Source organism: Halorussus rarus, assembly GCF_003369835.1.
In the GTDB taxonomy this organism is placed as follows: domain Archaea; phylum Halobacteriota; class Halobacteria; order Halobacteriales; family Haladaptataceae; genus Halorussus; species Halorussus rarus.
This window is the reverse complement of the sequence record NZ_QPMJ01000001.1, coordinates 327,980-382,340: the sequence shown is the minus strand read 5'-3', so window position 1 is coordinate 382,340 and position 54,361 is coordinate 327,980. Positions and strand designations below refer to the sequence as shown.

Annotated in this window: 58 protein-coding genes (2 of these 58 cut by a window edge); 23 read left to right on the top strand and 35 right to left on the bottom strand. The window is 69.3% G+C overall.

From position 1 onward, the window contains the following. Both DVR07_RS01990 and DVR07_RS01985 read left to right on the top strand, forming a co-directional pair. Positions 1–772, top strand: partial view of an acyl-CoA dehydrogenase family protein gene (locus DVR07_RS01990; RefSeq protein WP_115795104.1) — the 3' portion only. The gene continues 383 nt to the left of window position 1, outside the view; 772 of the gene's 1,155 nt are visible here — the last part of the coding sequence; the start codon falls outside the window, past its left edge; the stop codon is at positions 770–772. A gap of 306 nt (positions 773–1,078) precedes the next feature. Next, a complete protein-coding gene (locus DVR07_RS01985) occupies positions 1,079–1,768 on the top strand; it encodes an HAD family hydrolase (protein ID WP_115795103.1) in 690 nt (229 codons plus the stop codon). A gap of 125 nt (positions 1,769–1,893) precedes the next feature. On the opposite strand, the gene DVR07_RS01980 is transcribed toward DVR07_RS01985, so the two are convergent. Next, complete coding sequence (locus DVR07_RS01980) at positions 1,894–2,193, bottom strand: HalOD1 output domain-containing protein (protein ID WP_115795102.1); 300 nt, start codon at positions 2,191–2,193, stop codon at positions 1,894–1,896. Between the two features lie 388 nt (positions 2,194–2,581). Between DVR07_RS01980 and DVR07_RS01975 the strand changes: the two genes are divergently transcribed. From DVR07_RS01975 to DVR07_RS01965, 4 genes are all read left to right on the top strand, one after another. Beyond that, positions 2,582–2,887: a DUF7565 family protein gene (locus DVR07_RS01975; RefSeq protein ID WP_115795101.1), complete on the top strand. Its 306-nt coding sequence runs from the start codon at positions 2,582–2,584 to the stop codon at positions 2,885–2,887. Positions 2,888–2,933: 46 nt separating this feature from the next. Next, a complete protein-coding gene (locus DVR07_RS01970) occupies positions 2,934–3,515 on the top strand; it encodes a GNAT family N-acetyltransferase (protein ID WP_115795100.1) in 582 nt (193 codons plus the stop codon). Between the two features lie 236 nt (positions 3,516–3,751). Beyond that, positions 3,752–3,904 (top strand): hypothetical protein, encoded by a 153-nt coding sequence (locus tag DVR07_RS21285; protein WP_162829401.1) that lies wholly within the window; start codon positions 3,752–3,754, stop codon positions 3,902–3,904. A gap of 79 nt (positions 3,905–3,983) precedes the next feature. Then, entirely contained in the window at positions 3,984–5,666 is a 1,683-nt protein-coding gene (locus tag DVR07_RS01965; protein ID WP_115795099.1) for an acyl-CoA mutase large subunit family protein, read from the top strand. Between the two features lie 20 nt (positions 5,667–5,686). Here DVR07_RS01965 and DVR07_RS01960 read toward each other — a convergent pair whose 3' ends face one another. After that, complete coding sequence (locus tag DVR07_RS01960) at positions 5,687–6,616, bottom strand: halocarboxylic acid dehydrogenase DehI family protein (protein WP_115795098.1); 930 nt, start codon at positions 6,614–6,616, stop codon at positions 5,687–5,689. Between the two features lie 65 nt (positions 6,617–6,681). Further along, positions 6,682–7,803, bottom strand: a complete 1,122-nt coding sequence (locus DVR07_RS01955) for an aminotransferase class V-fold PLP-dependent enzyme (RefSeq protein WP_115795097.1) — start codon at positions 7,801–7,803, stop codon at positions 6,682–6,684. Between the two features lie 484 nt (positions 7,804–8,287). Here DVR07_RS01955 and mce point away from each other — a divergent pair, with 484 nt between their 5' ends. Next, on the top strand, positions 8,288–8,671 hold the full coding sequence (gene mce, locus DVR07_RS01950) for a methylmalonyl-CoA epimerase (RefSeq protein WP_115795096.1): 384 nt from the start codon (positions 8,288–8,290) through the stop codon (positions 8,669–8,671). 169 nt (positions 8,672–8,840) lie between these two features. Here the strand turns inward: mce and DVR07_RS01945 are convergent, their stop codons facing one another. After that, a complete protein-coding gene (locus tag DVR07_RS01945; protein ID WP_115795095.1) occupies positions 8,841–9,491 on the bottom strand; it encodes a ferredoxin--NADP reductase in 651 nt (216 codons plus the stop codon). A gap of 156 nt (positions 9,492–9,647) precedes the next feature. Between DVR07_RS01945 and DVR07_RS01940 the strand changes: the two genes are divergently transcribed. Continuing rightward, entirely contained in the window at positions 9,648–11,408 is a 1,761-nt protein-coding gene (locus DVR07_RS01940) for a 2-oxoacid:acceptor oxidoreductase subunit alpha (RefSeq protein WP_115795094.1), read from the top strand. Further along, entirely contained in the window at positions 11,405–12,268 is an 864-nt protein-coding gene (locus tag DVR07_RS01935) for a 2-oxoacid:ferredoxin oxidoreductase subunit beta (protein ID WP_115795093.1), read from the top strand. Before DVR07_RS01940 ends, DVR07_RS01935 begins: the two co-directional genes overlap by 4 nt. A gap of 64 nt (positions 12,269–12,332) precedes the next feature. Here DVR07_RS01935 and DVR07_RS01930 read toward each other — a convergent pair whose 3' ends face one another. Both DVR07_RS01930 and DVR07_RS01925 read right to left on the bottom strand, forming a co-directional pair. Continuing rightward, on the bottom strand, positions 12,333–12,761 hold the full coding sequence (locus DVR07_RS01930) for a plastocyanin/azurin family copper-binding protein (RefSeq protein ID WP_115795092.1): 429 nt from the start codon (positions 12,759–12,761) through the stop codon (positions 12,333–12,335). A gap of 92 nt (positions 12,762–12,853) precedes the next feature. Beyond that, the gene (locus DVR07_RS01925) at positions 12,854–13,273 is read right to left on the bottom strand and encodes a hypothetical protein (protein WP_205254471.1); all 420 of its coding nucleotides are present in this window, start codon (positions 13,271–13,273) and stop codon (positions 12,854–12,856) included. 183 nt (positions 13,274–13,456) lie between these two features. Between DVR07_RS01925 and DVR07_RS01920 the strand changes: the two genes are divergently transcribed. After that, the gene (locus DVR07_RS01920; protein WP_115795091.1) at positions 13,457–14,548 is read left to right on the top strand and encodes a hypothetical protein; all 1,092 of its coding nucleotides are present in this window, start codon (positions 13,457–13,459) and stop codon (positions 14,546–14,548) included. Positions 14,549–14,927: 379 nt separating this feature from the next. Further along, complete coding sequence (locus DVR07_RS01910; RefSeq protein ID WP_115795089.1) at positions 14,928–16,160, top strand: digeranylgeranylglycerophospholipid reductase; 1,233 nt, start codon at positions 14,928–14,930, stop codon at positions 16,158–16,160. 102 nt (positions 16,161–16,262) lie between these two features. On the opposite strand, the gene DVR07_RS01905 is transcribed toward DVR07_RS01910, so the two are convergent. Further along, positions 16,263–17,288 carry a 3-oxoacyl-ACP synthase gene (locus tag DVR07_RS01905; protein WP_115795088.1) on the bottom strand — a complete coding sequence of 342 codons (1,026 nt, stop codon included), beginning with the start codon at positions 17,286–17,288 and terminating at the stop codon, positions 16,263–16,265. A 123-nt stretch (positions 17,289–17,411) separates the two neighbouring features. On the opposite strand from DVR07_RS01905, the gene DVR07_RS01900 reads away from it, so the two are divergent. Further along, positions 17,412–18,194: an alpha/beta fold hydrolase gene (locus DVR07_RS01900; RefSeq protein ID WP_115795087.1), complete on the top strand. Its 783-nt coding sequence runs from the start codon at positions 17,412–17,414 to the stop codon at positions 18,192–18,194. A gap of 58 nt (positions 18,195–18,252) precedes the next feature. On the opposite strand, the gene DVR07_RS01895 is transcribed toward DVR07_RS01900, so the two are convergent. From DVR07_RS01895 to DVR07_RS01870, 6 genes are all read right to left on the bottom strand, one after another. Next, positions 18,253–19,191 (bottom strand): alpha/beta fold hydrolase, encoded by a 939-nt coding sequence (locus tag DVR07_RS01895; RefSeq protein ID WP_115795086.1) that lies wholly within the window; start codon positions 19,189–19,191, stop codon positions 18,253–18,255. 257 nt (positions 19,192–19,448) lie between these two features. After that, a complete protein-coding gene (locus DVR07_RS01890) occupies positions 19,449–20,192 on the bottom strand; it encodes a beta-ketoacyl-ACP reductase (RefSeq protein WP_115795085.1) in 744 nt (247 codons plus the stop codon). Positions 20,193–20,407: 215 nt separating this feature from the next. Next, entirely contained in the window at positions 20,408–21,970 is a 1,563-nt protein-coding gene (phaC, locus tag DVR07_RS01885; protein WP_115795084.1) for a class III poly(R)-hydroxyalkanoic acid synthase subunit PhaC, read from the bottom strand. Then, positions 21,967–22,503 carry a poly(R)-hydroxyalkanoic acid synthase subunit gene (locus DVR07_RS01880; protein ID WP_115795083.1) on the bottom strand — a complete coding sequence of 179 codons (537 nt, stop codon included), beginning with the start codon at positions 22,501–22,503 and terminating at the stop codon, positions 21,967–21,969. The genes phaC and DVR07_RS01880 overlap by 4 nt, the downstream gene beginning before the upstream one ends. Positions 22,504–22,549: 46 nt before the next feature. Continuing rightward, positions 22,550–23,071, bottom strand: a complete 522-nt coding sequence (locus tag DVR07_RS01875) for a hypothetical protein (RefSeq protein ID WP_115795082.1) — start codon at positions 23,069–23,071, stop codon at positions 22,550–22,552. A gap of 19 nt (positions 23,072–23,090) precedes the next feature. Next, positions 23,091–23,417, bottom strand: a complete 327-nt coding sequence (locus DVR07_RS01870) for an AbrB/MazE/SpoVT family DNA-binding domain-containing protein (protein ID WP_115795081.1) — start codon at positions 23,415–23,417, stop codon at positions 23,091–23,093. A 247-nt stretch (positions 23,418–23,664) separates the two neighbouring features. Here DVR07_RS01870 and DVR07_RS01865 point away from each other — a divergent pair, with 247 nt between their 5' ends. Then, positions 23,665–24,396 carry a MaoC family dehydratase gene (locus DVR07_RS01865; RefSeq protein WP_240147425.1) on the top strand — a complete coding sequence of 244 codons (732 nt, stop codon included), beginning with the start codon at positions 23,665–23,667 and terminating at the stop codon, positions 24,394–24,396. Between the two features lie 93 nt (positions 24,397–24,489). Beyond that, positions 24,490–24,996, top strand: coding sequence for an HTH domain-containing protein (locus DVR07_RS01860; protein ID WP_162829400.1), 507 nt, complete (start codon positions 24,490–24,492; stop codon positions 24,994–24,996). 96 nt (positions 24,997–25,092) lie between these two features. Here the strand turns inward: DVR07_RS01860 and DVR07_RS01855 are convergent, their stop codons facing one another. After that, the gene (locus tag DVR07_RS01855) at positions 25,093–26,709 is read right to left on the bottom strand and encodes an AMP-binding protein (protein ID WP_115795079.1); all 1,617 of its coding nucleotides are present in this window, start codon (positions 26,707–26,709) and stop codon (positions 25,093–25,095) included. Then, entirely contained in the window at positions 26,702–27,508 is an 807-nt protein-coding gene (locus tag DVR07_RS01850; RefSeq protein ID WP_115795078.1) for an alpha/beta fold hydrolase, read from the bottom strand. Before DVR07_RS01850 ends, DVR07_RS01855 begins: the two co-directional genes overlap by 8 nt. Positions 27,509–27,596: 88 nt before the next feature. Here DVR07_RS01850 and DVR07_RS01845 point away from each other — a divergent pair, with 88 nt between their 5' ends. Continuing rightward, positions 27,597–28,019, top strand: a complete 423-nt coding sequence (locus DVR07_RS01845) for a MaoC family dehydratase (protein ID WP_115795077.1) — start codon at positions 27,597–27,599, stop codon at positions 28,017–28,019. 48 nt (positions 28,020–28,067) lie between these two features. Here DVR07_RS01845 and proS read toward each other — a convergent pair whose 3' ends face one another. Together proS and DVR07_RS01835 are read right to left on the bottom strand one after the other, a co-directional pair. After that, positions 28,068–29,525, bottom strand: a complete 1,458-nt coding sequence (gene proS / locus DVR07_RS01840; RefSeq protein ID WP_115795076.1) for a proline--tRNA ligase — start codon at positions 29,523–29,525, stop codon at positions 28,068–28,070. A gap of 176 nt (positions 29,526–29,701) precedes the next feature. Next, entirely contained in the window at positions 29,702–30,001 is a 300-nt protein-coding gene (locus tag DVR07_RS01835) for an amphi-Trp domain-containing protein (protein ID WP_115795075.1), read from the bottom strand. Positions 30,002–30,059: 58 nt separating this feature from the next. Here DVR07_RS01835 and DVR07_RS01830 point away from each other — a divergent pair, with 58 nt between their 5' ends. After that, positions 30,060–30,347 carry an ArsR/SmtB family transcription factor gene (locus DVR07_RS01830; RefSeq protein ID WP_115795074.1) on the top strand — a complete coding sequence of 96 codons (288 nt, stop codon included), beginning with the start codon at positions 30,060–30,062 and terminating at the stop codon, positions 30,345–30,347. Positions 30,348–30,367: 20 nt separating this feature from the next. Here the strand turns inward: DVR07_RS01830 and DVR07_RS01825 are convergent, their stop codons facing one another. Beyond that, complete coding sequence (locus DVR07_RS01825; RefSeq protein WP_115795073.1) at positions 30,368–30,856, bottom strand: 8-oxo-dGTP diphosphatase; 489 nt, start codon at positions 30,854–30,856, stop codon at positions 30,368–30,370. A gap of 33 nt (positions 30,857–30,889) precedes the next feature. Further along, complete coding sequence (locus tag DVR07_RS01820) at positions 30,890–31,597, bottom strand: sugar phosphate isomerase/epimerase family protein (protein WP_115795072.1); 708 nt, start codon at positions 31,595–31,597, stop codon at positions 30,890–30,892. Positions 31,598–31,729: 132 nt separating this feature from the next. Between DVR07_RS01820 and DVR07_RS01815 the strand changes: the two genes are divergently transcribed. Continuing rightward, the gene (locus tag DVR07_RS01815; RefSeq protein ID WP_115795071.1) at positions 31,730–32,503 is read left to right on the top strand and encodes a ferredoxin--NADP reductase; all 774 of its coding nucleotides are present in this window, start codon (positions 31,730–31,732) and stop codon (positions 32,501–32,503) included. Positions 32,504–32,809: 306 nt separating this feature from the next. Here DVR07_RS01815 and DVR07_RS01810 read toward each other — a convergent pair whose 3' ends face one another. Then, positions 32,810–33,325, bottom strand: a complete 516-nt coding sequence (locus DVR07_RS01810; protein ID WP_115795070.1) for a hypothetical protein — start codon at positions 33,323–33,325, stop codon at positions 32,810–32,812. 342 nt (positions 33,326–33,667) lie between these two features. On the opposite strand from DVR07_RS01810, the gene DVR07_RS01805 reads away from it, so the two are divergent. Both DVR07_RS01805 and DVR07_RS01800 read left to right on the top strand, forming a co-directional pair. Next, positions 33,668–35,593 carry a beta-CASP ribonuclease aCPSF1 gene (locus DVR07_RS01805; RefSeq protein ID WP_115795069.1) on the top strand — a complete coding sequence of 642 codons (1,926 nt, stop codon included), beginning with the start codon at positions 33,668–33,670 and terminating at the stop codon, positions 35,591–35,593. A gap of 214 nt (positions 35,594–35,807) precedes the next feature. Next, entirely contained in the window at positions 35,808–36,545 is a 738-nt protein-coding gene (locus DVR07_RS01800; protein WP_115795068.1) for a hypothetical protein, read from the top strand. A gap of 44 nt (positions 36,546–36,589) precedes the next feature. Here the strand turns inward: DVR07_RS01800 and DVR07_RS01795 are convergent, their stop codons facing one another. The 3 genes from DVR07_RS01795 to DVR07_RS01785 form a co-directional block, all read right to left on the bottom strand. Continuing rightward, positions 36,590–37,783 carry a glycoside hydrolase gene (locus DVR07_RS01795; RefSeq protein ID WP_240147424.1) on the bottom strand — a complete coding sequence of 398 codons (1,194 nt, stop codon included), beginning with the start codon at positions 37,781–37,783 and terminating at the stop codon, positions 36,590–36,592. A gap of 88 nt (positions 37,784–37,871) precedes the next feature. Next, entirely contained in the window at positions 37,872–38,891 is a 1,020-nt protein-coding gene (gene sppA, locus DVR07_RS01790) for a signal peptide peptidase SppA (RefSeq protein WP_115795067.1), read from the bottom strand. Positions 38,892–39,005: 114 nt separating this feature from the next. After that, positions 39,006–39,521: a YqaA family protein gene (locus tag DVR07_RS01785; RefSeq protein ID WP_193570056.1), complete on the bottom strand. Its 516-nt coding sequence runs from the start codon at positions 39,519–39,521 to the stop codon at positions 39,006–39,008. Positions 39,522–39,686: 165 nt separating this feature from the next. Between DVR07_RS01785 and DVR07_RS01780 the strand changes: the two genes are divergently transcribed. Beyond that, the gene (locus tag DVR07_RS01780; RefSeq protein ID WP_115795065.1) at positions 39,687–40,358 is read left to right on the top strand and encodes an HVO_2922 family protein; all 672 of its coding nucleotides are present in this window, start codon (positions 39,687–39,689) and stop codon (positions 40,356–40,358) included. Between the two features lie 123 nt (positions 40,359–40,481). After that, on the top strand, positions 40,482–40,919 hold the full coding sequence (locus DVR07_RS01775; protein ID WP_115795064.1) for a rhodanese-like domain-containing protein: 438 nt from the start codon (positions 40,482–40,484) through the stop codon (positions 40,917–40,919). A 7-nt stretch (positions 40,920–40,926) separates the two neighbouring features. Here DVR07_RS01775 and DVR07_RS01770 read toward each other — a convergent pair whose 3' ends face one another. From DVR07_RS01770 to trpC, 6 genes are all read right to left on the bottom strand, one after another. Further along, positions 40,927–41,550 (bottom strand): DUF3267 domain-containing protein, encoded by a 624-nt coding sequence (locus DVR07_RS01770; RefSeq protein WP_115795063.1) that lies wholly within the window; start codon positions 41,548–41,550, stop codon positions 40,927–40,929. Positions 41,551–41,603: 53 nt separating this feature from the next. Beyond that, on the bottom strand, positions 41,604–42,674 hold the full coding sequence (mfnA, locus tag DVR07_RS01765; protein WP_275895647.1) for a tyrosine decarboxylase MfnA: 1,071 nt from the start codon (positions 42,672–42,674) through the stop codon (positions 41,604–41,606). 309 nt (positions 42,675–42,983) lie between these two features. After that, positions 42,984–43,778 carry a 2-amino-3,7-dideoxy-D-threo-hept-6-ulosonate synthase gene (locus tag DVR07_RS01760; RefSeq protein ID WP_115795061.1) on the bottom strand — a complete coding sequence of 265 codons (795 nt, stop codon included), beginning with the start codon at positions 43,776–43,778 and terminating at the stop codon, positions 42,984–42,986. Positions 43,779–43,804: 26 nt separating this feature from the next. Continuing rightward, positions 43,805–44,650 (bottom strand): tryptophan synthase subunit alpha, encoded by an 846-nt coding sequence (gene trpA / locus DVR07_RS01755; RefSeq protein WP_115795060.1) that lies wholly within the window; start codon positions 44,648–44,650, stop codon positions 43,805–43,807. Then, entirely contained in the window at positions 44,640–45,899 is a 1,260-nt protein-coding gene (gene trpB, locus DVR07_RS01750) for a tryptophan synthase subunit beta (RefSeq protein WP_115795059.1), read from the bottom strand. Before trpB ends, trpA begins: the two co-directional genes overlap by 11 nt. Before the next feature lie 16 nt (positions 45,900–45,915). After that, the gene (trpC, locus tag DVR07_RS01745; protein ID WP_115796275.1) at positions 45,916–46,719 is read right to left on the bottom strand and encodes an indole-3-glycerol phosphate synthase; all 804 of its coding nucleotides are present in this window, start codon (positions 46,717–46,719) and stop codon (positions 45,916–45,918) included. Between the two features lie 176 nt (positions 46,720–46,895). On the opposite strand from trpC, the gene DVR07_RS01740 reads away from it, so the two are divergent. Further along, entirely contained in the window at positions 46,896–47,378 is a 483-nt protein-coding gene (locus tag DVR07_RS01740; protein ID WP_394338813.1) for an MGMT family protein, read from the top strand. A gap of 195 nt (positions 47,379–47,573) precedes the next feature. Here DVR07_RS01740 and DVR07_RS01735 read toward each other — a convergent pair whose 3' ends face one another. The 6 genes from DVR07_RS01735 to DVR07_RS01710 all read right to left on the bottom strand — a co-directional run bounded on the left by DVR07_RS01735 (position 47,574) and on the right by DVR07_RS01710 (position 53,514). Continuing rightward, positions 47,574–48,011 (bottom strand): transcription elongation factor Spt5, encoded by a 438-nt coding sequence (locus DVR07_RS01735; RefSeq protein ID WP_115795057.1) that lies wholly within the window; start codon positions 48,009–48,011, stop codon positions 47,574–47,576. A gap of 10 nt (positions 48,012–48,021) precedes the next feature. After that, positions 48,022–48,189, bottom strand: a complete 168-nt coding sequence (locus tag DVR07_RS01730) for a protein translocase SEC61 complex subunit gamma (protein WP_115795056.1) — start codon at positions 48,187–48,189, stop codon at positions 48,022–48,024. Positions 48,190–48,359: 170 nt separating this feature from the next. Next, entirely contained in the window at positions 48,360–49,505 is a 1,146-nt protein-coding gene (gene ftsZ, locus DVR07_RS01725) for a cell division protein FtsZ (protein ID WP_115795055.1), read from the bottom strand. A gap of 96 nt (positions 49,506–49,601) precedes the next feature. Beyond that, positions 49,602–51,005, bottom strand: a complete 1,404-nt coding sequence (locus DVR07_RS01720) for a D-aminoacyl-tRNA deacylase (RefSeq protein ID WP_115795054.1) — start codon at positions 51,003–51,005, stop codon at positions 49,602–49,604. Positions 51,006–51,115: 110 nt separating this feature from the next. Then, positions 51,116–52,459: a sodium:calcium antiporter gene (locus DVR07_RS01715; protein ID WP_115795053.1), complete on the bottom strand. Its 1,344-nt coding sequence runs from the start codon at positions 52,457–52,459 to the stop codon at positions 51,116–51,118. Between the two features lie 77 nt (positions 52,460–52,536). Then, positions 52,537–53,514 (bottom strand): calcium/sodium antiporter, encoded by a 978-nt coding sequence (locus tag DVR07_RS01710; RefSeq protein ID WP_115795052.1) that lies wholly within the window; start codon positions 53,512–53,514, stop codon positions 52,537–52,539. Between the two features lie 139 nt (positions 53,515–53,653). Between DVR07_RS01710 and DVR07_RS01705 the strand changes: the two genes are divergently transcribed. Beyond that, a protein-coding gene (locus DVR07_RS01705) for a shikimate dehydrogenase (protein WP_115795051.1) crosses the window boundary here: on the top strand, positions 53,654–54,361 show its 5' portion. 129 nt of this gene lie beyond the right edge of the window; only the first 708 of its 837 coding nucleotides appear in the window; the start codon lies at positions 53,654–53,656; the stop codon falls past the right edge of the window.

Genomic DNA, 54,361 nt, shown 5'->3' with positions numbered 1-54,361 from the left:
GTCCGAACCCGACACCGGCAGCGACCTGTCGGGGATGCAGACGACCGCCGAGAAGAGCGACGACGGCGGCGAGTGGGTGCTCAACGGCGAGAAGTACTGGATCGGCAACGGCGTCGAGGGCGACTGGCTCACGGTGTACGCCCGGACCGGCGAGGACGAGGACAACCGCTACGGCAACCACTCGCTGTTCATCGTCCCCACGGACATCGAGGGGTACGAGGCCGAGCACATCCCCGAGAAGATGGGGATGCGCGCGAGCAAGCAGGCCCACATCGTCTTCGACGACTGCCGGATTCCGGAGGACCACCTCGTGGGGTCGGAGGGCGCGGGCTTCATGCTGCTCGCGGAGTTCTTCAACCACGGCCGGACGGTGGTGGCGGGCCACGGCCTGGGGCTCGCCGCGGCCGCCATCGAGGAGGCCTGGGAGTTCGTCCACGGCCGCGAGGAGTTCGGCCGCACCATCTCGGACTTCCAGGCGGTCCAGCACGGCCTGGCGGACATGCGGATGGAGTTCGAGTCGGCCCGAGCGCTGACCTACCGCGCCGCCGAGAAGGTCCGGGACGGCGACAACGCCGGGCTGTGGGCCGCGATGGCCAAGACGAAGGCGACCGAGACCGCGACCGACTGCGCCGAGCAGGGGATGCAGTTCCACGGCGGGCGCTCGATCCTCACGGACCGCCGGATCGCACGGGTGTATCGGGACGTGCGCATCCCGGTGGTCTACGAGGGCGCCAACGAGATCCAGCGGAACCTCATCTACCGGCAGTCGTAGAATCGGGGAGTAACGGGAGGATTCTGGGCGAGAGAGACCGCATCGACGTCTTCGAAAGCCCCCGCCCGGTCGCCACCCGAAGACGTTCCTGCTCGCCTTCGGCTGCGCGGGCATGCGACTTCCGAGGTCTCGTTTGCTTCGCTCAGCCGACCAGGGTAAACGCGACCGGGCGGCCCCTTTCGGTCCCACCCCGTCAGTAGTGTCATCAGTGCATCCCGGTGGACTGTCGCACCGGGCGCTCACTGGTTGCTACTCAGTTCCACAACGTCCCTGACCTTTTTCGCGGGTCGGCGAGAATCCGACTCCATGCGCGCGGTCTTCTTCGACCTCGACGGGACGCTGGTCGACCTCCCCGAGGACTTCGCTGGCCTCTTCGAGGCGGCGCTGGCGGACCACGGCGTCGACGCCGGGCCACACCACCTCGAACGCTACACCGAGGCGTTCTTCGGGTACCTGGAGGAGTGTCACTCCGAACCCTACCGGATGGCGATGGCCGACCTCCGGGCGGCCCACGACCTCGATCCGGACGCCGAGGCGCTGGCCGAGACCTACATCGAGCGCGAGGCCGCCGCGACCGAGCTCAGGTCCGGGGTTCGCGAAGCCCTCGACGCGCTCGCCTCGGAGCCGTCCGACTCGGCCGAATCGGCTTCCGAAATCGCGCTCGGGGTGCTGACGAACGGCGGGTCGCGCTGCCAGCGGCGGAAGCTCGCGCGCCACGGCCTCGCGGACTACTTCGACGCGGTGGTCGCCTCCGGGGACGTCGGCGCGGGCAAGCCCGACCTGGAAATCTTCGCGGCCGCCCGGGAGGCGATTCCGGCCGACGAGTACGTCTTCGTCGCCGACGACCTCGAACGCGACGTCCTGCCGGCCCAGGAGGCCGGCTTCACGGGCGTCTACCTCGCGGGGGACGACGCGGACGCCTACCGGGGCGAGGTCGACGGTCGTCCGGACGAGCGAGTTCGCTCCGTCGCGGAGGTGCCCGACGCGCTCGGGTGACGTCCGCGTCGGCGGAGCGGGAATGGAGGAGCGAGCCGGTTCGGGAGTGCGTCGGAGACGTGTGACTGTTCTACCGGGCGTCGCAGGTACACAATCACCGCGGATCAGGTCGGTTCGGACTCGTGTTACTCCTCGACGGTTCGTATCTGGACCATTCCGTTGCTTTGGACGACGACGAGGTAGTCGTCCACCGTGAACTCCACCCGGACGTCGAGGGGGTCGTCGGTGACGAGGTCGTCGAGCGCGTCCGGGTCGACCTCGTCCGCCAACCTGAAGTCGGTACGGGACGGCGGTGTGTCCTCGAGTTCGGCGAGGGCCTCGGCGATGGCGATGCTCGGCGGTGCGCCTCGGGGATCGTTGAACGTCGTGCGAGACACGACCGTCGCGTCGCGACGGTCGCGACTCTCGGTGTCGGTCGGATTCATGGGGAGCACGTGCCTGTTCGCACAGGCCGTCTCGTACGGGACACTCGCGTCTGTTAAAGGGCCAGAACCGTTGTACTGAATTCCGAACGCGCCGCGGATTCCACTATCAGCAGGCGGACCATTTCACGGCGCGACCGGTTTATCATACTGTGAACGGTACCTCGTATTTAAGTAGCGGTCGTCGACTTCGTTCGTCGGCGCGAAATCGCCGTCGGAGCAGGCCCTCGCTGTGACTCCGACTGTATCCTGTTCGCGGTGGGGAAGGCCGGAACGGAGCGATGGCGAGGACCCGTCCCGCATCCCACAGCGATTCGGTGATCGCAGCGGAGGCTGATCGCACCGACTTCGGGAGAAAGGTTTTATCAGGAGGCTTCGACCATCCCCCTACATGACCGACTGGGAGTGCGGCATCGACGGTTGCAGCGACTCGTTCGACGACGTCGAGGAGGCCATCGTCCACCAGACCACCGACCACAAGCGCCGGGAGTGCAAGGTCTGCGGGTCGGTCGTCCCCGACGGCTACTTCGCCATCCGGCACGCGTTCGACGAGCACTCCCGCGCGGAGTACGTCCGGGCCTACGGCGCGAGCGCCGCGGAGGTCCGCCAGCGCGAGCGCGTCCGGGACGCCATCGAGGACGAGGCCGACCTCCAGCAGGTCGTGAACCGGCTCGACGAGATCACCGGCGGCCTGTAGCGACCCGCGCCACACCTTTTTACCCCCTGCGGGCCAACTCACGCCCATGTACGTCCGGGACGCGAAAAACAGGGAGGAGGTCTGGTTGCTGGACCACATCGAGGCGATGGGTCTCGACGAAACCGCGTTCCGCTCCCGCGACTACGTGGTCGCCGTCGACGAGACGTCGGGCGCGAAGGCGGGGTTCGGCCGCGTCCGCATCCATAAGACCGACGACCGCGAGCTCTGCGAGCTCACCAGCATCGGCGTGCTCGACAGCTGGCGCCGGCAGGGCGTCGGCGCCCACGTCGTCGAGCGGCTGGTCGAGCACGCCCGCGACCAGGGGTTCGGGGCGGTGTTCGCGCTGACGAGCGCGACCGACTACCTCTCGCAGTTCGGCTTCCGGGGCGTCGAGACGAGCGAGCTGCCCGCGAAGCTCCGCGAGCGGCTGGCGGCCAAGCGCGAGGGCGTCGACCCCGACGCGGTCGCGATGGCCCTCGACGTCGAGGAGTTCACGATGCCCGACCGGCTCCGCGAGCGGTTCAAGCGCGCCCAGCCCCACGAGGACGAGCCCGAGCCCGAGGAGTCCGCCGAGGACTTCGGCATCGACCCAAACAGCGCGACCTACAAGTACGACACGGGCAGTTGAGGTCGCCCAGAAAGAAGTGGACGAAGGCCGCGGGTACGGTCGAGTTCGCTGGCTGCATTGTGAGGTGTTACTCGAGTGGTGTCCACGCGAGAGGCGCGTCGACACGACTGGTGCGCGGAGTCGTGCAAGCGCGTTCTCGCCTGGAAATCGGGGTTCACCACGCCGATTTTCAATCCGTGAGAACCGGAACCCCCCTTTACCGACGTGCCGCTCCAACCGTGAAGCGAGGAGCAATCATGTCCCGCGCAATCGCCCACCGCGCCCCGAACACCCAGGACCGCCGGCGCTACGCCTGCACCGACTGCGGCGAGGAGTTCGCCGCCGGCGACGAGATCGTCGAGCCGCGGTGTCCGGTCTGCCTCGGCGTCCGCGTCCGTCCGCGGCGATAGCCGGCGGGGGTCGGCCGCTCCGTCGCTCGTCGCCCGAATCCGCCAATCGTTAAGAGCGGCGCGCCCGACGTCCTAGGTAATGTTCGACGCCGACGACCTCGAGGAGATACGCGAGGCGCGCGAGGACTGGGAGGACGAGACTGTCGGCCCCACCGTCGAGCGCTTCGGCGAGCGCAAGGAGGAGTTCACCACCGACACCGGCGGCCAGGAGGTCGACCGGCTCTACACGCCCGACGACGTGGCTAATCTCGATTACAACGAGGACCTGGGCTTCCCCGGCGAGGAGCCGTACACCCGCGGGGTGTACTCGACGATGCACCGCGGCCGGTTCTGGACGATGCGCCAGTACGCCGGGTTCAGCACGCCCGAGGCGACCAACGAGCGGTACAAGTACCTCATCGAGAACGGGTCGTCGGGGCTCTCGATGGCGTTCGACCTCCCCACGCAGATGGGCTACGACTCCGACGACGACATGGCCGCGGGCGAGGTCGGCAAGTCCGGGGTCGCCATCGACTCGCTCCACGACATGGAGACGGTCTTCGACGGCATCCCGCTCGACGAGGTGTCGACCTCGATGACGATCAACGCGCCCGCGTCGGTCCTGCTCGCGATGTACATCGCGGTCGGCGACAAGCAGGGGGTCGACCGCGAGGAGCTGCGCGGGACCATCCAGAACGACCTCCTGAAGGAGTACATCGCGCGCAACACCTACATCTACCCGCCCGAGCCCTCGATGCGCATCATCACCGACATCTTCGAGTTCTGCGCCGAGGAGACCCCGAAGTTCAACACCATCTCCATCTCGGGCTACCACGTCCGCGAGGCCGGCGCGACCGCCGCCCAGGAGCTCGCGTTCACCCTCGGCAACGGCATCGAGTACGTCGAGGCCGCGACCGACGCCGGGCTGGACGTCGACGAGTTCGCGCCCCAGCTCTCGTTCTTCTTCAACGCCCACAACAACATCCTGGAGGAGGTCGCGAAGTTCCGGGCCGCCCGCCGGATGTGGGCCGACATCATGGAGGAGCGCTTCGACGCCGAGAACCCCAAGTCCAAGCAGCTCAAGTTCCACACCCAGACAGCGGGCTCGACGCTGACCGCCCAGCAGGTCGACAACAACATCGTCCGCGTGGCGTACCAGGCGCTCGCGGCCGTCCTGGGTGGTACCCAGAGCCTCCACACCAACGGGAAGGACGAGGCGCTCGCGCTGCCCACGGAGGAGAGCGTCCGGACCGCCCTGCGGACCCAGCAGATCCTGGCCCACGAGTCGGGCGCGGCCGACACCATCGACCCCCTCGCGGGGAGCTACTACGTCGAGAGCCTGACCGACGGCGTCGAGGAGGAGGCGTTCGACATCCTCGACAGCGTCGACGACCGTGGCGGCATGCTCCAGGCCATCGAGGACCAGTGGGTCCAGCGCCAGATACAGGACGTCGCCTACGAGCGCCAGCGCGAGATCGAGGAGGAAGAGCGCATCATCGTCGGCGTCAACGAGTTCGAGGTCGACGAGGAGCCCGAGGTCGACATCCAGGAGGTCACCGAGGAGGACGAACAGCGCCAGATCGACCGGCTCGACGCGGTCAAGGACGACCGCGACGACGAGGCGGTCGAGGCGAAGCTGTCGGCGCTCCGGGAGGCCGCCGAGGGCGACGACAACCTCATGCCGTACATCGTCGACGCGGTGAAGGCGTACGCGACCGTGGGCGAGATCTGCGGCGTCCTGCGCGAGACGTTCGGCGAGTACCAGCCCGGCGCGGCGGTCTGAATCGGCCCCCGCGGTGCCCTTCAGCCCATCTCTCGTCGCCCCTCCGCCCCGAGCGTCGCGGCGTACACGTGCAGCGCGGGCACCACCGTCTCTATCGGCCCGCGGTTGAACGTCGCGAACAGCTCCTGCAGCTCGCTCACCGCCTCGTCGTCCATCCCGCGAGCCCGCAGGTCGTCGGGCGAGAGCCGCGGCGCGTACGGAATCGAGTCGACGAACGCGTCGGTCTCCTCGCCCGCGCGCTCGCAGGCCCGGTCGAACGCCTCGGAATCCAGCGTCGGTTCGAGGTCGTCCCACGCGGGACGGAGGTACGCCGGCCACTGCGCGAGACACCGGTAGATGCTCGGTAGCCCCTCGTCCAGCCCGTGGAACGTCCGGACGCGCTCGACGGTGTCGGCGAGTTCCTCGGGGACGGAGTCCGCGTCGACCATCGTCGGCGAGAGACCTCGGTCGCGGTCGAACCGCGCCGGCATCGGCTCGGTCGCCGCCGCGTCCGCGTCGAGGTCCGCGCCGACCGACTCCCCTCGGAGCGACCGGTCGACCACCTCGAACAGCGCGGCGAGGCGCGGACCGACCACGTCGAACGTCGCGACCTGGCCCCGCAACTCGCGGAACTCGGCGGGCCCGAGGTCGAGGTCGGCGCGTCGGTACGCGGGAATCCCGAGGTCGTCGGCCTCCCCGTCGTCGTCCGCCGCTCGACCGCCGGTCGCCCGGTCCTCGACGGCCGAGACGACCGCGTCGCGGTACGCGACCGAGTACCGCCCGAACGCCCGCGTTTCGAACGTCGGTTTGATCTGTCCCCAGAGGTAGCGGGTGAACTCGGGGTCGTTGGCCATCAGCGTCCGGAATATCCAGTTGACGACCGGCGCGCGGAACGTCGCCTGGACGTCGTCGTAGACGCCGCGCCGCCAGCCGGTCGCCTCCTGCTCGTAGAGCTGTCTGTCGGTGTCCATGCATGACGTGCGACGAGGCGGCCAATCAGTCTTTCCGCGGGCGATACCGGTTCCGACGCCGCGGCTTACAGGTACGCCACCAGTTCGTCGACGTCGCCCTCTGTGTTGAACGCGTGGACCGACGCCCGGACCGCGTTCTCCGGGAACGGGAGCGACCGGATCCGGATTCCGTCCTCGGCCAGGTCCTCGACGAACGCCTCGGGGTCGGGATCGTCCACCGCGAACGACACCAGGCCCGACTCGTACTCCCGGGGGCTCAGCAGGCGGGCGGTCTCGGCGTCCTCGACGCCCGCTTTCAGCCGGTCGGTCAGCTCCTCGACGCGGCGCCCAATCGCGTCGTAGCCCAGCTCCTCGACGGTTCGGATGGCCTCGCAGAGCCCGGCGTACGGCGCGGGCGAGACCGTACCGACCTCCAGCCGGTGGGCGCCGGGCTCGTAGGCGTACTCCTCGGCGTTGGGGTCCTCGACGCTCCGGTAGCCGATGTGGGTCGGTTCGAGGTGCGCCTCGGCGCCCGGGGCGACGTGGACGAACCCCGCGCCGAAGGGGCCGAGCAGCCACTTGTGGCCCGCGCCGGCCGCGAAGTCCGCGCCCCACTCGTGGACGTCCACGGGCACCTGGCCGGGCGACTGGACGGCGTCGACCAAGACCAGCGCGCCCGCGTCGTGGGCTATCTCGACCACTTCGCGGACCGGCAGTCGGGTGCCGTGGCTCCACGTGAGCGAGCTCACGCAGACGAGTTTGGCGTCCCGGACGGCGTCGGCCATCGCGTCGGTGTCGAGCCGGCCGGCTTCGGTCTCGACCACCTCGACCTCGACTCCCCGGCGCTGCAGGCGCTTCCACGGCAGGATGCCCGCCGAGTGTTCGAGGTCGGTCCGGACCACGGTGTCGCCCGCCTCCCAGTCGAGACCGGCCGCGATGCGGTTCATGCCGTCGGTGGTGCTCTGGGTCAGCGCGATCTCCTCGGGCGCGGCGCCGAGGTGGTCGGCGACGACCGCCCGCGCCTCGTCGAAGACGTCGAACGCGCAGGGGTACATCCCCTCCTCGGCGGGTGAGACGTACTCGTGGCGCTCGACGCAGCCCTCGACGGCCTCGACCACCCGGGTCGGGCTCGGCCCCGCGGCCCCGGTGTTGAGATAGGTCGCGCGCTCCAGCGCCGGAATCGCGTCCCTGAGGTCGGTCGGATTCACGTCTCCGGACACGGCGGACGGCGTGATAAGTGCTGTTCCGGGCGGAGTCGAGCCCGTGGCGGCGGTCGGCCGAGGCAAACTTCGCGCTGTCGGCGCACGCTGGCGTCTGTGCGAGCGGAGCGAGCGCAGGCTCGTGGGAGCTTCGCTCCCACGGTGCGCCCTCGTGGCCGCGCCAAGTCGTGCGAGGTCTTCGGGAACGAAGTGTCCGAAGGCTCGTCGGAGCTTGCCTCCGACGGTGGACGAGCAACGCAGCGAAGCGAGTAGCGCAGGAGGCTGGGGAGGGTGAGGCTGTGGCGGGGCTGTGCGGTTGCGGTAATTCATAGGTGACGGCAGTAGGTAGCTTCCTCCACGCCTTCACCGCCGACAGCAGCCTGTCCGGATTTCACCGACTCCTGGAAGGCTTCCATCACTCACCCTCACGACTTAGTCCACACCGTAGAGCAGTACCGCTGAACCTATACCCCGAACAACCGAACCCAGGTACATGCACATCGACCACGTCGGAATCGCCACCGAGGACGCGGCCGACCTCGCCGACCTGTACGCCGACCTGTTCGACGCGCCGGTCGCCCACGAGGAGGAGTTCGACGGCCTGAAGGTCGTCTTCCTCGCGTTCGGCGATAGCTACTTCGAGCTGCTCGAACCCCTCGAAGACGGGACCGTCTCGCGGTACCTCGACGCGAACGGGCCGGGAATCCACCACGTCGCGCTGGAAACCGACGACATCGAGGGCGCGCTGGCGACCGCCCGCGAACACGATGTCGACCTCATCGACGAGGAGCCCCGGCCCGGCGCGTGGGGTCACGACGTCGCGTTCCTCCACCCGAAGTCGACCGGCGGCGTCCTCGTGGAGTTCGTCGAGCACTGACGGGGCCCGGACCGACTCGGGTGCGGGTCACACCCGGTCAGGGCGGTCACACCCGGTCGGACGACCCCGCGTCCGGGTCGGAATCGTTTCTACGGCCCGACGAGTCGATGAAGCTCTCCCGGTGGGGATGTACCGACCCGCCGGACGACGCGGAGCCGCTCGCGCCCTGTTAGTCGTCGTCGGGCGCCGGCCCGAAGTTCTCGGTCTTGGCGGCCGCGGCGTCGCGGTCCGCGGCGTCGAGCGCCGCGGTCGCGCGGTCGAGGAAGTCCGCGAAGCCGTAGACGAAGAACTGGCCGGTCGCGTCCGCGAGCACCGACACCACCTCCTGGTCGCTGACGTCGTCGGTGATGACGACCGTCGCGCCCGCGTCGGCGAGCGCCTCGAGGCGGTCCTGGTGGACCGGGTCGTCGTCCTCGTAGACCACGGTGACGGCGGCGCCCTCTTCCACGGCGCGCTCGCCGATGCCGACCGCGGGGCCGACGCCCGGCCCGCCGGCGAGGACGACGACGCCGTCCTCGTCCTCGTAGTAGGCGTCGCCGAAGGGACCGGCGACCGAGACGGTGTCGCCGGCTTCGAGGTCGGCGAGGTAGGGACTGAGCGACCCCGAAGGGTCGACCTCGACGGTGGTCTCGAAGGTCTCGTCCGCATCCGGCGAGGAGAGCGTATAGTGGCGCGTGATTTCCTCTCCGTCGACCGTCGCGGCGAGTTGGACGAACTGGCCCGGCCGGGCGTCGAATCCCCCGGGGGTCTCCAGCGTCAGCGCTACGGTGTCGGTGCCGACCGTCTCGACCGCGCGGACCGCGACTTCGGTTCCGTCCATGCCCGCCACTTGCCGGGGCGCGACTAAAGAGTCTGCGACTGGCCGACACGACCGAACGTCGGCCGCGCAACTCCGACAAACTGTCCCGCGGTTGTTCTTGCCGCGGAGTCGCTTCAGAAGGCTTTTGATTTGGCATGGGTTACCGGCTAGTTAGGAATGCCAGACGACCTGAACTGGGCCATCGGCGGCGAGGCCGGCGATGGGATCGACTCTACCGGGAAAATCTTCGCACAGGCGCTTTCCCGCGCGGGACGGCACGTGTTCACCTCGAAGGACTTCGCGTCCCGAATCCGGGGCGGTTACACCGCCTACAAGATTCGAAGCTCGGTCGACCGCGTCGAGAGCGTGGTCGACCGCCTCGACATCCTGGTCGCGCTGACCGAGCGCACCATCGACGAGAACCTCGACGAGCTCCACGAGGGCAGCGTCATCATCTACGACGGCGAGCGCACCGAGATGGAGGACGTGGAGGTGCCCGAGGGCATGATCGGGCTGTCGGTACCGCTCCAGCGCCTCGCCGAGGAGGCCGGCGGCGCCATCATGCAGAACATCGTCGCACTGGGCGCGGCCTGCGAGGTGACCAACTTCCCCATCGAGAACCTCGACTCCGCGCTGGAGAAGAAGTTCGGCGCGAAGGGCGAGTCCATCGTCGAGAACAACAAGGAGGCCGCCCGGAAGGGCCAGGAGTTCGTCGACGAGGAGTACGACCACGAGTTCGACTACGACCTCGAGACCACCGACAGCGATTACGTCCTGCTGAACGGCGACCAGGCCATCGGCATGGGCGCCATCGCGGCCGGCTGTCGGTTCTACGCCGGCTACCCCATCACCCCCGCGACCGACGTGATGGAGTACCTGACCGGCCGCATCGAGCAGTTCGGCGGCGAAGTCGTGCAGGCCGAGGACGAGCTGTCGGCCATCAACATGGCGCTGGGCGCGGCCCGCGCCGGCGCCCGCTCGATGACCGCCACGTCCGGGCCGGGCATCGACCTGATGACCGAGACGTTCGGTCTCGTGGCGACCAGCGAGACGCCGCTGGTCATCGCGGACGTGATGCGCTCGGGTCCCTCGACCGGGATGCCGACCAAGCAGGAGCAGGGCGACCTCAACATGACGCTGTACGGCGGTCACGGCGAGATTCCCCGGTTCGTCGTCGCGCCGACCAACGTCGCCGAGTGCTTCCACAAGACCGTCGAGGCGTTCAACCTCGCCGAAAAGTACCAGACGCCCGTCTTCCTGCTCGCGGACCTCTCGATGGCCGTGACCGAGCAGACGTTCGAGCCCGAGACGTTCGACATGGACGCGGTCGAGATCGACCGCGGCAAGGTCGTCGACGAGGACGAGGTCGAGGCCTGGACCGACGAGAAGGGCCGGTTCCAGCCCCACTTCTCGACCGCCGACGGCGTCAGCCCGCGGGCGTTCCCCGGCACGACCGACGGCGCCCACATGTCGACCGGCCTGGAGCACAACTCGCTGGGCCGCCGGACCGAGGACACCGACGTCCGGGTCGAGCAGGTCGACAAGCGCAACCGCAAGGTCGAGACCGCTCGGGAGGAGGAGGACTGGGAGCCCCGCGAGTTCGGCGACCCCGACTCGGACAACCTGGTCATCTCCTGGGGCTCGAACGAGGGCGCGATGCGCGAGGCCCTCGAGTTCCTCGACGAGGACGGCGTCGACGTCCGGTTCCTCTCGGTGCCCTACATCTTCCCGCGGCCCGACCTCGGCGACGAGATCGAGGCGGCCGACGAGGTCATCGTCGTCGAGTGCAACGCCACCGGACAGTTCGCCGACCTGCTCGAACACGACGCCCTTACCCGCGTCAAGCGCGTGAACAAGTACAACGGCGTCAGGTTCAAGGCCGACGAACTGGCGAACGAGATCAAAGAGAGCCTGCAGACCGAGGAGGTCACAGCATGAGTTCAGACGTACGCTTCACCGACTTCAAGTCAGACAAGCAGCCGACGTGGTGCCCGGGGTGCGGCGACTTCGGCACGATGAACGGCATGATGAAGGCGCTGGCCAACACGGGCAACGACCCGGACAACACCTTCGTCGTGGCGGGCATCGGCTGCTCCGGCAAGATCGGCACCTACATGCACAGCTACGCGCTCCACGGCGTCCACGGCCGCGCGCTCCCCGTGGGCACGGGCGTGAAACTCGCGAACCCCGACCTCGAGGTGATGGTCGCGGGCGGCGACGGCGACGGCTACTCCATCGGCGCGGGCCACTTCATCCACGCGGTCCGCCGGAACGTCGACATGACCTACGTGGTCATGGACAACCGCATCTACGGCCTGACCAAGGGCCAGGCCTCGCCGACCAGCCGCGAGGACTTCGAGACCAGCACGACCCCCGAGGGACCGAAGCAGCCGCCGGTCAACCCCCTCGCGCTCGCGCTGTCGGCGGGCGGGAGCTTCATCGCCCAGTCGTTCTCGACGGACGCCCAGCGCCACACCGAGATCGTCCAGAAGGCCATCGAACACGACGGCTTCGGCTTCGTGAACGTCTTCAGCCCGTGCGTGACGTTCAACGACGTGGACACCTACGACTACTTCCGCGACTCCATCGTGGACCTCGCCGACGAGGACTACGACCCGACCGACCGCGAGGCGGCCAAAGAGAAGATTCTGGACGCCGACAAGGAGTACCAGGGCATCCTCTACCAGAACGAGGAGAGCGTCCCGTACTCGGATCTCCACGGTCTTGACTCCAACATGGCCGACATCCCGGACGGCGCGCCCGAGGGCGCGATGGACCTCGTCCGCGAGTTCTACTGACGTAGCGGCTCTCTTCTGCGGTCTCTACTCGTCTCGAACGACGCCCCAGCGTTCGGGACGCCGGTCACGCCGTCACTTCGATCTCGCCGACCATTCCGCTCATCTCGTGGGGGACGCAGACGTAGACGTACGTCCCGGGAGTCTCGAAGGTGTGGCTGAACGTCGAGCCGACGGCGTCGGCACTGTACTTGTTGTTCCCGTCGTAGCTCGCGAACGCGTCCGCATCCGCCGGTAGTTGTGCTCTATCGGAGTGAGCGGGATTGCAGGAGACGTTGTGCCCCGAGCTGTCGAACCGCCAGGTGACCTCGTCGCCGACCGACACCGTCAGCGAGTCTGGGTCGAAGACGAGGCTGCTCTGCGGCCCGACGGCGATGTCGGCGTCCGGCTTCGCAGTCGAGTTCCCGTTTCCGGAGCCTCCCGTCGAGGAACAGCCGCCGAGCGTCGTCGCGAGAGCCGTTCCGCTCGCGAGGAGGAGTTTGCGTCGCGTCGTCATTCGTGTACACGATTCCCTCGAATGTCGGACACTTGAGTGTCACCATTCGGGATCGAACGGCGGCCTCTCGGACGCCGCGGACGCTGGTCCGTTCAGTCGTCGGCGGGCGCCGCGGGCGACGACCCGCCGCCGGCGACGTCTGCGTCCTGCGTCACCGTCTTGTAGAACATGATGAGCATGGCGAGGATGAGGCAGATGCCCCAGAGGAACCCGGTAGGCATCAGGAAGGTGAGGCCGAAGCCCTCGCCGAGCCACACGATGCCCGGGATGCCCCACTGACCCGCGATGAACAGGCCGGTGACGACGGTCCGAAGCGTTCCGGCGACGCCGACCGCCGGAACCGCGAACCCCATCACGATGGCGAGGATGGAGAGGACGCCGAGGTGGGCGTGGCCGCCGATCATCCATCCCGGTACGCCTCCGCCGCCGGCGAGCATCGTGAACTGGTGGAGTCCCACCGCCATCATCGTCGCGAGTCCGAGGAAGCCCGAACCTTTGAGCGCTTTCGTCATGAGTTCACGAAGCACAAGTGAGTGTTATATGTTAAGTTTTTCCAATTGGTAACTCCTGGTCTGGGTAAAATGGTGGACTGCGCGTCGGCCTGGCGCCGACCGAACTCGCGAACAGCGTCACCGCTTCGACTACGAGGATTCTGCGCCCAAAAGCGTATCCGCGGGAGCGTCGTGCCGTCGTCCATGAATCGACGGGAACTGCTGGGGGCGCTCGGACTGGGGACGACCGGTGTGGCAAGTTTCGCTGGCGCGCCGGCCGACGCCGGGAGACGGTCGGCCGACGTCGGTGGACGGGCGACCGAGACGACCACCGGAACGACTGCCGGAGGGACGACGGTCGAGGGGGACGGCTTCGACGGCATCGACTCGTCGACCGACCGGCCGTTCGCCACGATTACCGTCGGCAGCCTCGACGGCGTCCGGAACCCCGAGAACAACCGCCCGCACCTCGTCCGGGTGTGGAACGACAGCGAGCGGGCGCGGACCGTCGGCCTCGAACTCCGCCGGGACGGAGACGACTCGGCGCTACTCGACCGCCGCGTCGCGTTCCCGGCGGACGGCTACCTCTCGCTTCGCCTACTCGAACCCGCGAACTACGCGCTGACTGTCGCAGGCGTCGGCGGAGAAGCGACGACCGGGAGCGGTGGCGAGGCGACCGTCGCGGCCGGGACCGACGTGACGGCCACTCCACCCGACACAGACGGTACGGACGCACCCGGCGAGACGGTCCGGATACCCCGGTCGCTGTTCGACTGCAACGACTCCCGGACCGACGTGCGGGTCGGGCCCGACGGCGGGGTGGAGTCAGAGACGGTCACGACCGAGATCGGCTGTCCGCCCGCGGTCGTCGACCGGACGTTCACCGCGTTCGGGGGGACGTGCGGCGCGGCCGACGAGGCCGAGGTCGCGTTCGGCGGGGGGGCGGTCGCGGTCGAGGGGTCGATACGCGCGCCGAACCCCTGCTACGGCGCCCGACTCGCGGAGGTCGCGGTCACCGGACCCGACGCGCTCCGGGTGACGGTCGCCACCACCGAACCGGAGTCGGACTTTTGCGCCCAGTGCGTCGCGACCGTGGAGTACCGGGCCGACGTCGCGTTCCGCGACCGTGTGCCCGGCACCGTGACGGTGATCCACCGCGACGACGACGCGACCCGGACGGTCGCGTCGGTCTCGCGCGGCGCCGGGACGACGTCCGGAACGGGGACGACCGAAGCGGAGCCGGGCGGAGCGCGAACGGCTCGGACCGAGACGACCGACACCGAGAACTCGGCGTAAATCGGGGGCCGGGACGCGAAAAGGTATTCCTCTGACACGAACGCGTCTTTTGCCCGAGCGGGGCCAACAGAATCCGGGTACGAGAGCGTTTGCGTCCGTTTTTTATGGGAGAGGTGACTACCAGCAGTAGAGATGACTGCGGACGAATACGACACCGGCGAGGCACCCTCGCCGACCACCCGGGCGCGATCCGGCGGCGAGGCCGCCGGGGGCGCGACGAGGGGCCCGCGCGTCCGAGCGACACCGTCGGACGCGCGGGTCGGCGCCGGCCGACGCCGTCGGACGCCCGGTCGCGGGCGGGGGACCGACGGCGCGTCGACCGACGCGGGACGAATCGCGGGCGAGACGACGGCTTCTCCTCCGACCGAGGCGACCTGCTATGTCTGAGCACTTCGACGTCGTCGTCGCGGGGGCCGGGCCGGCCGGGGCGCAGTGCGCGCGCGACCTCGCCGAGCGCGACTACGACGTGGTCGTCCTCGAGACCGAGGCCGAAGAGGAGTTCCCCGCTCAGAGCAACAAGTCGACCGCCGGGACGTTCCCGTCGATGATGGGCGCGTTCGGAATCCCGGACGACGTCGTGATGAACTACACCGACGACGTGGTCCTCGAATCGCCGAACGAACACTTCGTCCGGCACCAGCCCGGCGCGGTCCTGGAGTTCGCCGACTTCAAGAACTTCCTGGTCGAGGACGCCCGCGAGGACGGCGCCGAGTACTGGTTCGACGCCCGGGTCTCGAAGCCCGTGATGGACGACGGCGAGGTCGTCGGCGTGCGCTACAACGGCGACAAGGAGGTGTACGGCGACGTCGTCGTGGACGCGACCGGACCCGCCGCGCCGCTGGCCAAGGAGCTGGGGGTCACCGACCTCCAGCGGAAGAACCAGGCCATCGGCGTCGAGTACGAGCTGGAGGGCGTCGACGTGGACGCGGACGGCTACGCCGACCTCACCGACGCGATGATGCTCCGGCTCGACCACGACCTCGCGCCGGGCGGCTACTCCTGGATCTTCCACACCGGCGAGGACACCGCGAAGGTCGGGCTCTGCTACATCCAGAACGAGGCCCACCGCGACTACGCGAAGGACGGGATGGGCATCGACGACTACCTCCAGTACTGGCTCGACACCGACCCCCGGTTCGCCGACGCCGAGCGCATCGCGGGCAAGCAGCACCGCGGGTCGGCCCACATCCAGATGCCCGACGGCTTCAGCACGGACAACTTCATGGCGGTCGGCGACACGGTGCCGACCATCGACCCGCTGTGGGGCGAGGGCATCCACACCTGCATGAAGTCGGGCCGGGCGGCCGCCATCACCGCCGACCGGTGCTTCATGTCGAGCGACCGCGACACCTCGGCCGAGAAGCTGGCGATCTACGACGACCTCTGGAACGAGCGGGTCGCCCCGCAGATGCGGACCCGTCTGCTGATGACTCAGCTCCTCTACCTCGCGCCGAACGGCCGGTACGACACCCTCATCCGGGACCTCAACCGCGTCGACGCCGACGCGCTCCGCAAGGCCAACGCCGGGAGCACTCGCGACGTCATGAAACTGCTTCACTTCGACGACCTGCCGCTGCTGGCGCGGTTCGCCAGGGAACGGCTCGGTCTCTGACCGCGCCCCGAATTCGACCCGCGGCAGATTCGCCTATTTCGAACGACCGACTTCGAAATCGCTCTTGTAGCCGCGAGTGACGGCTGTCGTCCCGCCCGCCGGTCAGCCGCGCCACTCCAGGACGGTGGCGGCCCAAGTGTAGCCGGTTCCCGCCGCGAGGAAACAGACCACGTCGCCGGATTCGACCAGTCCCCGCTCCAGGCCCTCGTCGAGCGCGAGGATTTGGTCGACGCTCTGGACGTGACCGTACTCGTCGAGGTAGTAGTTCCGTGCGTCCAGGCGGTTGGTGAGGTACTCGTGGAACGACCGCTTCATGTGGGTCAGCGCCACGAAGTCGAGGTCGTCGCGGGCGTACCCCGACCGCGAGAGGGCGTCGTCCGCGACTGTCTCGAAGTTCGCCAAGCTCACGTCCGCGAGACGCTCTTTCATCCCGTCGGGGTCGGGCACGTCGAGCGCGTGGAGGCCCGCCTCGACCGTGACGTGGCTCGCGGGATTCCGAGAGCCGCCGGCCGGCATCACCACGTCTTCGGAGAAGCTGCCGTCGGTGATTGCGGCGCTCTCCCGAATCGTCGCCCGCGTTCGGTCGGCGATCGGATTCGCTTCGAGGACCATCGCGCACGCGCTGCTGCCGAAGTTGAACATGAACGACGAGTCCTCGTTCTCGTAGTCGACCAGGTCCTCCTCGCGGCTCGCCGACACCAGCAGCACCGTCTCCGGGCTGTCAGCGAGAAGTTGCGCCTTGGCCTGCCGAATCGCGAGGGGTGCGCCCGCACACAGCGCGTAGCTCTCGACCGCGTAGGCGTTCTCGGCGCCCAGGCGCTCGGCCACGTTCGCGGCCGCGCTCCACACCACGAAGTCCTTGAACTCCGACCCGTGGTACAGCACCATATCGACGTCCTCGGGTGCTATTCCGGCGTCCGCCAAGGCGCGTTCGCCGGCCTTCACGCACATGTCCGTGGCGTGGTCGGCGTCCGGCGGACAGACCCGCTTCTCGCGCACCCCCATCTTCTCGACCACGACCTCCTCGGGAAGCCCGCTCTCCGCCGCGATCTCCTCGCCAGTCACGACCTCGTCCGGGACGTACGTACCGTAGCCCGCGAGGCCGACCGTTCCGCGTTCGTCGGTCATCTGTCTCCCCTCGCTATCGAGCCGTCATGGGCTTTTTGACTGCCCGCCGTCGCCGGGGTCGACCGCGGTTCCGCGGGCGGAATCGCCCCCAGCGCCTAAGGACGCGCTGCCGGTAGCGGTGCCATGAGTAATCAGACGGCGGAGACGGCGCTCCGCGGCGTCGACGTCGCGGGTCCCGCGGCGGCGCAGCCGGTCGTGTTCGTCCACGGCGTGCTGTTCACGCGGAAGATGTGGACGCCCCAGCGGGCGGCGCTGGCCGGCGACTACCGGGTCGTCGTCCCCGACCTCCCCGGCCACGGCGCGCTGGCGGACGAGGAGTTCGCGCTGGAGCGCGCGCTCCGGCGGGTCGACGAGGTCGTCGAGGCCGCGGCCGGGGGTCGCGCGACCGTCGTCGGACTCTCGCTCGGCGGCTACGTCGCGACGGCGTACGCCCGCCGCCACCCCGAGAAGGTCGACGCGCTGGTCGCGGCGGGGAGCAGCGCGAACCCCGTCGGGGTCCTCGAACCGCTCACACGCGCGGTCTCGGCCGCCTCCGAGACCGTCACCGAGAGCCGACTCGCGAACCAGGCCGTCGAGGCGCTCGCCCGGTACTGGGTGAAGCGCCGCGACCTCGACGCCGACGTCAAGCGCGAGATACTCGCGTCGGGGTTCTACCCCCGGCAGTTCGGGAACGCGGGGTTCGACCTCGCCGGCGTCGACTTCCGGTCGGCGTTCGGCTCGTTCCCGGGGCCGGCGCTCGTGCTCAACGGCCAGTGGGACCTCCTCAACCGGCTCGGCGAGGACGAACACGTCCTCGCGGCGCCCGACGCTCGACTCCGCGTCATCGAGGGCGCCGGCCACGTCTCCAACCTGGAGCGGCCCGCCGCGTTCGTCGACGCTGTCGAACGGTTCGCGCTCGACCGATGAGTCGTCTCGCCAGCCGAGGCCTCGTGAATCGGCCGCGACCGCCGAGGACTGCTCGACGCTACGCCTCGGCGCCGTGCTCCTCGAAGAACTCGACGAGGCGGTCGTTCACCCGCTCGGGCTGCTCGACGAAGAAGAGGTGCGAGCCGCCGTCGATGGGGGTGTAGGAGGCGTCGGGGAGCCCGTCGGCCAGCAGGCGGCCGTTCTCGGCCGGGAGGACGCGGTCGGCCGTCCCGTGGAGCACCTGCGCCGGAACTCCGACGTCGTCCAGCCGGCCGGTCGCGTCGAAGGAGGTGGCGGCGACCGCCTGGAGGAACCGGCCGCGGGGCGTGGCGTCGCACTCGGTCCGCCAGTCGACGATGCGGTCGACGAGGTCGCCGTTGGACTCGACGAACTCCTCGGACAGGGTCAGCCGCGTCCGGCGGCGGAGCTCCGCCCGGTCGGCGGGCCGCGCGGCGCCCCCGAGCATCTTCATCTGGACCTCCGGGTCGGGGAGCACCGCGTCCCGGCCGCCGGGCGTCGACCCCAGCAGCGTCAGCGACTCCGCCCGGTCGTACTCCAGCGCGTACTGCAGGCCGACCATCCCGCCCATGCTCGCGCCGACGACGTGAGCGCGGTCGACGCCCGCGTCCGCCAGCACGGCGTCGAGGTCCCCCGCCATCGACGAGATGGTGTACGGTCGGTCGAACCCCTCCAGCCACCGGAACCACGGGTCGACCAGCATCGGCGACCAGAACAGCGACAGCCAGTTCGACCACAGCCGGCCGGTCCGCTCGACGAACAGCTCCGGCACGTTCCGCGGGCCGCCGGGGGTCTCGGACCGTCCCGTCCCGCGATTGTCCGGCAGTATCACCCGGAACTGGTCGGTCAGCTCTCGCCGCTGCCAGCGCCACAGCCAGCGTCCCACTCCCCAGCCCTGCAGGAAGACGACCGGTTCGGCGTCGGGGTCTCCCCCGGTCTCGTAGTAGAGAGAGAGACCGTCGTTGGTGACCGTGGGCATTGATAACTCGCGGCCATTCCAGGGGTTAAAGTCTTTCTATTCCGGAACGTCTTCATCCGGTTGCCCGCTTGCGATTTTTCTAAAGTGCAAGCGGGACTACTTCTTCCTCAAAGTGGTCGAGATTCCGCAAAGAGGAAAGTACGATGGTGGTACTTCGAGCGGGAGCGAGGCTCACGGTCCAGTCCTCGTCCCCTAACAGGCGCGTCCGGAAAAGAGCCCCCCGAACCGGAGCGGTCAGCGCGCCCGGCGAACCGCCGTCACCACTCCATGCCGCCGTTGACGCTGACGACCTGCCCGGTCATGTACGACGACTCCTCGCTGGCGAGGAACCGGACCGCGCAGGCCACGTCCTCGACCTCGGCGAAGCGGTTGAGCGGGATCTTCTCCCTGATCCGCTCGCGGATGTCCTCGCGGACCTCCGCGAGCATGTCGGTCTGGGTGAAGCCGGGGGCGACGCAGTTCGCGGTCGACCCCGACCCGGCCAGTTCGAGGGCCAGCGACCGGGTGAAGCCGAACATGCCGCTCTTGGTCGCCGCGTAGTTGGCCTGGCCGTAGTTGCCCTGCTGGCCGACGACGCTGGAGATGTTGACGAGTCGGCCCTCGTCGGCCGACTCGATGTCGTCGTAGAACGCCTTCGTGCAGTTGAACGTCCCGCCCAGGTTCACGTCCATCACCCGGTCCCAGTCCTCGCGGGTCATGTTCTCGAACTTCCGGTCGACGGTGATGCCCGCGTTGTTGACGAGCACGTCGATCGACCCGAACGCCTCGTGGACCTCGTCGGCCAGTTCGTCGACCGCCTCGCGGTCCGAGACGTCGGCCTGCGCGACGGTCGCAGTGCCGCCCTCGGACTCGATCCGTTCGGCGGTGTCGTAGGCCTCGTCCTCCGAGGAGACGTAGTTGACGACGACGTTGGCTCCGCTCCGTCCGAGTTCCTCTGCGACGCCGCTCCCGATGCCGCGGGAGGCCCCCGTGACCAGGCACGTCTTCTCCTCGACGCTCATCGCGGTAGCCCCCCGACGACGCGCGCTGGGTCGAGCCTGTCGGCTCGGGGCGTCGCTAGTTCCGTAGGCGGTCCTCCTGGGTGTGTGGTAGTTCGGTCAACCCCCATACGTGGTCGCCACCGCTCGTCGCCATAAACGTTTATGCAGAGAACTGTCCTGTCGCCGTGCATTCGTGCGATTTCTTACCAGTAAGCACGAAAATGGGTCGGCCGAACTCACCCGTCGTCGAACTCGCCGCGGCGCTCGACGAGCGCCTCGGCCTGCTCGATCCACCGCTGGACGCGCTTCTCCGAGAGGGTCGTCCGCCTGGCGAGGTCGACCGAGTCGGCCCCGGCAAGGTCCTCGACCGTCTCGAACCCCGCCTCGGCGAGTCGCTCCTCGTAGGCCGGGCCGATGCCGGAGATGGCCTCGAGGCTGCTGCCTTCCGGGGCGGTGCCGGCCCGCACGTCCGCCGGTTCGGTCGTCGCCGCCGGTTCGCCCGACTCGGTCTCGGCCGCCTCGTCGGTCCCGCCTTCGGTCGCCTCGGCCGTATCTGCGGCTCCTTCGGGGTCGGCGCCACCGTCTCCGGATTCGGCCGCGGCCTCGGCCCCGGCTTCCGCGCGGCGTTCGGCCGCCGCCGCTTCGGCGTCGGCTTCCCGACCGTCCTCCGCGTCGGGCTGGGACCGGGCCGCGAACCACTCGCAGGCCTGGGGCCACACCTCGGCGTGGGCCTTCGAGGAGACCGAGAGACCGATGTGGCCGGTCGGCGACTCGATGGTCGTCACGTCGTCGCTCGGGACGACGTCGTTGAACGGGACGCTCGCCGACGGCGGGACCAGGTGGTCGTGCTTCGCGACCAGCTGGAGTATCGGCATGTCGAGCTCCCCGACGTCGACGTGGCGACCGTTCAGGCGGAGCTCGTTCTGCATGAGCAGGTTGTCCTGGTAGATGTACTCGATGAACTCCCGGTAGACCTCGCCCGCGACGTCGGGCGAGTCCCGGACCCACCGCTCCATCCGGACGAAGTTCTCGACGAACTCCTCGTCCTCGAGGTTGTCGTACAGCCGGAGGTACTTCGTGAGGAAGTTCTGGACGGGGTCCATCATCGCGAACCCGACGCTCAGTAGCCCGCCGGGGGCGTTCCCGAACGTCTCGACGAGCTTGCCGGGGTCGTACTGCTCGCCGCCCCAGCGTTCGAGGACGCCGCCGGTGCCGTCGTAGCAGAGGCCGGTCGCCATCAGCCCGAGGTTGCGCACCTTCTCGGGGTAGAGGGCGGCGTACATCGCGCTCATCGTCCCGCCCATACAGTAGCCGAACAGGTTCAGCGCGTCCACGTCCGCGCGGTCGCGGACCACGTCGACGCAGTTGCCGACGTACCGCTCGACGTAGTCGTACAGCGACAGCGAGGTGTCGAGGGTCGAGGGCTCGCCCCAGTCGATGAGGTAGACGTCGAACCCCGCCTCGAGGAGTCGCCGGACGACGCTCCGGTCGGGCTGGAGGTCGAGGATGTAGGGTTTGTTGATGAGCGCGTACACGAGGAGGATGGGCACGTCGTACGTCTCGTCGGCCCGCGGCTCGTAGTGGAGCAGGTCCAGCTTGTTCTCCGAGTACACCGCCTCGTTGGGCGTCTGCCCCACGTCGACGTGCGCGGCGTCCTGGATGCGCTCGGGCGCGAGCGTCATCGTCTCGACGAACTCCCCGGCGTTCTCCCACGACTGGCGCTCCAGCTCCGAAATCGCGTCCAGGGCGCTGAGCCGGCGCGGCTCGTCGGGGCCCGCGTCGTCGGTCGCTTCGCTCATTCTTCCACCGCGTCGAGCACCCGGTCGAGCTTGCGCTCGACCTCGTGCTGCCGGCGTTCGAGCTCGACCAGCCGCTCGCCGACCTCGACCACGTCGCCCTCGGTGGCGAAGCCGTAGCTGTGGAGCGCCGTCTGGGCGGCGTCCTCGGCGTCCTGCATCACGTCGAGCCCCTCCACGTTCTGGGCGAGCGCGGCAGCGAACGCGTCCGACGACGCCAGCTCCTTGAACGCGTCGTTGGCCGCGTCGAGCCAGAGATCGCGGAACTCCTCCATCGACACCTCCTCGCCCGCCATCAGGTCGGTCGACCGCTCGAACGTCCGCTGGGACGCCTCCATCCACACCTCGTAGGCCCGGGCGTACCCCTCCGCGGCGTCCGTCCAGAGGTGCCCCTCGTCGCTCGCGTCGCGCATCGCGGCCGCCCACCGGTCGACGAACTCGCCCTGCGCCTCGACCGACTCCCTGAGCGCGTCGAAGATCGCGTCGTCGTACGGCCACTCCCCCGGTCGCTCGGTCGCTGTACTGGATTCTGACATCGTACTAAATAACGTCGTGTGTCCGCTCTCGGGTCGGTTCGGTGCGCTACGAGGAACTCGACGAGCCCGAGGAGCTCGTCGAACTCGACGAACTCGACGAGCCGGTCGTGGACTGGCTCTCCTGGGCCTGTCGCTCCATCTGCTCGGCGGCGTCGGCGACCCGCTCGCCCGTCTCGCGCTGCATCTCGAAGAACGAGTTGAACGACCGGTCGATGAGCTCCTTCTGGCTCTCGTTGAGGTCCTCGTAGGCGTCCATCGCCTGGTCGAGGCTGTCCTCGAACGAGTCCCACGCGTCGTCCTGGGCGTCGTTGAACTCCTCGAACTGCTCGCGGAGCGACTCGCTCACCTCGGAGGCGTCTCCCCGGCCGAACATCGTCCCGAGCGTCCGGAAGTAGGCGTCCATCCAGTTGCGGGCCAGCTCGGTCCCCTGCCGCTGGGCGTTGTGGCCCGAGCTCAGGTTGTTCCGCATCATGGACTCGGTCATGCGCTGCTGCATGTCGATGCCCTGCTGCATCATCTGCTGGCTCTGCTGGATGGCGTTTCGCTGCATCTCGAACATCGCGTTCATCGGGTTCCGTGTCTGATCATTACTCGACATTTGAATCACCGTTGGGCGGGGTCACCGGGAGGACGATGGCCTGGACGATGTCCCCCTCCTCTATGTCCAGGGCCTCGCGCTCCACGTCGGGGATACTGATCCGGCCGCCGCTCTGGACGCGCGTCTTGAAGGTGGCCGTCTCGACGCTCGTGGCCGCGTACTCCGAGAGGTCTTCGGTCCGGTCTCCCCCGGTGCTCGCCGAGAGCCAGCGGCGGAACAGCTCCTGTTGTTGCTCCATCGCCTCCTCGCTGGCGTGTTGCATCTGTTCGGCGAACGCGGCCGCTGGCCACGTGGCGTCGTCGTCTCCCCCCGTCATCCCGGTAAGAGAGAGGGCGGGAACACCTATAAAGATGACTCCCAGATGGATTTCATTACCGGAGAGTGGAGCGCTTTACCGCTCGTCACCATTCAACTCCGCGACCGGAACGCCCTGTCCGACCGACGAAACCGATTCTCCTTCCGGTAGATAGAATTTAGGCCTGTTTGCGCCCCCCATTTGGCTTCGGAGCGGCACCTGTCCTCGGGCACAGGACCCTTATCGGGTGGGCACGTCGTACTGTACCATGGAGGACACGAAACGCACGAGCGGTCCCTGGGGGATGCCGTTCGAGAGCCCGTGGGCGAACCCGTTCCGGGAGTTCACCACCGCGTGGACGCGGGCGCTCGAACTGTCGTTCACCGCGGCCGCCAACGCGAACCGCGTCGCGCTGGCGACGCTCCCCGACGGCGTCGCCGAGACCGCCTCGGAGGACGCCGAGCTGCCTGCTCGCGAGCTCGACGATCCGGTCGAACCCGCGCAGGCAGAGTCGCTCGCGTACGCCAGGTCCGACTGGGAGTTAGAGCGCTCGGTCGGGGCCCGGGAGGACCTGTCGGTCGGCGACTACGTCGAGTTCTCGAAGACCGTCTCGGACGAGGACGTCCGGCGCTTCGCCGACGCAAGCGGCGACACCAACCGGCTCCACCTCGACGAGTCGTACGCCGCGGGGACGCGGTTCGGCGGGCGCATCGCTCACGGCGCGCTCGTCTCGGGGCTCGCCAGCGCGGCGCTGGCGGCGCTGCCGGGGACCGTGATCTACCTCTCCCAGGAGCTGTCGTTCCTCGGACCGGCGCGCGTCGGGGACCGGCTCACCGCGACGTGTCGCATCGTCGAGTCCCTCGGCGACGACCGATACCGACTCTCCGTGGCCGTCGAGCGGCCCGACGGCGAGACCATCGTCGAGGGCGACGCGACGGTCCTGGTCGATCCCGCACCCGACGGAGCCGACGACTCGTCGACTCCGTCCGGTTCCGTGTAAGGATTTGTTCCCCGAGACATAATTGACGGTTTGTTTCCACGTGACGAAACCGTTTAACCCGGGCACGTCGTGGAGATGCGGCACGGGGGAATCATGAACAACGCTAATGCAGAACTGCGAACTGGGGAGTCTCCGCTGCGGGTTCGACTGTACGCGCAGGGGTTCGCGCCCGGCGGGGCCGAGAGCGTTCCCGCCGCGCTGTTCGAGCGACTCGAGCGCCTCGAATCCGAGGGGGTCGTCGACGAGTGCGACGTCGAGGTCTGGGGCCGGAAGGTCTGTCGGCGCCTCGAGGGCGAGCGCCCCGCGCTCGGCGGCGCGGTGCTCGACGCCGTCGACGAGTTCCGGGAGTGGGCCGACCGGACCGGCGCGTCGGTCGCCCACTGCTTCGAGGAGCGCGAGGTCCACTCGGAGCTGACCGACGAGGACCGCACCGAGGTGCGGCTTCCGATCGCCTGCCTGGCCGTCCGGCGCGACGACGAACTGGTCGGCGTGTTCCCGCACGCAAAGGACGGCCGCGAGTACACCGTCGCCGACGGCATCGCGACGCTCGATTCGAACGAGGGCCGCTTCGGATCGGAGACCGAACGGCTCCGCCACTGACGGTCGCGGTCTGCGGTCGCGGACGGGTCGACGGGCGTGCAACGCGAATCGACGACGCACGTGCGCATCGCCGGCCGAGCGACGGCACGTCGGCGGTCAGTGCTCGGCTTCTTCGCCGAACTCGGCCTTCACGGCGCCCCGGTCGATCTTCGAGGGGCCGCTCGTCGGCATCTCGTCGACGAACGCGAGGTGCCGCGGGTGCTTGAACCGGGCCAGCCGCCCGTCGAGGAAGCCGGTGAGCTCGTCGAGCGTCAGCGACTCGTCGCCCTGGACGACGGCCTTGCCGACCTGGCCCCACTGGTCATCGGGGACCGGGACGACGACGACCTCCTCGACCTTCGGATGGTCGGCGATGCGGTCCTCGACGGCGGCGGGGTAGACGTTCTCGCCGCCCGAGACGTACATGTTCTTCTTCCGACCCTCGATGTAGTAGTAGCCGTCCTCGTCCCTACGGGCGAGATCGCCGGTCGCGACCCATTCGCCGAACGTCTCGCTCGTCTCGGTCTCGTTGCGCCAGTACCGGTCGGCCGCGTGGGGGCTCGCGAGTTCGAGTTCGCCGATCTCGCCGGCGGGGAGCGGCTCGCCGTCGGGGTCGACGACGCGGGCGTCGACGTGCATCGCGGGCACGCCCACGCTGTCGGCCTTCGCCTCGGGCCAGCCGTCGGGCATCGCGAAGTTGTTCGGCCCGCACTCGGTCAGGCCGTACCCCTGCGAGAGGTCGACGTCCCGGGCCCACCACGCCTCCATCACCGACTCCCGGCAGGGACCGCCGCCGGACTTGGCGAACCGCAGCGTCGAGAGGTCGGTCGACTCCCAGTCGTCGTGGGTCGTCATCATCCGGAGCACCGCCGGCACCGCCACGAGGACCGTCGCGCCCTCCGACTCCACCAGGTGGAGCACCTCGCCGGGGTCGAACTCCCGGGCGACGACCACCGTGGCGCCGAGGTGGAAGAGCGGAATCGAGAGCACGTTCCACCCGCCGGTGTGGAACATCGGGAACACCATCGGCGTCACGTCCTCCGGGCGGAGGCCCCACGCCGTGATGGTGTTGAACGAGTTCCAGAGGATGGAACCGTGGGTCAGGACCGTCTCCTTCGGGATACCCGTGGACCCGCCGGTGTGGAGGAGCAGGTGGGGATCGTCCATCGACAGGTCGGCGGTCTCGACCGGCGAGTCGTCGTCGGACAGCGCGTCGGTCCACGCCTCCCAGTCGCGCTCGGGGACGGTGGCACCGGCCGATTCAGCCGCCTCGCCGGTCGGCAACGACACGACAGTGCAGTCGAACGTGCGGTCGTCGTGGTCGAGCACGTCGCCGGCGAGGTCCGCGAAGGGCTCCTCGACGACCAACAGCGCGGGCTCGACGTCGTTGAGCATCTCGACCAGTTCGCCCGCCGCGAGCCGGTGCGAGAGCGGCGCGAGCACGCCGCCGGTCTTGGCGGTGGCGAAGAACAGGTCGACCAGTTCCGGCCGGTTGCGCGAGAGGACCGCGACGCGACCGCCCGCGGCCGCGTCGTCTCGCCGGCCGCCGTCCCGCTCGACACCCTCCTCGCGGAGGAGCCGCGCGGTCCGGTTCGCGCGCCGGTCCAGGTCGGCGTAGGTGTGCCGCTCGCCGGTGGTCGCGTCCACCAGCCCGGTCTTGTCGGGCGACAGCTGCGCGCGCTTCTCGCTCCAGGCGCCGACCCACTCGTAGGGAGTCGCGTCGTGGCTAAACATGGGCGAGGAACTCCGCGAGGCGGTCGTTGACGGCCTCGGCCCGCTCGATGAAGAAGAGATGGGGCCCGCCCTCGAAGACGGCGAGGCGAGCGTTCGGCAGTCCTTCGTACAGCAGGTCGGCGTTCTCGACCGGCAGGACCCGGTCGTCGGTGCCGTGGGCGACCAGCACCGGCACGTCGATCTCGTCGAGACGGTCGCTCGAATCGAACGCCGCGACGCCGGCGGCCTGGGCCTCGCGGGCGGCGTCGCTCGCGTCGCCCGCCAGCCGCCAGTCGACGATGTCCTCGATCAGGTCCTGGTTTTCCGCCCAGAACTCGTCGGTCATCGCGGGCTGCATCTTGTACCGGAGCGCCTCGCGCTCGTCGGCGTCCCCGGGCGCGTCGAACATCCGGGCCTGGGTCTCCTCGGGCGTGGGGACCGCGTCGTCGCCGCCGGGGCTGGTGCACAGCAGGCCGAGCGAGGCCGCTCGGTCGTAGTCGAGCGCGTACTGCTGGGCGATCATCCCGCCCATGCTCGCGCCGACGACGTGGGCGCGTGCGACGCCGACGGCGTCGAGCACCGCCTCGAGGTCGCTCGCCATCTCCGCTATCGTGTACGGCCCCTCGGGTTCGTCGGAGTCGCCGGTGCCGCGGTTGTCCCAGACGACGACGCGGTACCCCTCGTCCACCAGTCGGTCGCGCTGCCAGCGCCACATCCACCGGCCGTAGCCGAGGCCCTCCACGAGCGCGACGACGTCGCCGGTCTCGGGACCCGCGAGTTCGTAGTACAGCGAGACCCCCTCGTTGTCCGCATATGGCATGGAGGAGTTCACGCACGAGGCCACCATTAAAACCCCGTTTCACATGTTAACCGGAGGATTGAAATCGGACGGCCGCACGGGTTCGGACATGCCAGTCGCAGCCCCCGGCGATTCCGCAGGATCGACCCTCCGAGTCACCGAGGAAACCGTCGACGCCTACGCCGACCTGACCGGCGACGACAACCCCATCCACCTCGACGACGCCTACGCCGCCGAGACGTTCTTCGGCGGTCGGGTCGCCCACGGGATGCTCTCGGCCGGGGTCGTCAGCGCCGCGCTCGCGGACCTGCCCGGCGACATCGTCTACCTCTCGCAGGACCTCGACTTCGAGAACCCGGTCCGGCCGGGCCAGACCGTGACCGCGACGGTGACGGTGAGAGAGGACCTTGGCGACGACAGGCTCCGGGTCGAGACCGTGGCGGAGGCCGAGCGCACCGAATCGGACGACGGCGACGCCGAGCGGGTGCTGTCGGGCGAGGCCGTCGTGATGTCCGTTCCGCACGAGAGCTGACCACCCCACGCGAGCCGGAAGGCCGCCAGAAGAGGAAGCTTCGCCGACTCAGTACGACTTCGCGAAGTACGCCGTCTCCTCGGCCTCGTCGCCGCAGACGCCGCACTCCTCGCCGATGGGTTCCTCGTCGCGGTCCATCGGGACCATCACGATCTCGGCGGCGATCTCCTCCTTGATCACCTGCTCGCAGGCGTCGTCGCCGCACCACGGCGTCTTGACGTAGCCGCCGTAGCGGCCGATGGTACCGAGGATCTCGGAGGTCTCGTAGGCTTCGCGGACGTTCTCCTCCAAGTTCTCCTTGGCGGCGTCGTAGAGCTTCGCGTACACCCGCTCGAAGTGGTCCTCGACCGTGTCGGCGACGTCCTCGCGGTCCTCGACGACGTCCTCGCCGTCGGGCCGGTGGACGACCGTGAGCTCGTCGTCCTCGACCTCGTTGGGGCCGATCTCGATGCGGACCGGGACGCCCTTCAGCTCCCACTCGTTGAACTTGAAGCCGGGGTTGCGCTCGTCGCGGTCGTCGAGTTCGACGCGGACGCCCTCGTCCTCGAGGTCGTCGGCGACTTCCTCGGCGTAGTCGAGGACCTCCTCGCGGGTGTCCTCGTTCCAGATGGGGACGATGACGACCTGCTCGGGCGCGATTTTGGGCGGACAGACGAACCCCTGGTCGTCGGAGTGGGTCATGATGAGCGCGCCGAGCGCGCGCCACGACAGCCCCCACGAGGTGGTGTGGGCGACCTGCTCGTCCTCGTCCTCGTCGGTGTAGGTCAGGTCGTACGCCTCCGCGAACCCCTGGCCGAGGTAGTGGGAGGTCCCGCCCTGGACCGACTTGCCGTCGGGCATCAGCGCCTCGACGGTCGTGGTGGTGTCGGCGCCGGGGAACTTGTCGTGCTCGGGCTTGCGCCCCCGGAGGACGGGGATGGCCAGCACGTCCTCGTAGAGGCTCTCGTACTGGTCGAGTCGGGTCATCGTCTCGTCCCACGCCTCGTCCTTGGACTCGTGGGCGGTGTGGCCCTCCTGCCAGAGGAACTCCTTGGTCCGGAAGAACGGCTTGGTCTCGGTGGCCTCCCACCGGATGACCGAACACCACTGGTTGAGCCGCAGGGGGAGGTCGCGGTGGCTCCGGACCCACTCGCTCATGAACGGCGTGATGATGGACTCGCTGGTGGGCCGGAACGCGAGCCGCTCCTCGAGTTCGTCGTGGCCGCCGTGGGTGACCCACGCCACCTCGGGGTCGAACCCCTCGACGATGTCGCTCTCGCGCTCGAGGTAGCTCTCGGGGATGAGCGCGGGGAAGTAGGCGTTCTGGGCGCCCGTGTCCTTGAACCGCCCGTCGAGGTAGTCCTGGACGCCCTCCCAGAGGGCGTACCCGCGGGGCCGGGTGACGATGAACCCGCCCATGGGGGCGTAGTCGGCGAGCTGGGCCTTCTTGACCACTTCGGCGTACCACTCGCCGGGGCTGTGCTCCTTGGACTCGGTGATGCCGAGTTCCTGGTCGTCGTCGCTCATTGGATAGGAGTTTCTTCGATGCGGTCTTAAATGCGGTGAAGCGTCGGTAACGGTTCGGAAGAAGCGACGGCCGCGACGAGACGTGGACCGACTGCCGGACTCGACGCGATGCCGGCCGGCGAGCAGCCGGTCGGCGCTGTACTGGGCGACCCGGGGCGAGACGTTCGCGTCCCTCGTCAGGACAGGTCGGGCGCCTCGTCCTCGATGCGCCCATCCAGTTCGACCTCGATTTCGAGCTCCGGCTCGCCGTCGCCCTCGAACTCGATGTCGAGTTCGACCGGCTCGCCGAACGCGAACGGCAGCTCCCAGTCGTCGCCGGTGATGTTGATCTCGTCCTGGTCGCGGAGCTGCTCGCCCAGCTCGATCAGGAACTCGCCGGCCGACTCGGCGTCGATGTGGTACTCCTCCTCGAAGTAGCCGTCGGTGATGGTGTTCGGCTGCTGTTCCTCCTCCTCGGACTCGGGGACTTCGGCCATTGCGTTCGAGTATTGCGGAGCAAAGAAGATAAGTGTTCTTTGGAATATTATCTCCAGTATGGACACGCTCGAACTGCTCGGCTCGAAGGCCCGCCTCGACATCCTCCGGGAGCTCAGCCGCCGCGACCGATACGTCTCGGAGCTGATGGAAGCCGTCGGGATGGACGGGAAGACCGCGACCCACCACCTCGACGCGCTGACGGAAGCCGGCGTCGTCGACTCCTACAGGGAGGGTCGGCGGCGGTACTACACGCTGGTCGCGGAGGTCGAACTCGCCGTTTCGCCGCCGCCGAACCGCCGGTTCGTCGCCCAACTCTCGGACGCGGAGCGCGACGAGACGCCGTAGCCGACTCGGCACCGCGAAAATCAGAACTCCGCGACCGCGTCCACGTCCCGGACGCCCGTCTCGACGTCCCACTCCAGCAGTTCGTCGCCCTCCGCGTCGAAGACGAACTCGCCCGCGAAGGTTTCGCCCGCAAACAGGTGGGGCAGCCAGTAGCGGTCGTCCTCCCACATCTCGTCGTAGGGCACCGCGTCGTAGTCGAACCACTCGGGGTCGGCCTCCGGGGACTCCGCGGGCGTGCCCGCGAACGCCTCCGCGCGGAACACGTGGACGAACATCCGGGGGTCGTTCCCGAAGACGAACCGGAACTCGCCGACCTTCTCGGGGTCGCGGGGCGTCACGCCGATCTCCTCCTCGACCTCGCGGACCACGCACTCCCTGGGCGTCTCGCCGTCCTCGACCTTCCCGCCGGGGCCGACGTACAGCCCCTCGCCGAGGCCGCGCTTCTTGCGGATGAGTAGCACCTCCTCGTCGTCGGGCCGGAGGAGGTAGCACAGCGTCGCGGGTTGCATACCGTGTCGCTCGGAGCCGCGGCGGAAAAATCCTCAGTTTCGGTCGGCACTGCGGACTTCCTGGGGCGTCCCTCCACTGACCACCGACTCGTACCGGTCCAGCGTCTCGGCCTGGCGGTCGGTCGGCACTTCCAGGACGACGACGGCGTCATCCAATCGCTCGCGGAGGGTCGCGACGACGGCCGGCACGTCCATCGTTCCGTCGCCGAACGCCAGGCCGTCTCGCACGCGCCGTCCGTCGCAGCAGTGGACGACCGGGATGCGGTCCGCGTGGTCGTCGAGCAGACGCTCCAGCGAGTCGAGATACTCCCGTTCGGCGGTGTAGAGGTGGGCCGTGTCGAGAATCAGGTCGTGGCCGGCGTCGAGAATCGCGTTCCGGACGTGGAACTCGCTGTGGCCGGTCGAGTTCTCGAAGCCGAAGGGAGCGGCGAAGTCGGTGGCGTCCAGAATTTCGGGAATCGCGACCAGGTTCGTCCGGGTGGAGTGGACCACGAGGACGGCGTCGAGCGCGTCGGCGAGGCCGTCGGCCCGCCGGAAGTACGCCGCCTCGTCGGGTGCGACGTGGGGCGTGTGGACCGACGCGACGTCCACGGTCGCACGCCGGCAGGCCGACAGCGTCTCGTCGAAGGCGTCGAGGTGCTCGCGCTCGAGGTACAGTTCGACGCGCTCGAACCCGTCCGCGGCGGCGTCGGCGAGTGCGTCGGGGTCCGGCGACCGCTTCCCGGCGACGAGGAGGCTCATAGCGAGGGTACGCCGCCGCGCTCCTTAGGCTTCGTTCGTGGCGCGGTACCCTAGGCCACGCCGGGCGAGGGCCGCCCCGGTCGCACCGGCCGTCCGAGTTATCCGGCTTCTCGGCGTACCTCCCCCGAATCAATGACCGACACGCACGAGGTCACGGTCACGTCCGTCCACCAGATGACCCCGACGGTCAAGCAGTTCGTGCTGGAGTCCGACGGCTACACCTTCGAGTACGACCCCGGCCAGCACACCCACGTCCACTTCGACCGCGCCGAGAGCCCGGCCGCGGACGACGCGGAGCAGGGCGAGGGCGGGGACTCGGACGACGAGGTCGTCCGGCCCTATACGGCGACGGTACTCCCCGGCACCGAGCGCATCGCGCTCGCCATCAAGCGCTACCCCGACGGCGTCGCGTCGACGTGGATGCACGAGCGCGACCCCGGCGACACCGTCGAAATCGAGGAGCTCGACGGCAACCTCTCCCTCCGGGATCTCGACCGGGACGTCGCGTTCGTCTCGACCGGGACCGGCATCACGCCGATGGTGGCGATGGTCAAGCAGTACGTCGAGGAGGGCAGCGGCCACGCCCACTTCTTCTTCGGCGAGAAGGACCAGGAGCACGTCATCTACCGCGAGACGCTCGACCAGCTCGCTGCCGCCAACGACGACCTGGAGGTCGCCTACGTGCTCTCGGAGGCCGACGAAGACTGGCGGGGGCCGGAGGGCCACGTCCAGGACCACCTCGGCGACTACCTGGACGACTTCGGGAGTCGGGACTTCTACGTCTGCGGCGTTCCAGAGATGGTCGTCGACACGCGGGAGTACCTGTCCGAGCAGGGCGTGGACGAGGGACGGGTGTACGTCGAGGGGTGGGAGGGCGACGAGGTGTCGGACGATTCGGAGGAGTGACAGCCAACGACAGCAGCTGACAAGACTGGAAGGACTCGGTTTAGAAAGCCCCCGGCCGGTCGCCACCGGAAGACGTTCCTGCTCGCTACGCTGCGCGGGCTGCGTCTTCCGAGGTCTCGTTCGCTACGCTCACGAGACGGGCGCTCAGCGACATATCGGAGCCTCTCCGCAACGCCCGGCTCCGATAGGGGTCGCTGAGACGCCTAAAGTGTACGCGACCGGCCGGCCCCTTTCGGTCCACCCAGACCGTCCTTGGGTCACGGAGCGTTTGCCGGTGGTTAGTGTCACCGAGCGTCTGCTAATGGTCTACTCGTGTTCCTCTACGGATGAATCCAGCCCCTCTCCGACCGCGAACGGACTCTCGCTCTCGGTCCAGTCCCAGCCCGGCAGTCGCGTCTGGAACCCGGCCGCGAGGGCGGCGTCGAGGTCATCGGCGCCCGCGGGGTCCTCGGGGTCGCCGTGGGTCGTCACGTCCGCGTAGTGGAACGTCGCCTCGCCGAGCAGGCGGAGGGGCTGCCCGCCGGCGATGGTCCCGGCGAGCTCCCGGCCGAGGAGTTCGTCCACCACGAACCCCGGGTAGTCGCCCTCGACGTCCAGGTCCCGGAGGATGGCCACCATCGCGGCGACGTTGACCGCGCGGTCGCCGTCGGCGAAGACGGCGTCGACCTCCCGGCGGTAGTCGTCCGGGGTCACCTCGTCGACGTCGGTCTCGAACAGGTCGCCGAGGTCCGCCCGGACGTCGTTGATGAGGGGGACCACCGCGTCGGCCCGACCGCGGACCCACTCGTACTCCTCGGCGACGCGGTCGCGAGTCAGTCGCATGGACCCGACCAGGGGTTCCAGCGGTTTGGTTCTGCGGATTTTTGAGAAGGCTTTTATAACCCCGGGGACTAATGCCGATTAAGCGGGTTTTCCTGCGTCCCCGAGTGAGCGTCCGGTCCGCCCCGGTGTCGCCGGGGGCGAGGGCGACTCGCAGAGTGCGAGTTCCAACACCCCGCGGAGAAGCGAGATCTATGCTGTGCTGTACTCTGCATCGTAGTCCTGATGCCACTCCGACCGGTTCGACGCTCGTCACCGAGCGATTCGCCAGCAGTGGCGCGCGGCCGGTCGGCGCCTCGGGACCGCCAAGGGGTCAGCACGGACAGACGGAACGACTTTTTCACTATGAGTAAAGTAGACCAGCAACTCGAGGACCTGCGAGCAGAGATTACGAGCGAGTTACCGAGCGACATCTCGGTGTCGGACGTGAAGTACGAGGGCCCGGAACTGGTCGTGTACACGCGCGACCCCAAGAAGTTCGCCCGGAACGGCGACCTCATCCGGCAGTTGGCGAGCCAGCTCCGCAAGCGCATCACGGTCCGGCCCGACCCGGACGTGCTGTCCCGACCCGAGGACGCCCGCGAGGACGTGCTCGACGTCATCCCGGAGGAGGCGGGCGTGACCGACCTCGACTTCCACGCCGACACGGGCGAGGTCGTCATCGAGGCCGAGAAGCCCGGGATGGTCATCGGCAAGCACGGCTCGACCCTCCGGGAGATTACCCAGGAGGTCGGTTGGACGCCCGAGGTCGTCCGGACCCCGCCCATCGAGTCCTCGACGGTCTCGAACGTCCGGAACTTCCTCAAGCAGGAGCGCGACGAGCGCCGGGACATCCTCGAGAAGGTGGGCCGCCAGATCCACCGCGAGGAGATGTCCGACGACGAGTACGTCCGGATCACCACGCTCGGCTGCTGCCGGGAGGTCGGCCGGGCCTCGTTCATCCTCTCGACGCCCGAGACCCGCATCCTCATCGACTGCGGCGACAAGCCGGGCGCCGAGGACGAGGTGCCGTACCTCCAGGTCGAGGAGGCGCTGGGCGCGGGCGCCAACACCATCGACGCGGTAGTGCTGACCCACGCCCACCTCGACCACTCGGCGCTCATCCCGCTGCTGTTCAAGTACGGCTACGACGGCCCCATCTACACCACCGAGCCCACCCGGGACCTGATGGGCCTGCTCCAGCTCGACTACCTCGACGTCGCGGCCAAGGAGGGCCGCGCGCCGCCGTACGAGTCCGAGATGGTCCGGGAGGCCATCAAGCACACCATCCCGCTGGAGTACGGCGACGTCACCGACATCGCGCCCGACGTGAAGCTGACCCTCCACAACGCGGGCCACATCCTCGGCTCCGCGGTGTCGCACTTCCACATCGGCGACGGCCTGTACAACGTCGCGTTCAGCGGCGACATCCACTACGACGACACCCGGCTGTTCAACGGCGCGGTCAACGACTTCCCGCGGGTCGAGACCCTCGTCCTGGAGTCGACCTACGGCGGTCGCAACGACTACCAGACCGACCAGGAGGACTCCGAGCGCAAGCTCAGAAAGGTCATCAACGAGACCTACGAGAAGGGCGGGAAGGTCCTCATCCCGGCGTTCGCTGTGGGTCGGTCCCAGGAGATGATGCTGGTCATCGAGGAGGCGATGCGCAACGGCGACATTCCCGAGATGCCGGTCCACTTAGACGGCATGATCTGGGAGGCGACCGCCATCCACACGACCTACCCCGAGTACCTCCGGGACGACCTCCGTGACCGCATCTTCCACGAGGACGAGAACCCGTTCCTCGCCGACCAGTTCAACCACATCGACGGCGGCGAGGAGGAGCGCCGCGACGTCGCCGACGGCGACCAGTGCATCATCCTCTCGACCTCCGGCATGGTCACCGGCGGCCCCATCATGTCGTGGCTCGAGCACGTCGGCCCCGACCCGGACAGCCGGATGGTGTTCGTCGGCTACCAGGCCCAGGGGACGCTGGGCCGGCGCATCCAGAACGGCTGGGACGAGATCCCGATGAACCGCGGCGGCGGCCGCGGCCGCAACGGGAAGCTCTCGCTCAAGCTCGACGTCGAGACGGTCGACGGCTTCTCCGGCCACGCCGACCGCCAGGGCCTGATGAACTTCGTGAAGACGATGAACCCACGGCCCGAGAAGGTGCTGTGCGTCCACGGCGACGAGTCGAGCGTCCAGGACCTCTCGTCGTCGCTCTACCACGACTTCAACATGCGGACGTTCGCGCCCAAGAACCTCGAGACGTTCCGGTTCAAGTAACCGCCGGCGTCGCGCCCGACCAGGGCGGCGCGCGAGCCGCAGCCTGACGGGGCGCGAGCGCTCGGCCGGACAGGCCGGAACCGGGGTGGGCTCGCTTCTCCGCGATTCCGCGACGGGGAGCGGTGTGTCCGACGCTTCCCCCGAGCCGCCGGTCCGTTCGCGGCGGACTCGCCGACCCACTTAACACCGTGAGTCCGCTAGCTCCCGCGACCGGATGCGCACCGCCACCGTCACCCTCGCGGCGCCGCTGCTCGCGACGCTCCTACTCGCGGCGCTGCTACCCGCGACAGTCGTCGGCGCGCCGGCGCTCGCCGCCGACCAGTCGGGCGTCTCCTGCGAGTACGACGAGTCCCGGCTGAAGGCCTACCAGCCCGAGACCGACGTCGACCACCTCGCGGTCCGCCCGACCGCCAGTTACGCCGGCATCTTCTCCTCGCCCGAGCACCCGACCGACGTCTACGTCTACTTCCTGCGGTACAGCCACCAGGAGGGCGTGACGCCGGTGGACAGCCACGCCGACGACCACGAGCCGGTGTACGTGCTGGTCGACGAGCGGACCGGCGAAGTCCGGCGTGTCGTCTTCTCGGTGTACCACTACATCAAGGAGACGGGGACGCCGGCCACTCTGCCGATGAACGGGTCGCACGTCAAGCTCCACGTGGTCGAGCCGTGGCACCAGTACGCGCCGACGACCGAATCCGGCTCGCGCGTCCGACTGCGGAACTACTGCGAGGCGGTGGACCGCTGGCACGCCGAGGGCTGGGACGCGTCGGTCGCGGCGACGACGAACCCGTGGACGATGCTCGACCGGAAGAGCTGGTGGGCGCGCAACTCCCTCGGGTTCTCGCTGGCCGAGCGGTACTGGGACGCCCGGCAGTCGGTCGCCGAGGCCGTGCCGGACGTCAACGTGAGCTTTCCCGCGCGAGAGCCGGGGCCAATATCAGCCGGCTGACGGCCAGGGCGGCGTTTTCGTGAGGTACACCGGGAGGGCGCCGGCTACGACCCGTCCTTCACCGCGGCGGCCCACTCGGGCCACTGCTGGCGCTCCTCGCCGTCGAACGAGGGGTCGCCCGACATGGCCTTGATGGCCCGGGCGTCGTCGAGGCTCCAGACCGCGCCGTCCTCGTGGAACAGCCCGTTGAGCACGCCGTGCTGGCGCTGGGCCGGGACGAACGCGGGCTGGACCATCAGCGACCAGAAGAAGTTGCCGAACCCGGCCTCGTGGATGAGCGGCGCGAGCGACGAGTAGTTCGAGTACTTCTGGTCGTCCGGCGGCTCGGTCGCGAAGCCGGTCGAGTGGCGCACGCGCTGCCACTCCGAGAGCCACACCGGGACGTCGAGGTCCTCGGCGATGTCCCTGTTCGACCGGAGCATGTCCATGTAGACCGCGGGGCTCTCGGCGAAGTTGTAGTGGAACTGGAGGGCGTCGACGTCCCAGTCGACGTAGTCGGCGTTGTTGGCCATGCTCGTCGACCCGATGGTGAGCCGGGCGTCGCCCTGGAGTTCGTCGGCGGTCTTGTACATGCCGTGGGCGAACTCCTGGTAGTGCGACTGCCAGCCGGGCTCGTTCATGACCTCGATGGCCAGCAGCCGGTCGTCGTCCCCGAAGTGCTCCATGAACCACCGGACGTACTCCCGGGGCTCGTCCCACAGCCGCTCGTTGCGCGCGATCTTCGACGACGGCTCGCGCACGCCGGTCGCGGACCGGGGGTCGGTGTCGTGGAGCCGCTCTCTCGTCGGTTCCTTGCCGGCGAAGTCGAACAGGCCGAGCAGCACCTGCTGGCCGTTGTCGTCGGCGGTCGAGAGGAAGTGCTCGATCCGCTCGCGGAGGGCCTCGGGCTCCTCGCGCCAGACCTCGAGGCTCGTCCACGTCCGGATTGCGTTGAGGTTCACCCGGCTGGCGTACCCCAGGTCGCGCTCGATGACCTCGCGGTCGTACTCGGCCCACTGCTGGTAGAAGTTGAACGCGCGGGCCGGGATGTAGATGGCGCCGCGGACGTCGAGCGGCTCCAGCTCGGACTGGTCGACGGTGGTCCGGGGCGCAGCCGCCCGGCGGCCGGTCGCGTCGCCGCCGCTGTCGGCGGGTCGACTGGTGTTGCCGCCGGTCAGCGAACTGCAACCGGTGACCCCCACGAGACTCGCTGCGGCGCTGGAAGCGATGAACTTGCGCCGCGTAAAGCGGTCGCCCATACATCCGGCACACCGGACGTATCAATAATTGTTGTTGCCTGTTGCACGGAGAACCGACCTGAACCCGACCAAAACGAGTCGGTCGGACCTATCGGAGCTCGAACTCGAAGCCGTCGGCGCCGGTCGCGTCGTCGCCCGCGACCGCGCCGGCGACGCCCGCGCCGAAGGCGTAGGCGACCGCCTGCGAGCCGCCCCGGAGCCGTTCCATCACGCCGCGCTCGGGCTCGAACTCCTCGACGGTCACCTCCTCGACGCCGAGGTCGGCCGCGAGCCGGTCCTCGACCTCCTGTTTGGTGGCGAGGTCGTCGACGAGCCCGATGGCCTCGGCGTCGTCGCCGAGGTACACCCGCGCCTCGGTGTCCCGGACCTGCTCGTCGCTGAGGTCCCGGCCCTCGGTCACGCGGTCGACGAACTCCTCGTAGTAGCCGTCGATGAGCCCCTGGAGGTACTGTCGCTCGTCCTCGGTCATCTCCTTGAGCGACTGGCCGGCGTCCTTGTACTCGCCGGCAGCGAGCCGCTCGTACTCCAGGCCGAGCTTGTCGGCCATCCCCTTAGCGTTGACCCGCGAGCCGATGACCCCGATGGAGCCGACGATGCTCCCCTCGCGGGCGTAGATGGCGTCGCAGCCGCTGGCGATCCAGTAGCCGCCGCTTGCGCAGACGTCGGTCGCGTAGGCGACCGTCGGGCCGTCGAACCGCTCGGCCGCGAGCCGGATGTCCTCGCTCGGGACCACCTCGCCGCCGGGCGTGTTGAGCCGCACCAGCAGCGCCTCGGCGGCGTCGTCCTCGTCGGCGCGCTCGATCTGGTCGACGATGTCGTCGGCCGGGGTCCCGCCGGGCCGGGGCGGGACGGTGCTCCCGCCGCCGTCGCGGGTGATGGGCCCCTCGACCGCGACTTCGGCCACGTCGTACGAGGCGGCCCAGCTCGAGGCCACCCTGCCGGCGGTCCGCGCGCCGGCGGCGCCGACCGCCACCGCGAGCACGACCCCGAGCAGGCGCGCGAGGTTGCCGTCGGGCACGACCACGAACAGGAGCCACCCGAGCGCGGCCGTCAGGGCCACGCCGACCAGCGCTGCGAGCGCCGGCACGACCCGCGAGCTATCGGCCACGGCCGCTCACCTCGTTGCACTTCATGTCCGCGTGTGGGGACGCACGGGCCGTTAACCCTTCGCTTGGGGAAGATGTCGGGCGACGGGAGAACCGAGCGTCCCGGCGGAACCGGGTCAGAGCGCCGCGACCGAGCCGACGAGGAAGAGGGTCACGAGCAGGCGGCCGACGCTCCCGGCGAACGTCGCCAGCGCGAACTTCGCGTAGTCCTCCTCGAGCACCGCGAACGCGTAGATGGAGATGGTGTCCGGGAAGAACGGGACCGACAGCGCCGCCGCCATGCCGAGGTACCCCCACCTCTGGGCGAGCTGGACGGTCTTGTTCTCGGACCACTCGATGACGTCGAACCGGGACCGCCGGAGGAAGTCGATGATGGGCCCCGACTCCTTGGCCTCCTGGCCGATGTGGAACGCCAGCATGCTGCCGGCGGCCTTGCCCACCCCACTGACGACGATGATGAGCCCGAGCCGCTCGGCCTGCGAGAGGCCGAGGTCGAGCGGCGCCGCCAGCACCACCTCGCTCACGCCGGGGAGCGCGAACGCGATGAGGAACGAGTAGACGAAGATGATGCCGAGCCCGGCCCATCCGGTCGCGGTCTCGACGACGTGCGCGATCCACTCGAGCGAGGTCAGCGCGGCGGTGTCTACGAACGCTGGGCCGGCGGCGGTAAACACAGTCCATAGACGCCGTAGCACGGTTATGAGCTTTTTGTCTCGCCGCGGCGTCGACGCCGAGCCATCCGCCTCGCAATCGCTCCGGCGAACAGACTCATACCCGTCCGGCCGTTACTCGGCGGCATGTTCGACCACGAGTACACGCTCGTCGCGCACCCGCGGCTGCGCGCCAACCTCTCGTACCGGAGCGACGACGGCGACCTGGCGGCGGCGAGCGTCGGCGTCGACTACCGGCGGGACGAGACGTGGACCGAGGAGGGCCCCGCGGTCGAGATGCCCGAGAGCGCCGCGGCCGATGGCGTCGAGTGGCGGGGACTCACAGTCTCGCTGTACCGGGACGGCGAGCGCGTGCTGGTCCGGGAGTTCTCCGGGTCGCTGCTCTCGACCGCGCTCGACGCGCTGGACACCGCCGAGACGGCCGCGCCCTCGCTGGTCGGCCGGGGTCGGGACGCCGCCAAGCGGCTCGTCGGCGAGAAGTCCGGCGGCCGCGTCCGGATGACTCAGCTCGACGGGTCGACCGTCGAGGCGCTCGCGGCGCCCGCCAAGGCCACCTTCGAGGTGTTCGAGGGCAAGGACGGCAAGTGGCGCTGGCGGCTGGTCCACGACAACGGCAACGTCATCGCCGACTCGGGCCAGGGCTACTCCTCGAAGCGGGCCGCCGAGAAGGGGCTCCGGAGCGTCAAGCGCAACGCGCTGGGCGCGGCAGTCGAACCGGTCGGCGGCGACGCCCAGCGCGACGTCCGGTCGGCGTCGGACGCCGACGAGGGGTCGGGCGCCGAGTCGGCCGAGTCCTGAACCGGAGACGTTCGACGACCGAGGCGCCGTCTCGGACCGAGCGGGGTTCCGCGATCGGAGGACCATCCCCGGGATGGTAGCCCGTCGCAAGGTTCTTCGCGTCGGAGCCTGTACTCCGCGCCCATGACCGAACTGGACCGGACGGCGTGGGGCATGGCCGAGGCCGCCGACGAGGCGGTGGAGTCTGTCACCGTCGAGGAACTGCGGGCGGAACTCGACGAGGCGGGCGAATCGCGCGACGGGGAGACCGTGGTCGTGGACGTGCGCGACATCCGCGAGGTGTGGATAGAGGGGTCGATTCCCGACGCGCAGCACGCCCCGCGCGGGATGATAGAGTTCTGGGCCGACCCGGAGACGAAGTACCACAAGGAGTTCTTCGACCCCGAGAAGCGCTACGTCCTGTTCTGCAATGAGGCCGGCCGGTCGGCGCTGGCGGCCAGGCGACTCGGCGAGATGGGCTACTCGGACGTCGCGCACCTCGAGGGGGGCTTCACCGCCTGGCAGGAGGCCGGCGGGGAGGTCGCGGACGTCCCGCAGAAGGACTACAAGGGGGACCGATAATCGCCCCTCATCCCTCGGGGTAGAAGATGTACGAGTGTCGAATGTCGACGTCGTACAGCAGCGCGCCCTCGGGCATCCGGAGCAGGCGCCACGAGAGGTAGAGGTCCCCGATGGCGCCCGAGGTGTTCACGACGAGGACGAGGAACGCCGCGAGCGCGACCGGGAGCGGGCCCGCGAGCAGTGGCGTCAGAACGACGGTGAAGACCGCGAGCGGCGCGAGACCGACCAGCAGGTTGTCCCGGCGCGTCTGGAACTGGCCGAACGCGGCGGCGTAGGCCGCGCCCATATTGAGCGCGAGGCCGTACTTGACCCGGTAGCCCAGCACGCGGTAGACCAGGCCGTGGACCAGTTCGTGGACGACGATGGTCGCGACCGAGAGGGCGGCGACGACGCCGATGCCGGCCGGGCCGACGGTGAACTCCAGCGCCGCGTCCCCGCGAATCGCGCTCATCAGCCTGCCGAACCCGAGGACCGCGAGGCCGAACAGCACCAGCGACCCGACGGACAGCCACAGCCCCGGGTAGGAGAACTCGACGGGTTCGCCGTAGCCCGCCGGCGGTTCGGGCGGGCCGGGTTCGGGCGATGCGGGCGCGGAGTCGGAGACCGACCGGTCGGCAGGAGGACTCGCCATCGACCCGACAGACGACGGACTGGCGGAAAACTGTTCGTCCTCGAACCGCTCCCTCAGACCGCGTCGAGGTCGGCCGCGAACGCCTCGAGCATCTCGCGGGTGACGTGGGGCATGCAGACGACGCGGAGTTCGCCGGCCGCGGTGGGCGAGACCCGCCACCCCATCGACTGGAGCGCCTCGATCTCCTCGCGGGGGATGTCGGCCGCGACCAGCGGGAGGACCGGGTCGACCACGTCGTACCCCCGGGAGTCGAGCGCGTCGGCCACCCACTCGGCGTTGGCCTGGCCGCGCTGGTAGTTCTCGCGGTACGCCTCGGGCCACTGGGCCGCCATCGCGGCGTGTGCGCCGGCCACGCCCGCGCCGCTCCGGGTACCGGTCAGGGTCGGCTGGGCGGTCGACTCGAGGTACGGCGTCTCGACCGACAGCGCGTCCAGCACCGCCGGGTCGCGGGCGAGGAAGCCGCCGGCGGGGATCGGCGCCCGACCCATCTTGTGGGGGTCGATGGCCAGCGTGTCGACCGGGGCGTGCGCGAAATTCCACTCGTGGTCGGTGAACGGCAGGACGAACCCGCCCCACGCCGCGTCGACGTGGAGGAGCGCGTCGACGTCCGAGGCCACGTCGCCGAGCGCCGGAATCGGGTCGACCCGGCCGTACTCGGTGGTGCCGGCCACGCCGACGATTACGGCCGTGTCGTCGTCCGCGAGCCGCCGGACCTCCGCGAGGTCGACCCGCCGGTCGCCGTCGGTCGCCGCGAGCCGGAGTTCGACGTCGAGCACCTCGGCGGCCTTCTGGAAGCTGAAGTGAGCGCTCTCGGGCGCGACGACGTTTGGCGAGGACGCGTCCGCGAGGTTCCGGGCGGCCCGGACCGCCTGGAGGTTGGCCTCGGTCCCGCCGCTGGCGACGTAGCCGTGGGGGTCGGCCAGCCCGGTGATCTCGCCGAGGGTCTCGACCGCCTCGCGCTCGAGGTCGGCCACCGCGGGATAGGTCGTGGGGTCGCCGGGGTTGTCGGCGAGGAACCGCTCGGCCGCCTCCCGGGCGGCGGGATGAGGCTCCGTGCACATCGACGAGAGGACCCGCCCGAAGTCCTGCGGCGCTCGCTGCATGCTCGGTAAATTTTGTCGGATGCGTTTATCCGTTCTGTTCTTGGTCGGAAGTAGCGAGGACAGTTCCGGAGAGTCTGACCAAGATAGATTTACCGAGTGAGCAGCAGGTGTCAAAGTCAGCGATTACCGCCGCTCACACGACACCTGTGAAACCGCACCGCAACCGTCCGCCACGCACCTCCCCAGCCGATTCACTCACTCGCTGCCGCTCGTTCGCTCATCCCTCGCGCGGGTTCACGGCCGCATAAAACGGCGATTGCACGCGCCACTTCGACAGCGAAAATTCGCATCGCCAATCCTCAAAGTCGCCACTCCACTCGAACCCCCGAATCAGGCTTCGACGGCGAGTTCGGCTTCGCGGAGCGCCTCGTCGGCCGCGTAGCCCTCGTGGACAACTGCGGCGACCGCTCGGGTGATGGCCTCGGGGTCGTCGTGCTGGAAGATGGACCGGCCCATCGAGACGCCGGCCGCGCCGGCGTCCATCGCGCCGCGGACCGCGTCGAGTGTCGCGCGGTCGCCCTCGGGCTCGCCGCCGGCGATGACCACCGGGAGGCTGGTGGACGCCACGACGTGCTCGAAGCTCTCGGCGTCGCCGCTGTATGCGGTCTTGACCACGTCGGAGCCGACCTCCTCGGCGAGCCGGACCGCCTGGCCGAGGTTCTCGGCGTCGTGCTCGTCGACGCCAGGGCCGCGGGCGTAGGCCATCGCGAGCACGGGCATCCCGTACTCGTCGGCGTCGTCGGTAATCTTCGAGAGGTCCTCGAGCTGCTCGCGCTCGTACTTGCTGCCGACGTTGATGTGGAACGAGACCGCGTCGGCGCCCGCCCGGACCGCCTCCTTGACGGTGCCGGTCAGGCGCTTGTCGTTGTTGTCCGGGCCGATGGACGTCGAGGCGTTGAGGTGGATGACGTAGCCCGCGTCGTTCTTGTTCGGGTGGACCCGGGGCGCGATACCCTTCTGGGTCAGGACCGAGTCCGCGCCTCCGCGCGTGACCGCGTCGATGGTCGATTCGATGTCCCCGAGCCCGGTCACCGCGCCGAGCGTGATGCCGTGGTCCATCGGGACGATTACGTACTTCCCGTCTGTGCCGATCCGGTCGAGTCGTGCCGCGGTTCCTGCGTCCATGTTGTGCGAAAGTGTGGCAAGGTCGGTTATCTGCCTTCCGGTTCCGGCACTTCCTCGGCGCCGGCGACCGCGCCCGCCTTGAGTTCGCGGGCCTTGGCTTCGAGCCTGTCAGCCGTGTCCTCCTGTTCAGCAATTATGTCCACGAACGCGCTGCCGACGATGACGCCGTCGGCGCCGCCCGCGACTATCTCCCGGGCGTGCTCGCGCTCGCTGATGCCGAACCCGACCGCCTTCGGGAGGTCGGTCTCGTCGAGTCGGCCGAGGCTGACGTGGGTCTCGCTGCTGACGTCCGAGCGCGCGCCGGTCGTCCCCATCCGGCCCTGCACGTAGACGAACCCGGTCGCCCGGTCGAGCATCCGGTCGAGGCGCTCGTCGGTCGTCGTGGGCGCGACCATTAAGATCAGGTCGAGGCCGTGCGCGTCGCAGGCAGCCTTCAGGGGGTCGCTCTCGTCGACCGGCAGGTCCGGGACGATGAGCCCCGAGAGACCCGCCTCCGCGGCGGCCTCGACGAAGGGTTCGGGCCCTTCCTCGTCGCCGTACTGGTATATCAAATTGTAGTACGTCATGCAGACCAGCGGAACGTCCACGTCCTCGGAGAGGTCCGCCGCGAGGTCGAGGTAGCGGTCGGGAGTCATCCCGGCGTCGAGCGCCCGGCGGACGGCCTTCTGGATGGTCGGCCCCTCGGCGATTGGCTCGGAGAAGGGGAGACCGAGCTCCACGACGTCCGACCCGCCGCGCACGAGCGCCCTGACGTACTCCTTGGTAGATTCTACATCGGGGTCGCCGGCCGCGACGTACGAGACCAGCGCCGGTTCGTCGGCGAACGCGGCCTCGATATCGCTCCCGGCTGCCCGCTCGGCGTCACTGCTCACCCTCGAACACCTCCATGGAGGGAGCCTCGTCGAGGTTCCGGCGGTCGCTCTCCTCGATGACCGTGTCGAGGTCCTTGTCGCCCCGGCCCGAGACGTTGACGACGACGAGGTCGCCGAGGTCGTCCGGTTCGTCGCCGAGCGCGGCCTCTTCGAGGTACGCCAGCGCGTGGCTGGATTCGAGCGCGGGGATGATGCCCTCCAGCGTCGAGAGCCGGTGGAACGCCTCCAGGGCGGCGTCGTCGCCGACGTTGACCGGCGTCACCCGGCCCTCGTCGGCGAGGTACGCCAGCTCCGGGCCGACTCCAGAGTAGTCGAGCCCGGCGCTCACGCTGTGGGACTCGAGAATTTGGCCCTCGCGGCTCTGGAGGAGCTTGGTGCGCGCGCCGTGGAGGACGCCCTCGTCGCCGACCGACAGCGAGGCCGAGTGGGGCGCCAGCTCCTCCTCCTCGTCGACGGTGAGCGAGGAGCCGCCGGCCTCCACCGCGTAGAGGTCGACGTCCTCGTCGGGCACGAACTCGTGGAACGCGCCCATCGTGTTCGACCCGCCGCCCGCGCACGCGACCACGCTGTCGGGCAGCCGGCCGGCGCGTTCCCGGACCTGCTCGCGGGCCTCCTCGGAGATGACCGACTGGAAGTCCCGGACCATCCGGGGGAACGGGTGGGGCCCGACCACCGAGCCGATGACGTAGTGGGTGTCCTCGACGTTGGTCGCCCAGTCGCGCATCGTCTCGTTGATGGCCTCCTTGAGCGTCCCCGACCCGACGTCGACCGGATTGACCGCGGCGTCGTGGAGCCGCATCCGGAAGACGTTGGGCCGCTGGCGATTGATGTCGGTCCGGCCCATGTAGATCTCGCAGTCGATGTCGAGGTGGGCGCACGCCATCGCGGTGGCGGTGCCGTGCTGGCCCGCGCCGGTCTCGGCCACGATGCGCTCCTTGCCCATGTACTTCGCCAGCAGGACCTGGCCGAGCGCGTTGTTGAGCTTGTGGGCGCCGCCGTGGAGGAGGTCCTCGCGCTTGAGGTAGACCTCCCGGTCGTAGCGCTCGCTCAGCCGGTCGGCCCGCTGGAGCGGCGTGGGCCGCCCGCCGAACTCGCCCAATCGCTCGCGGAACTCGTCCATGAAGCCGTCCTCGTTCTCGAGGACGTAGCGCTCGTAGGCGTCGGTCAGCTCCTCGACGGCGGGCATCAGCGCCTCGGGGACGTACTGACCGCCGTAGTCGCCGAACTTGGAATCGGATTCGCTGCTCATGTTCGTGTCTCCTTCGTCATGCCTGTGTCAGCCTCCGCGTGTTCTCCGTCACGTTCTCGAGGGGCGAGGTCCCTCGACTTCCGGACTGTGACTCCGGAACGCCGTCCATTATCGCGCTCCCGACCAGCAGGCCGTCGGCGCCCGCCTCGCGCATCCGGCGGACGTCGGCGGGCGTGCCGACGCCGCTCTCGGCGATCAGGGTCGCGTCGTCGGGCGCTTCGGGCGCGACGCCCTCGAACGTTTCGAGGTCCACCTCCAGCCGGGCCAGGTCGCGGTTGTTCACGCCGACGAGGTCGGCGCCGGCCTCGACCGCGCGCGACAGCTCCGCGGCGTCGTGGACCTCGACCAGCGGCTGGAACCCCCGTTCCTTCGCGGCCGCCACCAGTTCGGTGAGGTCGTCGCCCACGAACCGGGCGATGAGCAGGACGACGTCGGCTTCCACGGTGTCGAGCTGGGCCTCCCGGACCAGGAAGTCCTTCCGGAGCACCGGGACGTCGACGGCCTCGCGGACCCGGCGGAGGTCCTCGGGCGACCCGCCGAAGTGGTCGGGCTCGGTCAGCACCGACAGGGCGGCCGCGCCGCCCTCGACCATCGCCTCGGCCAGTTCGACCGGGTCGGCGTCGCGTGTCCCCTCGGTCGTCGGGCTCGTCGGCTTCACCTCCGCGATGACGGGGACCCGCCCGTCGTTCTCGGCCCGCGAGAGGGCCGCGGGCAGCGACCGCGCCTCGACCGAGACCGGCCCGCCGTCGGGGGCGCCTCGGTTCTCCGCCGACTCCAGGATGGCGGCGACCGCGGGCGCGAGTTCCTCGCTGTCGTTCATCATTGTGCATCAACGGACGGAATTGTACATAAGACTTGCGCCCCGGCGCGCCGGCCCGCGGAATCTTGAAGTTCGGACCGCTCCAACCGGCGGGCATGAACGACAGTGGCGACGACGCCGGCGCGGGCGACGCCGAGGACGGAAACACCGACGGCCCCGGTGGCGTCGCGACCGACATCGGCGACGTTACGGGCGGGGACGGCGTCACCGGCATCTTCGCGCGCGAGTCGCCGTACCTCGAGCGCTACGTCCAGCTGGGCGTCGCCAGCGGCCGGGTCCTCAGCGTCTCGTTCCCGGAGGTCCCCGACGAGGAGGCCGCCGAGGACCACGACCTGCTCGACCGCATCTTCGACTACCTCGGCGGGGTCGAGGAGGACGACTTCTCGGACGTGGAGGTCGCGCTCACGGTGCCGACCGACCAGCGCCGCGTGCTCGAGCGCGTCCGAAAGATCCCCTACGGCGACCAGATCGACGTCGAGACGCTGGCCCGGATGACGAGCGAGATCGACCACACCGACGAGGACGACCTGAACGTGGTCCGGACCGCGCTCGACCAGAACCCCGCGCCGCTGCTGATTCCGGACCACCGGGTCCGCGACGGGCCGAGCGCCGCGCCGCCGAGCGTCGAGCAGAAGTTGCGGTCGCTGGAAGGTCTGTAAGACCACCTTTTTCCGCCTCGGGTGTCCTCGCTCACTCCGTTCGCTGCGGGCACCGCTCGGCGTCATCAGAACGCGGAGCGTTCTGATTGGCTCACGAGACGCAAAGCATCTCGTGAACGCAAAAATCTGGACCAAAAATCCCGACCGCGTCAGCGGTCGGCGAAACGCCTCACTTCGTTCGGCGTACAGTCGCGGTTACCGCTCTTCGGAGTCCAGCACTCGGATCTGGTCCCCGCGGACCGTCACCGGAATCGGAACGGTCGCCTCGTACAGTTCGACCGTCACCTGGTCCTTGCCCTCGTCGATGCGCTGGACCTGGGCCTTCTCGCCCTTGAACGGGCCGGCGATGAGCTCGACGATGTCGCCCTCCGCGATGCCCTCGACGTCGGGCGTGGGCGACAGGAAGTGCTCGACCTCCGAGATGTCGCTCTTGCCCGGCACCATGCTGCGGGCGTGGGGGATCTCCTCGAGGACGCGGTTGATGACCGCGTCGTTGTCGGCCTCCACCATCACGTAGCTCGTCAGCGAGTCGGGCGCGAGCGCGGCGTGGATCTCGGGCTCCTCCCGGTTGATGATCATGTCCGCGACGGTGCGCTCCTGGCTCGCGGTCGTCTTGACTGCGTACATTCCCATATCAGGTCACCTACGCTGGGAGGAAACTCATGACGGCGAAGATGATAAAACCGAGGAGTCCCACCAGGATGATCCCGGCGCCGGCGATCTTCGAGATCTTCGAGAACTCCTCCCACGAGGGCGTGCTGGCGAGCTTGAGTACTCGCACGTACGACGAGAGGTCTAGCTTGACGTCCATGTTATCGGGGCTTGGAGACGCCCCTTTTTCTATCTATTGCTCTGGTTCGGGCGGCGCGGCGCCGAACGCAACGGCTCGCGGAACTGCGAGCGGTGGAGAGCGGGGCAGGGCGGGCCGGGCAGGACTCGGCCGGGTCGAAACCGGGCGCGCGGTGGGCGGACCGTGCGGGGCTACTCCACGTAGTCGATGTCCTGGAGCCGCTTGTTGGCCTTGGCCTGCTGGGCCTCGTTCCGGCCGTAGATCTGCGGGGACTCGACGCCGGTGACGACGATCATCGTGCGCATCTCGCCGTCGAGCTCCTCGTCGATGGAGGTACCCCAGATGATGCGGGCGTCGGGGTCGATGCGGTCGTAGATCTCCTCGACCACGCCCTCGGCCTCCTCGATGGACATGTCGTTGCCGCCGGTGACGTTGACCAGCGCGGAGTTGGCGCCCGAGATGTCGACGTCGAGCAGCGGCGAGCGCATCGCCGACTTCACCGAGTCCTGGGCCTTCGAGTCCGAGTCGCTCTCGCCGAGGCCGATCATGGCGACGCCGCCCTTCTCCATGACGGTCCGGACGTCGGCGAAGTCCAGATTCACGAGGCCGGGCTTGGTGATGAGCTCGGTGATGCCCTTGACCGACCGCATCAGCACCTCGTCGGCGACCTTGAACGCCTGGCGGACCGGCAGCTTGCCGACCGAGTCGAGCAGGCGGTCGTTCGGCACGACGATGACGGTGTCGCTGACGTCCCGGAGCCGCTCCAGACCCGCCTCGGCGTTGGTCCGGCGGACCTCGCCCTCGGCGGTGAACGGCGTCGTCACGATGGAGATGGTGAGCGCGCCCGACTCCCGGGCGGCCTTCGCGACCACCGGGGCCGAGCCGGTGCCGGTGCCGCCGCCGAGGCCGGCGGTGACGAACACCATGTCCGAACCCTGGATGGCGTCGTAGATCTCGTCCTGGCTCTCGAGGGCGGCCTCCTCGCCGACCTGGGGGAGCGAGCCGGCGCCCCGGCCCTGGGTCTTCTGCTCGCCCATCAGGATCTTTGTGTCGGCCTCGATCTCCACGAGGTGCTGTACGTCGGTGTTGGCGGCCACGAGCTTCGCGCCGTGGATGCCCTCCTCGGCCATCCGGTTGACGGTGTTGCCGCCGGCGCCGCCGCAGCCGACCACGGTGATGTCGGTCTGGAGGTCCTGGAGGACGTCCTTGAGTTCCTCGTCGGTCATCGTCCCCGACGCGTTCGCGGCCTGCGCCTTCGCCCCGGCCCCCGAACTGCGCTGTCGGGAGTCCTGTCCCCCCTCGGCTTCCTCGATGGCGTCTTCGACTAGCGAGTCCATGCTGAAGTTGGCTTGAGAACGGAGCATAATTATCTTTCCCCTCTCTGTCGGACGAATGTCTGACGCTCGGTGACATATCCCGGGGTTCGCCCGGAATCAGACCGAGAACCTGCGCGTGCGTTCGGTGCGGACCGCCTCGGGGTCGATCTCCTCGCCGTCTACGTCGACCGGCTCGCCTGCCGACAGTTTTCCGAACGCCGGTCCCTCCGGAACGCCGAGTTTCCGGGCCTTCTCCGGGTCGAAGCCGGTCTCGCGCGCGACGACCGCGCCGTCCTCGCGCGCGACCGAGTCGTACTTCTCCCGGAGCACCGCGACCAGCCCGTCGACCAGCGCCTCGCGGTCGGCCGGTTCCCCGACCGCCGCCCGGCCCGCGGCCCGGGTCCCGCTCTGCTCGGTCTCGAACGCGAGCGCCGCGCTCGCGACCGCCTCGCGCGCGGCGTCGGCGTCGATCCCCTGGGCCTCCGCGAGCAGGTCCGCGGGGAGGTCGACCACCTCGTAGTCGCTCCCGGAGCCATCGGCACCGGTCTGCGCCGCACCGTCGCGAGCGCGGTCGCCGAACCGCAGCCCCTCGTCGACCGTCGAGAGGTCGTCCTCGAGCGACTCGACCAGGGCGAGTGGGACGCCGGTGGTCTCCCGGAGCCAGGTCTCGCTCACGACCTCGTAGCCCAGGTCGGCGACGACCGACGCCAGGTCGGGCCGGTCGCCCTCCACCACCGCGCGCTCGGCCCGGCTCGCCTCGAAGGCGGCCCGGACCACATCGCGGTTGTTCTCGGGGGACCCCATCGCGTCGAGCGCCCAGTCGGCGCCGACGTGGCCGACCGCCCAGTCGGTCTCGCGCTCGACGCGCTCGAACCGGGGGACGTAGTGGCCGCCGCCGAAGCCGACGACCTGGCGGTCGCGGTGGGGGTCGACGCCCGCCAGATCGAGCACGGCCGCCGCCACGGCCCGCGCGCCGGCGGGGTCCGACCACTGGGGCTCGTCGCTGCCGAGTTCCACGAACATCGAGGGGACGCCCACCGACGAGGGGCCGTGGTGGGTGCACTCCGCGCCGACCTCGTAGTCGTCTGGCGCGTGCTCGTCGAACGCCGAAAGCAGGCGAGCGTGGGCGTTCGGGCAGGCCGCCGCGAGGCCGCCGTCGACCCCGCCGAACTCGGCCGGGCCGAAGTTGCCGGTGAAGTGGGCCGTCAGCAGCGGGCCGGTGTTGCCCGAGTGCCGGGAGACGAACACGAGCAGGTCCGGGTCGCGTGAGTCGGCGTTCGAGTCTGGAGCGCCCGAATCGGTGCCGTCCGTCCCGCCGAAGGCCGCGGCCGCGTCCTCGAGTTCGAGGTGGAGGTCGTCGAACTCCCGGAGCTCGAACCCCTCGCGGCGGTAGTACCGGCCGCCGCCCGCCCCGTCGGGTCGGGCGTCGTCCTCGCGAGTCTCCCAGTCGGCGAGGTCGAGCAGGTGCTCGCCGATGCGTTCGGACGCCGAGTCGGCCCTGCTGACGACGATGGCGATCACGGGCGTCAGTAGGACCCGGGAGCGCGAAAAGCGCGTCGGAAGCGAGTCCCGGCCAGCGGCGAGTCCGCGTCGGAACCGGGTCGGCGTCGGAGCGGAGGGAAGTCCGCGAGTCAGTCGGCGTGCTCCGGGCGGCTCGGCTGCCCGTTGATGGCCTCGCGGGCGGTGGTCACTGTCTTGCCGAACAGGTACCGGAGTTCGCCCCGCCGCAGGTAGAACAGCGCAGCGCCGAGGACGAGGTAGAGGACGGTGTAGCCGTGGAGGACGAGGATGCTCAGGTCGTTGGCCTGGGCCTCGGGCAGCGTCCGGATGAAGTAGAACTCGATGGCGATCTGGCTCACGAACAGGACGAGGAGCGTGACCGCCTCGCGGACGCTGATCTCGAAGTTCGTCAGGATGCCGATGGCGAAGAAGCTCTGGGCGGCCGTGATCCAGATCTCGGCGGTCTGCTTCTCGTCGAACGGCAGGGTGCCGATCTGGCTCGCGGCGATGGAGTAGACGACCGCCAGCGTGCCGATGAGCAGGGTCCACTGGTTGAGCTTCGAGGAGATGAGCGCGTTGAATCCGGCGGTCGACCGCGCCTTGTTGACGAGGTAGGCGACCACGATGAGCTCGGGCGACTCGGAGGCCAGCGGCGCGATCCACTGGATCATGAAGAACGGCGGGATGCCGAGGCTTGTGCCGAGGTGCTCGAGGCCGTGGGCGAACGGGTGGACCGCCGTGTAGATCATCACCCCCGAGTAGCCGAACATGAGCAGGACCGAGGCGATCCGCGGTCCCTTCGAGAGCGACTGGAAGTACGCCGGCACGCCGACCTGCTCGTCGGTCTCCTCGACCTCGCCCCGGATGATGATGGCGATGTAGGTGAAGTAGAGACCGACCAGCACGACGGTGTCGGTGATGCCGATGCCGTTACCCAGCGGGACGAAGAAGGCGTACGCCGTGGCGGCGAGCAGGAAGGTGATCTCGGTGGCGATGTCGCGGTCGAGTTCGACGTTGCTCGCCAGGAAGCCCGACTCCGTCCGGACCGCGGGGTCGGCGGAGTTACCCGTCCGGTAGACCGTGAACAGCGCGATGGCCGACCAGCCCAGACCGATGAGGATGCGGTTCGCGCCGGTCATGTTCGCCACGGCGAGGTTGGCGGCCTCCGTGCCGGCCTCGGTGCCGGCGTTCGCGCCGGCGGTCCACGCGTAGAGGGCGTCGACAGCGTACTCGGGGGCGACCGCGAGGACCGCGAGGACCGCGAGCGCGAACGCCCTGGGCACGTCCTCCTCGGCGGTCTCGGCGGCCCACGCGAGCATGAACGAGGCCCCGAGGACCGCGACGCCGGTCACCGCGACCGTCTGGAGGTCGCCCAGCGGGGCGGTGGCGCCGGTCGCCCAGACGTAGACCCAAGGGAGCGTGAGCGCCGTCGTCGCGCCGACTGCGGACAGCGGATGGCGTAACCGACCTAACATTCTGGCCCGAAGTAACCCAGCGCGAAAAGTAGGTCTTGCGTTCTGGGGGCGCAGAGGCCGTCGCGATTCCGTCCCGGTCAGGGCAGCAGCAGGTAGACGAAGCCGGCGTAGCTGCCGACGAGCGCCATCCCGCTCCACCGCGAGAGGTTTCGTCCGTAGGCCATCAGCGCCATCGCGCCGACCGTGAAGCCGATCACCATCGGGAAGTGGAACGTCTGGACGGTGGGCCGCACCGACAGGGGATTGACCAGCGCGAGCAGACCGATGACCGCCAGGACGTTGTAGATGTTCGACCCGACGACGTTCCCGACGCTGAACGCGGCCTCGTCGCGGATCGAGCTCACGAGCGACGTCGCCAGTTCGGGCAGCGAGGTGCCGAACGCGATGATGGTGACGCCGATGAAGAGGTCGCCGAAGCCGAACGACCGCAGAATGGCGGTCCCGCCCTGCACGAGGCCGACCGACCCGCCGAGCAGGCAGACGCCCGCGCCGACGAGCAGCCCTATCTCGCGGAGGCTCGCCGACCCGGAGTCGTCCTCGACCTGCATCTCCTCGGGGATGACGTCCCCGTCGGCGTTCCGCGAGCTGTACAGCATGTAGCCGGTGAACACCGCCAGGAGCACGAGCATAGCCCCGCCGTCGAGTGGGCCCAGCGTCCCATCGCTCCCGAGGACCACCAGCAGCACGGCCGCCGCCAGCATGAACGGGCCGTGGCGCCACAGCAGCTTCGAGTCGACCGCCAGCGGCTGGACCAGCGCCGAGGCGCCGAGCACGAGGCCGATGTTCGCGATGTTCGACCCGATGATGTTGCCCAGGCCGATGTCGTCGGAGATGCCGATGCCCCCGATGACGCTCACGAACAGTTCCGGAGCGGTCGTCGAGAACGCGACGATGGTGACCCCGACCGTCGCGGGCGCGACGCCGTAGCCGATGGCCAGCGACGACGCGCTGGAGACCAGAAGCTCCGCGCCCAGGTACAGCAGCAGGATGCCGCCGACGAGGTAGAGCGCGTCGACCGAGACGAGCGCCCCGCCCAGTGTCTGGAGTAGTGTCATGCGTCTCTACTGGGCTTCCTCCCGGAGTACCGGCATAAAAACTTGGATAGTTATTGATTGTGAGAACCGGTTGCACGGCTCTCGCCGCCAGATCGCACCGACCCCAGTAGTTAACCCGGCCGCCCGCCATCCGGCCACCATGGACGTGTTCGGACTCCTCGGGAACCCCGTGGGCCACTCGCTCTCGCCGCCGATGCACGAGGCCGCGTACGACGCGCTCGGGACGGACGCCCGGTACGTCACCTTCGAACCCGACCCCGACGATCTCGGGGCCGCCGTCGAGGGGGCCCGTGCGCTCGGCATCGCGGGGCTCAACGTCACGATTCCCTTCAAGCAGGACGCCCTCGCGCTGGTCGAACCGGACGACCTCGCGGCCCGCATCGGCGCGGTCAACACCCTCGACTTCTCGGACGCCGACGACGAGACGCCGCCGACCGGCCACAACACCGACGCCGCGGGCGTGCGCCGGGCGTTCGCCCACCACGACGTGACGCTGGCCGACCGGGACGCCGTGGTGGTGGGCGCCGGCGGGGCGGCCCGGGCGACCGCATTCGCGCTGGTCGACGCGGGCGCCGACGTCCACGTGGCCAACCGGACCGTCGAACGCGCCGAGCGGCTCGCCGCCGACGTCGACCGCGAGACGCCGGCCGGGGCGGCGGGAGTCGCCGCGGGCGGCCTCGACTCGCTGGAAGCGAAGGTCCCGGAAGCCGACGTGCTGGTCAACGCCACCAGCGTCGGGATGGAGGAGGACCGCTCGCCGGTGCCGGTCGATGCGCTCCACGCCGACCTCGCGGTGCTCGACGCGGTGTATCGACCGCTCGACACGCGCCTGCTGCGCGAGGCCCGC

Coding starts and splice junctions, on each gene's coding strand:
- DVR07_RS01985 (WP_115795103.1), top strand. CDS start 1,079: ATGCGCGCGGTCTTCTTCGACCTCGACGGGACGCTGGTCGACCTCCCC.
- DVR07_RS01980 (WP_115795102.1), bottom strand. CDS start 2,193: ATGAATCCGACCGACACCGAGAGTCGCGACCGTCGCGACGCGACGGTC.
- DVR07_RS01975 (WP_115795101.1), top strand. CDS start 2,582: ATGACCGACTGGGAGTGCGGCATCGACGGTTGCAGCGACTCGTTCGAC.
- DVR07_RS01970 (WP_115795100.1), top strand. CDS start 2,934: ATGTACGTCCGGGACGCGAAAAACAGGGAGGAGGTCTGGTTGCTGGAC.
- DVR07_RS21285 (WP_162829401.1), top strand. CDS start 3,752: ATGTCCCGCGCAATCGCCCACCGCGCCCCGAACACCCAGGACCGCCGG.
- DVR07_RS01965 (WP_115795099.1), top strand. CDS start 3,984: ATGTTCGACGCCGACGACCTCGAGGAGATACGCGAGGCGCGCGAGGAC.
- DVR07_RS01960 (WP_115795098.1), bottom strand. CDS start 6,616: ATGGACACCGACAGACAGCTCTACGAGCAGGAGGCGACCGGCTGGCGG.
- mce (WP_115795096.1), top strand. CDS start 8,288: ATGCACATCGACCACGTCGGAATCGCCACCGAGGACGCGGCCGACCTC.
- DVR07_RS01945 (WP_115795095.1), bottom strand. CDS start 9,491: ATGGACGGAACCGAAGTCGCGGTCCGCGCGGTCGAGACGGTCGGCACC.
- DVR07_RS01940 (WP_115795094.1), top strand. CDS start 9,648: ATGCCAGACGACCTGAACTGGGCCATCGGCGGCGAGGCCGGCGATGGG.
- DVR07_RS01935 (WP_115795093.1), top strand. CDS start 11,405: ATGAGTTCAGACGTACGCTTCACCGACTTCAAGTCAGACAAGCAGCCG.
- DVR07_RS01930 (WP_115795092.1), bottom strand. CDS start 12,761: ATGACGACGCGACGCAAACTCCTCCTCGCGAGCGGAACGGCTCTCGCG.
- DVR07_RS01925 (WP_205254471.1), bottom strand. CDS start 13,273: ATGACGAAAGCGCTCAAAGGTTCGGGCTTCCTCGGACTCGCGACGATG.
- DVR07_RS01920 (WP_115795091.1), top strand. CDS start 13,457: ATGAATCGACGGGAACTGCTGGGGGCGCTCGGACTGGGGACGACCGGT.
- DVR07_RS01910 (WP_115795089.1), top strand. CDS start 14,928: ATGTCTGAGCACTTCGACGTCGTCGTCGCGGGGGCCGGGCCGGCCGGG.
- DVR07_RS01905 (WP_115795088.1), bottom strand. CDS start 17,288: ATGACCGACGAACGCGGAACGGTCGGCCTCGCGGGCTACGGTACGTAC.
- DVR07_RS01900 (WP_115795087.1), top strand. CDS start 17,412: ATGAGTAATCAGACGGCGGAGACGGCGCTCCGCGGCGTCGACGTCGCG.
- DVR07_RS01895 (WP_115795086.1), bottom strand. CDS start 19,191: ATGCCCACGGTCACCAACGACGGTCTCTCTCTCTACTACGAGACCGGG.
- DVR07_RS01890 (WP_115795085.1), bottom strand. CDS start 20,192: ATGAGCGTCGAGGAGAAGACGTGCCTGGTCACGGGGGCCTCCCGCGGC.
- phaC (WP_115795084.1), bottom strand. CDS start 21,970: ATGAGCGAAGCGACCGACGACGCGGGCCCCGACGAGCCGCGCCGGCTC.
- DVR07_RS01880 (WP_115795083.1), bottom strand. CDS start 22,503: ATGTCAGAATCCAGTACAGCGACCGAGCGACCGGGGGAGTGGCCGTAC.
- DVR07_RS01875 (WP_115795082.1), bottom strand. CDS start 23,071: ATGAACGCGATGTTCGAGATGCAGCGAAACGCCATCCAGCAGAGCCAG.
- DVR07_RS01870 (WP_115795081.1), bottom strand. CDS start 23,417: ATGACGGGGGGAGACGACGACGCCACGTGGCCAGCGGCCGCGTTCGCC.
- DVR07_RS01865 (WP_240147425.1), top strand. CDS start 23,665: ATGGAGGACACGAAACGCACGAGCGGTCCCTGGGGGATGCCGTTCGAG.
- DVR07_RS01860 (WP_162829400.1), top strand. CDS start 24,490: ATGAACAACGCTAATGCAGAACTGCGAACTGGGGAGTCTCCGCTGCGG.
- DVR07_RS01855 (WP_115795079.1), bottom strand. CDS start 26,709: ATGTTTAGCCACGACGCGACTCCCTACGAGTGGGTCGGCGCCTGGAGC.
- DVR07_RS01850 (WP_115795078.1), bottom strand. CDS start 27,508: ATGCCATATGCGGACAACGAGGGGGTCTCGCTGTACTACGAACTCGCG.
- DVR07_RS01845 (WP_115795077.1), top strand. CDS start 27,597: ATGCCAGTCGCAGCCCCCGGCGATTCCGCAGGATCGACCCTCCGAGTC.
- proS (WP_115795076.1), bottom strand. CDS start 29,525: ATGAGCGACGACGACCAGGAACTCGGCATCACCGAGTCCAAGGAGCAC.
- DVR07_RS01835 (WP_115795075.1), bottom strand. CDS start 30,001: ATGGCCGAAGTCCCCGAGTCCGAGGAGGAGGAACAGCAGCCGAACACC.
- DVR07_RS01830 (WP_115795074.1), top strand. CDS start 30,060: ATGGACACGCTCGAACTGCTCGGCTCGAAGGCCCGCCTCGACATCCTC.
- DVR07_RS01825 (WP_115795073.1), bottom strand. CDS start 30,856: ATGCAACCCGCGACGCTGTGCTACCTCCTCCGGCCCGACGACGAGGAG.
- DVR07_RS01820 (WP_115795072.1), bottom strand. CDS start 31,597: ATGAGCCTCCTCGTCGCCGGGAAGCGGTCGCCGGACCCCGACGCACTC.
- DVR07_RS01815 (WP_115795071.1), top strand. CDS start 31,730: ATGACCGACACGCACGAGGTCACGGTCACGTCCGTCCACCAGATGACC.
- DVR07_RS01810 (WP_115795070.1), bottom strand. CDS start 33,325: ATGCGACTGACTCGCGACCGCGTCGCCGAGGAGTACGAGTGGGTCCGC.
- DVR07_RS01805 (WP_115795069.1), top strand. CDS start 33,668: ATGAGTAAAGTAGACCAGCAACTCGAGGACCTGCGAGCAGAGATTACG.
- DVR07_RS01800 (WP_115795068.1), top strand. CDS start 35,808: ATGCGCACCGCCACCGTCACCCTCGCGGCGCCGCTGCTCGCGACGCTC.
- DVR07_RS01795 (WP_240147424.1), bottom strand. CDS start 37,783: ATGGGCGACCGCTTTACGCGGCGCAAGTTCATCGCTTCCAGCGCCGCA.
- DVR07_RS01780 (WP_115795065.1), top strand. CDS start 39,687: ATGTTCGACCACGAGTACACGCTCGTCGCGCACCCGCGGCTGCGCGCC.
- DVR07_RS01775 (WP_115795064.1), top strand. CDS start 40,482: ATGACCGAACTGGACCGGACGGCGTGGGGCATGGCCGAGGCCGCCGAC.
- DVR07_RS01770 (WP_115795063.1), bottom strand. CDS start 41,550: ATGGCGAGTCCTCCTGCCGACCGGTCGGTCTCCGACTCCGCGCCCGCA.
- DVR07_RS01760 (WP_115795061.1), bottom strand. CDS start 43,778: ATGGACGCAGGAACCGCGGCACGACTCGACCGGATCGGCACAGACGGG.
- trpB (WP_115795059.1), bottom strand. CDS start 45,899: ATGAGCAGCGAATCCGATTCCAAGTTCGGCGACTACGGCGGTCAGTAC.
- trpC (WP_115796275.1), bottom strand. CDS start 46,719: ATGAACGACAGCGAGGAACTCGCGCCCGCGGTCGCCGCCATCCTGGAG.
- DVR07_RS01735 (WP_115795057.1), bottom strand. CDS start 48,011: ATGGGAATGTACGCAGTCAAGACGACCGCGAGCCAGGAGCGCACCGTC.
- DVR07_RS01730 (WP_115795056.1), bottom strand. CDS start 48,189: ATGGACGTCAAGCTAGACCTCTCGTCGTACGTGCGAGTACTCAAGCTC.
- ftsZ (WP_115795055.1), bottom strand. CDS start 49,505: ATGGACTCGCTAGTCGAAGACGCCATCGAGGAAGCCGAGGGGGGACAG.
- DVR07_RS01715 (WP_115795053.1), bottom strand. CDS start 52,459: ATGTTAGGTCGGTTACGCCATCCGCTGTCCGCAGTCGGCGCGACGACG.
- DVR07_RS01710 (WP_115795052.1), bottom strand. CDS start 53,514: ATGACACTACTCCAGACACTGGGCGGGGCGCTCGTCTCGGTCGACGCG.